The 47,480-nt window shown below is 72.0% G+C and carries 35 protein-coding genes; 24 read left to right on the top strand and 11 right to left on the bottom strand.

The window, feature by feature from the left end:
* Nucleotides 1–404 precede the first annotated feature (404 nt).
* The 15 genes from ACFY9V_RS35015 (at nt 405) to ACFY9V_RS34945 (ending at nt 21,179) form a co-directional block, all read left to right on the top strand.
* Complete coding sequence (locus tag ACFY9V_RS35015) at nt 405–4,496, top strand: discoidin domain-containing protein (protein WP_391164346.1); 4,092 nt, start codon at nt 405–407, stop codon at nt 4,494–4,496.
* 93 nt (nt 4,497–4,589) lie between these two features.
* The gene (locus ACFY9V_RS35010) at nt 4,590–5,399 is read left to right on the top strand and encodes a phosphatase (RefSeq protein ID WP_355343671.1); all 810 of its coding nucleotides are present in this window, start codon (nt 4,590–4,592) and stop codon (nt 5,397–5,399) included.
* Nucleotides 5,400–5,614: 215 nt separating this feature from the next.
* A complete protein-coding gene (gene msrA / locus ACFY9V_RS35005) occupies nt 5,615–6,127 on the top strand; it encodes a peptide-methionine (S)-S-oxide reductase MsrA (RefSeq protein WP_391164345.1) in 513 nt (170 codons plus the stop codon).
* Nucleotides 6,128–6,272: 145 nt separating this feature from the next.
* Nucleotides 6,273–7,601: a GDSL-type esterase/lipase family protein gene (locus ACFY9V_RS35000; RefSeq protein ID WP_391164344.1), complete on the top strand. Its 1,329-nt coding sequence runs from the start codon at nt 6,273–6,275 to the stop codon at nt 7,599–7,601.
* Nucleotides 7,602–7,903: 302 nt separating this feature from the next.
* Nucleotides 7,904–10,297: a polysaccharide lyase family 8 super-sandwich domain-containing protein gene (locus ACFY9V_RS34995; protein WP_391164343.1), complete on the top strand. Its 2,394-nt coding sequence runs from the start codon at nt 7,904–7,906 to the stop codon at nt 10,295–10,297.
* A gap of 71 nt (nt 10,298–10,368) precedes the next feature.
* Nucleotides 10,369–11,910, top strand: a complete 1,542-nt coding sequence (locus ACFY9V_RS34990) for a glycoside hydrolase family 88 protein (RefSeq protein WP_391164342.1) — start codon at nt 10,369–10,371, stop codon at nt 11,908–11,910.
* Nucleotides 11,911–12,042: 132 nt separating this feature from the next.
* Nucleotides 12,043–13,278, top strand: coding sequence for an alpha/beta fold hydrolase (locus ACFY9V_RS34985; RefSeq protein WP_391051894.1), 1,236 nt, complete (start codon nt 12,043–12,045; stop codon nt 13,276–13,278).
* Between the two features lie 124 nt (nt 13,279–13,402).
* Nucleotides 13,403–14,251, top strand: coding sequence for an oxidoreductase (locus ACFY9V_RS34980; protein ID WP_355343653.1), 849 nt, complete (start codon nt 13,403–13,405; stop codon nt 14,249–14,251).
* Complete coding sequence (locus tag ACFY9V_RS34975) at nt 14,251–14,865, top strand: TetR family transcriptional regulator (RefSeq protein WP_391164341.1); 615 nt, start codon at nt 14,251–14,253, stop codon at nt 14,863–14,865. The genes ACFY9V_RS34980 and ACFY9V_RS34975 overlap by 1 nt, the downstream gene beginning before the upstream one ends.
* 227 nt (nt 14,866–15,092) lie before the next feature.
* Complete coding sequence (locus tag ACFY9V_RS34970) at nt 15,093–15,515, top strand: aldo/keto reductase (RefSeq protein ID WP_355343687.1); 423 nt, start codon at nt 15,093–15,095, stop codon at nt 15,513–15,515.
* A gap of 47 nt (nt 15,516–15,562) precedes the next feature.
* Nucleotides 15,563–15,832 carry a Gfo/Idh/MocA family oxidoreductase gene (locus tag ACFY9V_RS34965; RefSeq protein WP_355343647.1) on the top strand — a complete coding sequence of 90 codons (270 nt, stop codon included), beginning with the start codon at nt 15,563–15,565 and terminating at the stop codon, nt 15,830–15,832.
* A 196-nt stretch (nt 15,833–16,028) separates the two neighbouring features.
* Nucleotides 16,029–16,355, top strand: coding sequence for a LacI family DNA-binding transcriptional regulator (locus tag ACFY9V_RS34960; RefSeq protein ID WP_355343644.1), 327 nt, complete (start codon nt 16,029–16,031; stop codon nt 16,353–16,355).
* On the top strand, nt 16,330–17,067 hold the full coding sequence (locus ACFY9V_RS34955; protein ID WP_391164340.1) for a substrate-binding domain-containing protein: 738 nt from the start codon (nt 16,330–16,332) through the stop codon (nt 17,065–17,067). The genes ACFY9V_RS34960 and ACFY9V_RS34955 overlap by 26 nt, the downstream gene beginning before the upstream one ends.
* Nucleotides 17,068–17,204: 137 nt before the next feature.
* A complete protein-coding gene (locus ACFY9V_RS34950) occupies nt 17,205–20,312 on the top strand; it encodes a glycoside hydrolase family 38 C-terminal domain-containing protein (protein ID WP_391164339.1) in 3,108 nt (1,035 codons plus the stop codon).
* A 105-nt stretch (nt 20,313–20,417) separates the two neighbouring features.
* Nucleotides 20,418–21,179, top strand: a complete 762-nt coding sequence (locus tag ACFY9V_RS34945; protein WP_391164338.1) for a TipAS antibiotic-recognition domain-containing protein — start codon at nt 20,418–20,420, stop codon at nt 21,177–21,179.
* Nucleotides 21,180–21,228: 49 nt separating this feature from the next.
* Here ACFY9V_RS34945 and ACFY9V_RS34940 read toward each other — a convergent pair whose 3' ends face one another.
* Both ACFY9V_RS34940 and ACFY9V_RS34935 read right to left on the bottom strand, forming a co-directional pair.
* A complete protein-coding gene (locus tag ACFY9V_RS34940; RefSeq protein WP_355343635.1) occupies nt 21,229–22,485 on the bottom strand; it encodes a DUF6596 domain-containing protein in 1,257 nt (418 codons plus the stop codon).
* Entirely contained in the window at nt 22,482–22,853 is a 372-nt protein-coding gene (locus ACFY9V_RS34935) for a YciI family protein (protein WP_391164335.1), read from the bottom strand. Before ACFY9V_RS34935 ends, ACFY9V_RS34940 begins: the two co-directional genes overlap by 4 nt.
* A 314-nt stretch (nt 22,854–23,167) precedes the next feature.
* Between ACFY9V_RS34935 and ACFY9V_RS34930 the strand changes: the two genes are divergently transcribed.
* The 4 genes from ACFY9V_RS34930 to ACFY9V_RS34915 all read left to right on the top strand — a co-directional run bounded on the left by ACFY9V_RS34930 (nt 23,168) and on the right by ACFY9V_RS34915 (nt 27,346).
* A complete protein-coding gene (locus ACFY9V_RS34930; protein ID WP_391164334.1) occupies nt 23,168–23,479 on the top strand; it encodes a hypothetical protein in 312 nt (103 codons plus the stop codon).
* A gap of 237 nt (nt 23,480–23,716) precedes the next feature.
* Nucleotides 23,717–24,880, top strand: a complete 1,164-nt coding sequence (locus ACFY9V_RS34925) for a glycoside hydrolase family 88 protein (protein ID WP_391164333.1) — start codon at nt 23,717–23,719, stop codon at nt 24,878–24,880.
* A 221-nt stretch (nt 24,881–25,101) separates the two neighbouring features.
* On the top strand, nt 25,102–26,340 hold the full coding sequence (locus ACFY9V_RS34920) for an alginate lyase family protein (protein ID WP_391051866.1): 1,239 nt from the start codon (nt 25,102–25,104) through the stop codon (nt 26,338–26,340).
* A 208-nt stretch (nt 26,341–26,548) separates the two neighbouring features.
* On the top strand, nt 26,549–27,346 hold the full coding sequence (locus tag ACFY9V_RS34915; RefSeq protein ID WP_391164332.1) for an alpha/beta fold hydrolase: 798 nt from the start codon (nt 26,549–26,551) through the stop codon (nt 27,344–27,346).
* Here ACFY9V_RS34915 and ACFY9V_RS34910 read toward each other — a convergent pair.
* A complete protein-coding gene (locus ACFY9V_RS34910) occupies nt 27,319–27,942 on the bottom strand; it encodes a thaumatin family protein (RefSeq protein WP_355343620.1) in 624 nt (207 codons plus the stop codon). The genes ACFY9V_RS34915 and ACFY9V_RS34910 overlap by 28 nt on opposite strands.
* A 10-nt stretch (nt 27,943–27,952) precedes the next feature.
* On the opposite strand from ACFY9V_RS34910, the gene ACFY9V_RS34905 reads away from it, so the two are divergent.
* Complete coding sequence (locus ACFY9V_RS34905; protein ID WP_391164331.1) at nt 27,953–28,225, top strand: hypothetical protein; 273 nt, start codon at nt 27,953–27,955, stop codon at nt 28,223–28,225.
* Nucleotides 28,226–28,792: 567 nt separating this feature from the next.
* On the opposite strand, the gene ACFY9V_RS34900 is transcribed toward ACFY9V_RS34905, so the two are convergent.
* Together ACFY9V_RS34900 and ACFY9V_RS34895 are read right to left on the bottom strand one after the other, a co-directional pair.
* A complete protein-coding gene (locus ACFY9V_RS34900) occupies nt 28,793–29,773 on the bottom strand; it encodes a helix-turn-helix domain-containing protein (RefSeq protein ID WP_391051911.1) in 981 nt (326 codons plus the stop codon).
* A 172-nt stretch (nt 29,774–29,945) separates the two neighbouring features.
* On the bottom strand, nt 29,946–30,542 hold the full coding sequence (locus ACFY9V_RS34895) for an HD domain-containing protein (RefSeq protein ID WP_391164330.1): 597 nt from the start codon (nt 30,540–30,542) through the stop codon (nt 29,946–29,948).
* A gap of 125 nt (nt 30,543–30,667) precedes the next feature.
* Here ACFY9V_RS34895 and ACFY9V_RS34890 point away from each other — a divergent pair, with 125 nt between their 5' ends.
* Nucleotides 30,668–33,043: an FUSC family protein gene (locus tag ACFY9V_RS34890; protein WP_391164329.1), complete on the top strand. Its 2,376-nt coding sequence runs from the start codon at nt 30,668–30,670 to the stop codon at nt 33,041–33,043.
* Here the strand turns inward: ACFY9V_RS34890 and ACFY9V_RS34885 are convergent.
* Nucleotides 33,024–34,247, bottom strand: coding sequence for a cytochrome P450 (locus ACFY9V_RS34885; RefSeq protein ID WP_391164328.1), 1,224 nt, complete (start codon nt 34,245–34,247; stop codon nt 33,024–33,026). The genes ACFY9V_RS34890 and ACFY9V_RS34885 overlap by 20 nt on opposite strands.
* A 124-nt stretch (nt 34,248–34,371) precedes the next feature.
* Between ACFY9V_RS34885 and ACFY9V_RS34880 the strand changes: the two genes are divergently transcribed.
* Complete coding sequence (locus ACFY9V_RS34880) at nt 34,372–34,911, top strand: hypothetical protein (RefSeq protein ID WP_391164327.1); 540 nt, start codon at nt 34,372–34,374, stop codon at nt 34,909–34,911.
* 31 nt (nt 34,912–34,942) lie between these two features.
* On the opposite strand, the gene ACFY9V_RS34875 is transcribed toward ACFY9V_RS34880, so the two are convergent.
* Together ACFY9V_RS34875 and ACFY9V_RS34870 are read right to left on the bottom strand one after the other, a co-directional pair.
* Complete coding sequence (locus ACFY9V_RS34875; protein ID WP_391164326.1) at nt 34,943–35,245, bottom strand: DUF1330 domain-containing protein; 303 nt, start codon at nt 35,243–35,245, stop codon at nt 34,943–34,945.
* A gap of 171 nt (nt 35,246–35,416) precedes the next feature.
* Entirely contained in the window at nt 35,417–38,677 is a 3,261-nt protein-coding gene (locus ACFY9V_RS34870) for a family 78 glycoside hydrolase catalytic domain (RefSeq protein ID WP_391164325.1), read from the bottom strand.
* Between the two features lie 451 nt (nt 38,678–39,128).
* On the opposite strand from ACFY9V_RS34870, the gene ACFY9V_RS34865 reads away from it, so the two are divergent.
* Nucleotides 39,129–43,418, top strand: coding sequence for a glycoside hydrolase family 3 C-terminal domain-containing protein (locus ACFY9V_RS34865; protein WP_391164324.1), 4,290 nt, complete (start codon nt 39,129–39,131; stop codon nt 43,416–43,418).
* A gap of 336 nt (nt 43,419–43,754) precedes the next feature.
* Nucleotides 43,755–44,981, top strand: coding sequence for an FG-GAP-like repeat-containing protein (locus tag ACFY9V_RS34860; RefSeq protein WP_355343593.1), 1,227 nt, complete (start codon nt 43,755–43,757; stop codon nt 44,979–44,981).
* Between the two features lie 123 nt (nt 44,982–45,104).
* Here the strand turns inward: ACFY9V_RS34860 and ACFY9V_RS34855 are convergent, their stop codons facing one another.
* From ACFY9V_RS34855 to ACFY9V_RS34845, 3 genes are all read right to left on the bottom strand, one after another.
* Entirely contained in the window at nt 45,105–46,058 is a 954-nt protein-coding gene (locus tag ACFY9V_RS34855) for a GNAT family N-acetyltransferase (protein WP_391164323.1), read from the bottom strand.
* A gap of 126 nt (nt 46,059–46,184) precedes the next feature.
* Complete coding sequence (locus ACFY9V_RS34850; RefSeq protein WP_391164321.1) at nt 46,185–46,802, bottom strand: hypothetical protein; 618 nt, start codon at nt 46,800–46,802, stop codon at nt 46,185–46,187.
* Nucleotides 46,803–47,032: 230 nt separating this feature from the next.
* Nucleotides 47,033–47,473 (bottom strand): protein-tyrosine phosphatase family protein, encoded by a 441-nt coding sequence (locus ACFY9V_RS34845; protein ID WP_355343584.1) that lies wholly within the window; start codon nt 47,471–47,473, stop codon nt 47,033–47,035.
* Nucleotides 47,474–47,480: the final 7 nt, after the last annotated feature.

Below are 47,480 nucleotides of genomic sequence, written 5' to 3'. Positions count from 1 at the left end.
ACAGCCCACGGCCCTTCCCCCCCCCCCCCCCCGCCGGCCCCCCCCCCCCCCCCCCCCCCGGGCCCCCGGCCGCCCCCCCCCCCCCCCCCCCCCCCCCCCGCCGGGGGAGGGGCGGCGGCTCCCGCGAATCCGCACGAAAGCGTGCCGTTCGCGGGCGGCCGGTACGCACGGGCGGCGCCGCCCGTGCGGGGGCGGAAAGGCCAGCTCACGTCGCGTGTCGGCATCGCTCGACAGCGGTCCCTCGCTCGCCGCTCACCCCCTTTTCCATCCGTGTCGGAAATTCGGACATCGCGGCAGGTCTTGACAGAAGCCAGTAGGGATTACAGCCTATGGCAACGTTGTCATCCGAGTTGAGAGCCGGGTCGATCGTTCCGTCGGCTCACGTGGGATTGGACTTTTTGGACATGTCGGATCAGCCGCACCTTTCCCGGCGAAGGATCGTCGCCACCGGCTCCACCCTCCTGGCGGGCTTCGGCCTGGGCACCGCCTTTCCCACGGCTGCCTCCGCTACCACCCCGGCCCCCGCCGCCGGGCCCGCGGCGCCGTCGGGGACCGCCGCCGCGCGGGCCGAACTCGCCGCCTACCGCCCGATCACCGTGTCGTCCACGGACTACGCCCCCACGCCCGGCGAATTCGCGGTCGACGGGATCGGCACCGTCGGCGTACGCGGCACCGGCTGGCGGGCCGCGGCGGGCGACCCGCAGTGGATCTGTGTCGACCTCCAGGCGGACTGCGAGGTCGACTCCGTGAAACTGACCTTCGAGGCCACGGTCAACGACCCGGTCTTCACCCCCTCCGACAGCGGCAATCCGCGCGACAGCACCACAGGGCAGGAGATCCTGTCGAGCTGCGCGGTGGACTTCGTCATCGAGACCTCGCGCGACCAGCACGCCTGGACCACCGTGTACCGGACCACCTCGGGCACCGGCGGCGTCGTGGACATCGCGCTGGACCGCAAGGTCACCGCGCGCTGGGTGCGGCTGACCGTGCGCAAGCGCTCCAACGCCAACCCGCTGGGCCTCAACGGCTTCGCGGTGTACGGCACTTCGCGCGCCCACCGCCCCGCCGCCACCGGCTGGACCGACTGGGGCACCCATCACCACCACGCCCCCGCGCTGAAGACCGCCGCCGACGGCACCGTGCCGCTGGAGTCCGGCTGGACGCTCACCATGGACGACTGGGCGGGCGGCGAGGGCGCCGACCTGTCCCGCCCGTCGGTGGACACCAGCCGCTGGCTGCCCGCGACCGTGCCCGGCACGGTCCTGGCCTCACTGGTCGAACAGGGCCATCTGCCCGACCCCGTGTCCGGCCTGAACAACCTGCACATCCCCGAGGCGCTGTCCCGCCACTCGTGGTGGTACCGGCGCGGCTTCGAGCTGCCCCGTAACCTGACGACCGGCTCGGGCCGCCACATCTGGCTGGAGTTCGACGGCGTCAACCACACCGCGGACATCTGGTTGAACGGCAAGCGGGTCGGCGGCCTGACCTACCCCTTCGCCCGCTCCGCCCACGACGTGACGGCGCTGCTCACCGCCCGCGGCGAACAGGCCCTCGCCGTGAAGATCACCCCGATGCCGTTCCCCGGCAGCCCCGGCGACAAGGGGGCGGCCGGACTGGCCTTCGTGGACGCGGGCGCCACCATGATGAACCGCAACTCGCCCACCTACCTGGCCTCTTCCGGCTGGGACTGGATGCCCGCCGTACGCGACCGCGTCTCCGGGATCTGGAACCACGTACGGCTGCGCTCCACCGGCCACGCCGTCATCGGCGACCCCCGCGTCGACACCGTCCTGCCCGACCTGCCCGACACCCGCAGCGCGGAGGTGACGATCGTCGTCCCCGTGCGCAACGCCGACACCACCGAGCGGCGCGTCACCGTCACCGCCGCCTTCGACGACGTCAAGGTGACCCAGACGGTCACCGTGCCCGCGGGCGGCGGCAAGGACGTCACCTTCACCCCGTCCGTGTACGGCAAACTGCGGCTGCGCAACCCCAAGCTGTGGTGGCCCAACGGCTACGGCGAGGCCGCCCTGCACGACCTGACACTGACCGCGACCGTCGACGGCCGCACCAGCGACCGGCGCACCACCCGGTTCGGCATCCGGCAGTTCGGCTACGAATTCGCCGTGCCGCTGCCCTTCACCGCCGGCGGCGACGCGTACACCCAGTCCGTCGACCTCGGGGCGCGGACCGCGCGGTACATACGGGTGCGCTGCCTGACCCGCGCCACCGCCTGGGGCTCGTCGCTGTGGAGCCTGTCGGTGGTCAACAGCGCCGCGCCCGGCACCGACCTCGCGTTGCGCAAGACGGCCACCGCCTCGTCGGTCGACGAGGACGACCACCAGCCGGGCAACGTCACCGACGGCGACCAGGGCACCCGCTGGTCCTCGTCCTTCGAGGACGACCAGTGGGTCCAGGTCGACCTCGGCGCCCAAGTCGCCTTCGACCGCGTCGACCTGACGTGGGAACAGGCGTACGCGCGCACGTACGTGGTCCAGGTCTCGGCCGACGGCTCGGCTTGGACCGACGCGAAGTCCGTCGACAATTCCGCGGTCCCGCTGCCCTTCAACGGCGGCGACGCCAGCCTCCAGACCGAGGACTTCAGCGCGGTGACCGCCCGCTATGTCCGGATCAACGGCGGTGCCCGCGCGACCAGTTGGGGCAACTCGCTGTGGACGCTCTCCGTGGTCGACAGCGCCAGGCCCGGCACCGACCTCGCGCTCCACAAGACCGCGAGCGCCTCCTCCGAGGACTCCGGCAGCCCGGCGTCCCACGCCACCGACGGCGACCCCAACTCCCGCTGGTCGTCGGAGTATCTGGACAACCAGTGGATCCAGGTCGACCTCGGCTCGGCCCAGAGCTTCGACCGCGTCGTCATCGTGTGGGAAGCGGCCTACCCGAAGACGTACACGATCCAGGTGTCCGCCGACGCGAAGACCTGGACGGACGTGAAGTCCGTCGACAACACGCCCGAACCGCTGAAGATCAGCGTCAACGGCGTCCGGGTCTTCTGCCGCGGCGGCAACTGGGGCTGGGACGAACTGCTGCGCCGGATGCCCGCCGCGCGGATGGACGCCGCCGTGCGGATGCACCGCGACATGAACTTCACGATGATCCGCAACTGGGTGGCCAGCAGCAACCGCGAGGAGTTCTTCGCCAGTTGCGACGAGCACGGCCTGCTGGTGTGGAACGACTTCCCCAACGCGTGGGGCATGGACCCGCCGGACCACCAGGCGTACAACGACCTGGCGCGCGACACCGTACGGCGCTACCGCGTCCACCCCAGCGTCGTCGTGTGGTGCGGGGCCAACGAGGGCAATCCGCCCGCCGCGATCGACACCGGCATGCGCGACGCCGTCACCTCCGAGGCGCCCGGCGTGATGTACCAGAACAACTCCGCGGGCGGCATCATCACCGGCGGCGGCCCCTACGGATGGGTGGAGCCCGCCCGTTACTACGCGCCGTCCACGTACGGCAGCGGCAGCTTCGGCTTCCACACCGAGATCGGCATGCCGGTGGTGTCCACGGCCGCCAGCATGCGCAATCTCGTCGGCGACGAGCCGGAGTGGCCGGTCGGCGCGGCCTGGTACTACCACGACTGGAGCACACGCGGGAATCAGGCGCCGCAGAACTACCAAGCCGCCATCGAGGCCCGCCTCGACACCGCCACCGGCCTCGACGACTTCGCGCGCAAGGCGCAGTTCGTCAACTACGAGAACACCCGCGCCATGTTCGAGGCGTGGAACGCCAACCTGTGGAAGGACGCCAGCGGCCTGATGCTGTGGATGTCCCACCCGGCGTGGCACAGCACGGTGTGGCAGACCTACGACTACGACTTCGACGTCAACGGCACCTATTACGGGGCCCGCAAGGCGTGCGAGGCGCTGCACGTCCAGGCCGACCCCGACAAGTGGCAGGTCATCGCCGTCAACCACACCCCGCACACGGTCACCGGCGCCCGGGTGACGGCCAACTACTACGACCTCGACGGCCGCCGGCTCGTCCCGGAACAGCGCAAGTTGGTCAACATCGCGCCGTCGTCGTCGGTCACCGCCTTCACCGCCGACCGGATGGACACCCTGCCGTCCTTCCACCTGCTCCGGCTCCGCCTGGAGGACCCGCTCGGCCGCGTGCTGTCCGAGAACACCTACTGGCGCTACCGCGACACCAAGGACATGCGGGCCCTGAACAAGGCCAAGCAGACCCGCCTGTCCACCGACCTCGGCCGCCTCACCCACTCCGGCGCCCGCCGCAACCTCACCGCCACCGTCCGCAACCGCGGCTCCGCCGTCGCCGCCATGGTCCGGCTGTCGCTCCTCGACGACCACACCGGCGAGCGCGTCCTGCCCACCCTCTACAGCGACAACTACCTCTGGCTGCTGCCCGGCGAGTCCCGCACCCTCACCCTGACCTTCCCCGCCGCCGCCCTGCCCTCCTCCCGCCCCGCCCTGCGCGCCGAGTCCTACACCACCCCCACCACCCTCACCCGCCCCTGACCCCGGGACGCGAGGCGGGCGGCGGCGGGGGAATCCGCAGGTCAGTCCTACCCCCGCCGTCGGCGGACGGCGGGGGACACGGAGAATGGGGGCATGGATTCGGTGGACATATGTTTTTCGCGTGACGAGCTGATCGACCATCTGCGACGGACCCGCATCGCCGGGGACGTCGCCACCCCGCGGCAGGGGAATCTGCGGCACTACAGCGAGCTGGTGAAGGGGAACCGGCGCTTCTGGCTGGGGCTGGAGCTGGGGGAGCGGTGGACCGAGGAGACGGTGCTGGCGGTGATGGCCGAGCGCGTCGGCGTGGTGGCCGACCCCGGACACCTCCAGGGTCAGGACACCATCGACGCGCGGCTCACCGTGGAAGGACTCGACCGGATGGCGGCCGTCCTGCGGGAGGCGGCCCGGCAGCGGTGGCGGGTGCTGGTCGCCACCGGGCACCCGGGCGGGCTGCTCGATGTGCACCAGGCCATCGCGCGGGCGCTGCGCGCGGCCGGGGCCACCGTCGTCGCCATTCCCAAGGGCCTGTCCACCACCGAGGGCGACGACGACTCCTACGGCGACGTCCGTCAGTTCGGCAGCGTCGCCGTGCTGGAGGACGGTGCCACCCTGTGGCACACCCACGCGCCGCAGCCGATGTCGGCCATTCTCGACGCGCTGACCGCCGCGGGCGAGCCGCTGCCCGACCTGGTGGTGGCCGACCACGGCTGGGCGGGCCGCGCGGGCCAGCGCGGGATCAGGACCGTCGCCTTCGCCGACTGCAACGATCCGGCGCTCTTCCTCGGCGAGGCGGAGGGCACCATCGCGGTGACCGTCCCGCTCGACGACCACGTGGTGGACCCGCAGGCGTACGAGCCGATGACCGCCTATCTGCTGTCGGAGGCCGGGCTCACCGCCTGAGACCCGCGCGAGCCCGTACGACGCGCCGGTACGACCGCGCCCCGTCCCGTACGATCCCGCGGAACGCAGCCGCGTCGCCCCGGCGGGACCCACCGGCTGCCCACGGCCAGTAGGCTTCCCGTGGGTGCCCGAAGCACCGCAGAGACCGCCGCGGACGCCCCGGAACACGGGGCGTCCGCCGTGTGTTACCGCCATGGAACACGAGGAGGACTGAGATGACCGCTCAGACACAGAAGGCCGTCCTCGCCGGCGGATGCTTCTGGGGCATGCAGGACCTGATCCGACGCCTGCCCGGCGTGACGGACACCCGGGTCGGATACGCGGGCGGCGACGTGCCGAACCCCACGTACCGCAACCACGGCACCCACGCCGAGTCGATCGAGATCACCTACGACCCGGAGCGGACCGACTACCGGGCGCTGCTGGAGTTCTTCTTCCAGATCCACGACCCGAGCACGAAGAACCGCCAGGGCAACGACATGGGCCTCAGCTACCGGTCGGCCATCTTCTACGAGGACGACGAGCAAAAGCGCGTCGCGGAGGACACGATCGCCGACGTCGACGCCTCCGGCCTGTGGCCAGGCAAGGTCGTCACCGAGGTCGCGCCCGCCGGTACCTTCTGGGAGGCCGAGCCCGAGCACCAGGACTACCTGGAGCGCTACCCCGACGGCTACACCTGCCACTACGTACGCCCCGGCTGGCGCCTGCCCGCCCGTACCAAGGACTGATGCCCGGCACGCCCAGCAAACCCAGCACGCCCGGCGCCGCTGGTTACGGCATCCGGCCTTTCCCCGCCGGCCGTCCGACGTCCCATTGATAGCGTCGGACCGTGGCGCATACAGTGCGCGCGGCGACTCGTATCCGGGAGGCCAGATGTCGGGTTCATCGTCGGGCGGCACGCCGGGGCGCGCCATGGGGCGAAGGGCTCTGCTGCTCGCGGGCGCCGCCTCCGCGGCGGCGGCCGGCGCCGGATCCCTGGCCTCCGCGGAGCCCGCACACGCGCGCCCCGGTGGCCCGGGGGCCGAGTGGGTCGGCAGTTGGGCCGGGTCGCCGAACGCCGCGCCGACGGCCGCCGTCGTCCACCTGGAGAACCAGACGGTCCGCCATGTGCTGCGTCTGAGCCTCGGCGGCTCCGCGCTCCGGTTACGGCTGACGAACGAATTCGGTGAGAGCGCCGCGTCCATCGGCGAGGTACGGGTCGCCCGCCGCGCGGGAACGCAGGGCACGGCGATCGTCCCGGCCACCGACCGCCGGGTGACGTTCGGCGGCAGCGGGTCCGTCCTGATCCCGGCCGGGGCCCCGGCCGTCAGCGATCCCGTCGACCTGGCCCTGCCCGGCGGCGCTGACCTGGTCGTGAGCCTCTACCTGCCGGAGCGTACGGCCGCGACCAGCCTGCACGCGTACGCCCTCCAGAAGAACGCCGTGGCCGCGGGCAACGTCACCGGCGCGACGACGGTCACGCCGACCGCCGAGCCGCAGGCGGTGTATCTCGTCTCCGGTGTCAGCGTCCGGGCCGGACGGCAGGCGTCCGCGATCGTCGCGCTCGGGGACTCGATCACCGACGGCGGCAAGAGCACCGTCGGCGCCGATCTGCGGTGGCCTGACCAGCTCGCCGCGCGGCTGCGGTCGTCCCGCCCGGCCGCCGACCGCGCGGTGGTGAACGCGGGCATCTCCGGCAACCGCCTGCTGCACGACCCCAATCCGCCCGCGGGCGACCCGGCCGAGGCGTACGCGCTCAACTTCGGACCGAGCGCCCTGCGCCGCTTCGACCGCGACGTGCTCGCCCAGCCCGCGGCGGCGTACGTCATCACCCTGATCGGCGTGAACGACCTCGGCCACCCGGGCACCGTGGCGCCGCTGTCCGAGACGGTGACGGCCGAGCAACTGATCGCCGGGCACGGGCAGTTGGCGGCGCGCGCGCACGCCGCGGGCCTGATCGCCATCGGCGGCACGATCATGCCCTTCAAGGACGACACCTTCGGCTTCTGGAGCCAGGCCAACGGCGAGAAGCGGAACGCCGTCAACGACTGGATCCGCACCAGCGGTGTGTACGACGCCGTGATCGACTTCGCCCGCGTCACCGCCGACCCGGCCGACCCGGACAAGCTGGCCGCCGCGTACAGCAGCGGCGACGGCCTGCACCCGAACGACGCGGGCCACACCGCGATGGCCGCCGCCGTTCCGCTCGACCTGTTCCGCTGAGCCGTCTCCGTACGGCTCGGCGGCCACGGCGCGCGGCGGCAGGACGTGCCCGGCCTCGGCCCTGAGCGACCCGTGCCCGGCACTCCGGCACGGCCGCCCCGGCACGCCACCGAGCCCTCCTTGGCGGGTCGCTGACCGGCCGTCGGACGCGCGACGGTCGGCGTGAAGCCCTGTACTAATACGTATTATCCCTTGACTTCCGGGAATCCGGAAGCCACGATCCCTCACGGCGCCGAGCGTCTCCCGATCGGCCGCGCCGCTCCCGTGGCCGATGTCCTCCCCCCCAACCGTGAGGGTGCTCCATGTCCGTTGACCACTCGTCCCGCGGCCTCACCCGTCGCTCCGCCCTGCTGGCCGGCGCCGCGCTGGCCCCCGCGTGGTTCCTCGGCACCGCCGGCGCCGCGCCCAGCCGCGCCGCCGCGGCGACGGCCTCGGACTTCGCGACGGTCCGCACCCAGTGGGGCACCACGCTGATCGGCAGCTACGACGCCTCCGACCAGGTGATCTCCGCCTACGCGCAGGCGATGGCCGACACAGCGAACGGCCTGTGGTCGACGCTGAACACCGCCAACTCCCGCACCTACCTGTGGGCGGACCTGAACAGCTCCACCGTCTCGGCCGTCCAGCGCGACGTGATCGGACGGCTGCGCCAACTCGCCCTCGCCTACGCCTCGCCGGGCTCGTCGCTGGCGGGCAACGCGACGCTCCTGGCGGACCTCACATCCGCGCTCGACTGGTTCCTCGCCCACAAGTACGGCGTCACCGCGCGGTACGACAACTGGTGGGACTTCGAGATCGGCATACCGCTGGCCCTCAACGACACCTGCGTCGCCCTGTACGACCACCTCTCGGCGAGCCAGATCTCCACCGCGATGGCCGCGATCACCCGCTACGCGCCCGACCCGACCAAGGTCAACGGCGGGACGGCCACCGGCGCCAACCTCAACTGGAACTGCGCCATCGCGACCGTGCGCGGCGCGCTGAGCCAGGACGCGACCGTCATCGACAGCGCCATGGCGGCGATCGCACACCTCTTCCCGTACAGCACCAGCGGCGACGGCTTCTACCCCGACGGCGGCTTCATCCAGCACGCGGTCTACGCCTACAACGGCTCCTACGGGGTGTCGCTGCTCCAGTACCTGACCTACCTGCTGGTCACCGTGCAGGGCACCCCGTGGGCGGCGACAACGGACCAGGTGCAGCGCGTCTTCACCTGGACGCAGGCGAACTACCGGCCGTGGATCTACCGCGGGGCGTTCATGGACATGGTGCGCGGACGCGCGCTCTCCCGCTTCTACGAGACCGACCACCGTATCGGCCGCCTCACCACCGCCACCCTGCTCCAACTCGCCCGCGTCTTCCCGGCCGACCAGGCGCTCACCGTCCGGTCGCAGGCCAAGGGCTGGATCGGCGCGGACACCTACCAGGACTTCTTCGCCTTCGACGCGGCCCCGCTCGAACAGGTGCGGATCTCGTCCATCGCGCTCGGCCGCGCCGTCGTCGCCGACAGCGCCATCCCGGCGGCGGCGGAGTCCACCATCTCCGTCGTGTCGACCTCGATGGCGCGGATCGTGCACCGGCGGCCCACGTTCGCCTTCGGCATCGCGATGGACAGCACGCGGATCAAGCCGTACGAGTCCGCGAACAACGAGAACCTCCAGGGCTGGTACACCGGCGAGGGCGCCACGTACCTGTATCTGCCCACGCAGCCCGGTCACTGGGTGAACGGGTACTGGCCGGCCGCGGACAAGTACCGGCTGCCCGGGGTCACGCTCGACACCAAGACCCTCGCGCTCGGCGCGAACCGCGGCTCGACCAACACCTGGGCGGGCGGCGCGCTGCTGGACGGGAACGTGGCGGCCGGTATGGGGCTGTCGTTCGCCGTCCAGACCCTCAAGGGCCACAAGTCGTGGTTCTGCGTCGACGACGTCGTCATCTGCCTGGGCGCCGGGATCACCAGCGACGACGGCCATACGATCGAGTCGGTCATCGAGAACCGCAACACCGGCCCCAACGGGCAGGCGAACATCCACGTCGATGGCAACGTTGTCCTGTCCACGCCGAGCAACACGCCGACGGTGGTCCAGCCGCGGTCGATCTTCGTGGACAACCTCGGCGGCTATGTCTTCCCGGTCGGCGGCCACGTCACCCTCCTGCGCCAGGACCGCACCGGCAAGTGGACCGACATGGACCACCGCGGCGTCTACGACGACACCGCCGCGTACACCCGCAGGTTCGTCACCATGTGGGTCGACCACGGCGTGAGCCCGACCGCGGGCAGCTACCGCTACATCCAACTGCCCGCCGCCACCTCGGCCCAGACCTCGGCGTTCGCCGCGTCGAACGACGTGACCGTCGCCTCGAACACCGCCGCGGTGCAGGCCGTCAGCCGCTCCGGCTCCGGCGTGACCATGGCCAACGTCTGGCAGGCCGGAGCGCCCAAGGCCGCCGGAATCCAGGTCGACAGGACCGCATCGGTCGTCACGCACCGGACGAACGGAACGCTCAGCGTGGCCGTGAGCGACCCGACCCAGCAGCTCACCGGGTCGGTCGTCGTCACCGTCGACGGCGCCGTCTCGGCCGCCACCTCCGTCGACCCCGGGGTGACGGTCCTCGCCACGACGCCCGACCTCCGCCTCTCGGTAGCGGTCGCGGGAGCGGCCGGAAGGACCTTCGTCGCACGCTTCACCGTCTGACAGCCGTCGGCCCGGCACCCCGTCGGCCCGGCACCCCGTCGGCCCGCGAGATAAGGAAGTCGCACATGCGCATGAGGGCTTTAGCAGTGGTGATCGGCATGCTCGTCGCGAGCTACGGCGTGACGTCGGGCTCGGCGCACGCGGCGTCATCGCTCTACGAGGCGGAGAACGCCACCGTCTTCCACGGGACGGTGGACCGCGATCACCTGGGATACACCGGGACCGGCTTCGTCAACACCGCCAACGAGGCGGGCGCGTACGTCGAGTTCAGCGTGAGCGCACCGGCCGCGGGCGGCTTCGCGCTGGCCCTGCGCCACGCGAACGGGACGGGGGAGGGACGCGCGGGCACCGTCAGCGTCCACGGCACGGTGATCTCCGCACCGGCCTTCGCCGCGACCGCGGACTGGAACACCTGGGCCGTCACCCGGATACCGGTGACGCTGCGGGCGGGAACCAACGCGATCCGCGTGACCGGCGCCACGGCGGGCGGCCTGCCCAACCTCGACTCGCTGACCGTCTCCGACCCGCGGAGCACGGACTGGGCCGACGCACTGGTCGACTCCACCATGCGGCGCTACACCCCCGCGACCGTCGGCGGCTGGAGCTACCCGGTCGCGCTCTACCTGATGGGGCAGTACCAGGTCGCCCGGCACACGGCGGACCCCGCGCGCCGGGCGGCCCTGATCGCGTACATCAAGGCGTGGGCCGACCGCTTCGTGGACGCCTCGGGGCACATCGGCATCACCTTCAACAGCCTGGACAGCATGATGCCGGGGCAGGTGATGATCGCCCTGTACCGCGAGACCGGTGAGGCCAAGTACGGCCTGGCCGCCAAGCAGATCCACGACCGGCTGCTGCCCGGCGCCGGGTACCCGACCACGAGCGACGGCGGCTTCTGGCACGCCAACAGCGCCGACCGGGCCAACCAACTCTGGTCCGACGGCACCTTCATGGCCGACCCCTTCATGGCGCAGTACGGCAGGTACATCGGCGACAGCGCGCAGTCCTACGACATCGCGGCCAAGCAACTCGTGGTCTACGCCGGCCATCTGCAACAGGCGAACGGGCTGCTGAAGCACGCCTACGACGCGTCCAAGGCGGCGACCTGGTCCGACCCGACCAGCGGCCTGTCCTCCGAATACTGGTGCCGCGCCGTCGGCTGGTACGGCGTCGCCGCCACCGAGATCCTCGACCTGATCCCGGCCGACCACCCGCTGCGCGCCCAGTTGACCGCGACCGTACGCGATCTGGTGCGCGGCATCGCCGCCTACCAGGACCCGGCCAGCGGGCGGTGGTTCCAGGTCGTGGACAAGGGGAGCAGCGCGGGGAACTGGACCGAGACGTCGTGCTCGGCGATGTTCACCCTGACCGCCGACGCGGCGATCAAGCGCGGATATGTCCCCGCCGCCACGTACCAGGCCACGGTGGACGCCGGAGAGCGCGGCGCATTGGACCGGATCTCCCTGCACAGCGACGGTCTGACGTATCTGACCTCGATCTCGGTCGGCACCAATGTCGGGGACTACGCGTATTACACCGCCCGGTCCCGGGCCACGAACGACTTCCACGGGCTGGGCGCCTTCCTCTACTTCTTCGAGCAGGTCAACGGCTGAGCCCGGCTCCTGCGAGCAGATCCGCGGCGGGGGAGTGGCGGTGGAGCGCCGTCCCCGGTTCTGGAACGCTACGACCGTCGGCCCGACAGGCCGACGGCACAGCTTTCCTCGACCCGGTGAAGGAACGACGCCATGACCACCGCGCACCCCATCGCGCTGGAGCCCACCGCGATCCATGTGGCCGACCGCGTCCTCGACGACCTGCGCACCCGTCTCGAACTGACCCGTCCGCCGCTGGACGAGGGGAACGAGGACTGGTCGTACGGCGTCCCGGCCAGCTATCTGCGGGAGTTGGTCGCCTACTGGAAGGACGGCTATGACTGGCGGGCGGCCGAGCGCGCCATCAACGCCTACGAGCACTACCAGGTGGAGGTCGCCGGTGTCCCCGTGCACTTCCTTCGCAAGCCGGGGCGCGGCCCCCGCCCGATCCCGCTGATCCTCACCCACGGCTGGCCGTGGACGTTCTGGCACTGGTCGAAGGTGATCGACCCGCTCGCCGACCCGGCCGCCTTCGGCGGCGACCCCGCCGACGCCTTCGACGTGATCGTGCCGTCCCTGCCCGGCTTCGGTTTCCCCGGCCCGCTCACCGGCTTCCCCGACGTCAACTTCTGGAAGGTCTCCGACCTCTGGCACACCCTGATGACCCGGACCCTGGGATACGAGAAGTACGCCGCCGGGGGCTGCGACATCGGCGGGATCGTCACCAGCCAGCTCGGCCACAAGTACGCCGACGAGTTGTACGGCATCCACATCGGCTCGGGGCTGCCCCTCGACTTCTTCACCGGCCCCCGCGCCTGGGACTTCGCCCGGAACCGGCCCCTCACCGACGACCAGCCCGCCGACATCCGCGCCCGCATCATCGAACAGGACCGCCGCTCGGCGACCCACCTGGTGGCGCACATGCTCGACGGCGCCACCCTGGCCCACGGGCTGAGCGACTCACCCGCGGGACTGCTCGCCTGGCTGCTCGAACGCTGGAACGCCTGGAGCGACAACGGCGGCGACCTCGAGTCCGTCTTCACCAAGGACGACCTGCTCACCCACGCCACGATCTACTGGGTCAACAACTCCATCGCCACGTCGATGCGGTACTACGCCAACGCCAACCGCTACCCCTGGACCCCCGCCCACGACCGCACCCCGGCCGTCGAGGCCCCGGTCGGCCTCACCTTCGTGACGTACGAGAACCCGCCCGGCGTTCACTCCGCCGCCGACCGCGTCCAGGCGTTCAAGACGGGGCCGCAGTCCCGCTGGTTCCACCACGTCAACGTGAACGCCCACGACCACGGCGGCCACTTCATCCCCTGGGAGAACCCCGACGCCTGGGTCACCGACCTCCGCGGCACCTTCCGCACGCGCAGGCCCTGAGCGCCGGAAGGTCTCTCCCTCCCCGGACGGCGGAATCGACACGGCGGTGATAAAAATCGACACGGTGTAGACTTTTTGACGTGGGAGGACGTCGACTCCCCGCGAGACCGTCGAGGAGGAGCACATGGAGACGCGGAACTGGCTCATCACGGGCGTCAGCACGGGTCTCGGGCGCGCTTTCGCCCGGGCCGCGCTGACAGCCGGGCACACCGTCGTCGGCACCGTCCGCTCGGAGAAGGACCTGCGGGCCTTCGAGGAGCTGGAATCCGGGCGCGCGCACGGCCGCGTCCTGGACGTGACCGACGGCGACGCCGTCACGGCCGTGGTCGCCGAGGTCGAGCGGAGCGTCGGCCCGCTGGACGTCGTCGTCGCGAACGCCGGCTACGGCCTGGAGGGCACCTTCGAGGAGACGCCGCTGGCCGAGGTGCGGCGGCAGTTCGAGGTCAACGTGTTCGGAGCCGTGGCCACCTTGCGGGCCGCGCTGCCCCCCATGCGGCGCCGTCGCCGCGGACACCTGATGGCCGTCACCTCCATGGGCGGCCTCATGGCCGTGCCTGGCATGTCCGCCTACTGCGGCAGCAAATTCGCCCTGGAGGGCATCCTCGAAGCGCTGGGCAAGGAGGTCGCACAGTTCGGGATCCATGTGACGGCGATCGAGCCGGGCTCCTTCCGCACCGACTGGGCCGGACGGTCCATGACGCGCGCCGAGCAGTCCGTCGACGACTACGACGAGCTGTTCACCCCCATCCGCGAAGCGCGGCGGAAGGCCAGCGGGAATCAACTGGGCAACCCGGCCAAGGCCGGAGAGGCGGTCGTGCACATCGCGTCGGTCGACCGGCCGCCCGCCCACCTCGTCCTGGGCTCGGACGCGCTGCGCCTGGTAGCCGCCGCGCGCACGGCCGTCGACGAGGACATCCGCGCATGGGAGACGCTGTCGCGTACGACCGACTTCGCCGAGGGCGCTCAGCTCTGATGCCAGGCCACGAATCCGCCCGAGGCCGCCGGACCGCCGAACGCAAGGGCGATGTCCGGGAGCGCGCCATCCTCGACACCTGCGAGGCACTGCTGGCGACCAAGGGCCACGAGGCCATGACGGTCGCCGACATCGCCCAGGGCGCGGGCATCACCCGCGCCGCGCTGTACTTCTATTTCGGCTCCAAGCAGGAGGTGGTCACCGCGCTCGTGGCCAGAACGGTCGAGCACCTGTGGGAGCGGTCCAGGACCACCGCCCAGGCCGACGAACCGCGCCAGGCCGTCGCGGCGGCCATGCGGCGCACGGTCGAGCTGTGGAACGCGCACGGCCTGGTCATGCGCACCGCGATCGACCTGTCCCTGACCGTTCCCGAGATCGGCGAGCTGTGGAACCACACGGCCGACCTCTTCATCACGGCCATCACCGCCGTCCTGGAACGCGCCGGAATCGCACCGGGCACCGCGCCCCACCAGTCCTCCGCCCTGGCCCGCGCCCTGTGCTGGATGATCGAGCGGACCTTCTACCACGCCTCGCGGGAGTCCCCGGAAAAGCTGCGCGAGGCGTCCGCGACCTGCGAACACATCTGGCTGACCACCGCCGGCCTGACCGTGTGAGCCGTCCGCGGCGACCTCCCGACGATCGAACGGCATGTGCGCACCGGACACTTCGACGTCCTGCTCACCCCCAACCGCTGGACCCTGGTCAACCGTTCCGCCGGTCCGCTCATCGACCTGGCGGTGTCGATGAACGCCGGGGTCGTCAACGCCGCCGTGTCCGGCGGCCAGATCCTGCCGACCGGCGTCGGCGGCTCGCGGTGGTGCCCCTACCGTGAGAGGCCGAACTGCTCGCCGCCATCGGCGCGATCGAAGAGGCGTGCCGTGACCGCGGTGTGCCGCTCGCAGCGGCGGCGGTGCGTTTCTCCACGCGCGACCCGCGGATCGCCAGCACCGTCATCGGCACCTCGCGGCCCGAACGGATCGAGCAGACCCTCGCGCTCGACGCGACCGAGGTGCCCGACGCGCTCTGGGACGACGTGGACGCCATCGCCGCGCGCGTCGATCCCGCACACCTGCCCGCCTGGGGCCGACGCGCCGTCATCTCGAAGCCCTCGAAGCCCTCGAAGTCCTCGGAGTCCGATGAGGAGCCCCATGTCCGACCCCCTGCGCGTCCTGCTGTTCGGCTACGGCCTGGCGGGCCGCGTGTTCCACGGCCCGCTGCTCGCCACGAATCCGCACTACACGGTCCGGGCGATCGTCACCTCTGATCCGGCCCGCGCCGCCGCCGCGGCCCGACCACCCGGGCGCCCGCGTGGTGGCCGACGCCGACACGGCGTTCGCGGCGGCCGACGGCTACGACCTCGCGGTCGTGGCCACGCCCCACCTGACGCACGTCGAACTGGCCGGGCGCGCTCTGAAGGCGGGTCTGCACGTGGTCGTGGACAAGCCGCTCGCGCTCACCGCCTGTGACGCGCAGGAACTGGCCGACGCCGCCGACGCCGCGAACCGCGCCCTGTCGCTCTTCCAGAACCGGCGCCGGGACGGCGACTTCCTCACCCCCGCTTCGGCGCCACCGCGCTCGTGATGGGCGGTTCGATGACCGGCTCCTGGGACCTGATCGGTCCGGCACTGGCGGGGGCTGGCCGCCGGCCTCCCGCCGCCGCTGCCCCCGGCCCGGCCGGCCGGAGCAGGGCTGATCGGCGCGGCACGATACGCGGCCGAGGTTCCGGAAGACAACGATGCCTCTATTCTCTAGTCAACGAGCCGAGAGGGAGACCACCGTGGCCGGCGCGCCGCTCACCACCGCACCACCGACCACGAAACAGGTCGCCACCCTCGCCGAGGGCAGCGCGATGACCGTGTCCCGCGTCCTGCGCGGCGACACCGGGGTGTCGGCGTACAGACGCGCACGCGTCGAGGCCGCGGTACGGCAGCTCGGCTACCGGCCCAACGCTCTGGCCCGCAACTTCCGGCACGGACAGGGCACCGGCACCATCGGCCTGATCGTCACGAACCTCGCCAACCCCTTGCGCCCGGCTCGCGCTCGGCATCGAGGCGACGGTCGCCGAGGAGGGACTGCGGGTGGTGATCACCAACACGGCCGGTGACGCGGGCCGCGAGCGCGACGCCGTCCGGGACTTCTCCGCGCGCCGGGTCGACGGCGTGATCCTCGTCCCGGCGGGGGCCGACCAGGCCCATCTGGCCGAGGAGTTGCCCACCTCCCCGCCCGTGGTCACCGTCGCCCGGCCCCCGACCAAATTCGAGGCGGACTGCGTCCTGGTCGACGACTTCGGCGGCGCGTACGCGGCGACCAGCCGACTGCTGGCGGCAGGACACCGCAGGATCGGCTTCCTCGGCAACCCGCCCTCGGTGTACACCGGTTCCGAGCGCTACCGCGGCTACAGCGCGGCCCTCCACGAGGCGGGCATCGACCCCGACGACGCCCTGGTCAAGCGCGGCCGGGAGGATCTCGCCTCCGCCGAGGCGGCTGCCGCCGAACTGCTCGCGCTGCCCGAGCCGCCCACCGCGCTGTTCTGCACCGACAACCACAACACCCAGGGCGCCTACTGGGCGTTGCGGCACCACGGCGCCGGCGCGACGCTCGCGGGGTTCGACGGCTTCGACCTCGCCGACGTGCTCAGCGTGCCCGTGCTGGTGGTGGACCACGACCCCGACGAGATCGGGCGCCGCGCCGCCCAGTTGCTCGGCGAGCGCCTGGCCCGCCAGGGCGCCGGAGCGCTGCCGCCGCGCCGGTTCGTGGTGCGCACCACGATCATCGCCCACGGGGAGGACCGCGGCCCGGACCGGGACGTGTCCTAGCCGCACGCCGCGGACAACGCGCCCCGGAAGCAGGCGCGTTGTCCGTCCGGAGCCTCGCGGTCCCCGAGCCCCGCCTCCACCGCGCCACGCCCGTCAGCCATTCGACCCGGCCGCCCACCACACCCCGGAGCCCGTACATGCACGACGACCGCAGCCTCATCGAGTCCCGCCTGGAACGCGTCCTCAACGAGCGCGTCCGCCCCGCGGTGTACGGGGAGCGGGTGCCGCTGACCGTCGGCATCTGGGACGCGCCCGACGAGCCGGTCCCGGTGGCCGAAGGTATCGCCGCGGCCCGCAGGCCGATCGCGCCCGGCGAGCCGTGGGGTCCGCCGTGGGGGACGAGCTGGCTCACCGTCAGCGGTACCGTGCCCGAGGAGTGGGCGGGCCGCACCGTCGAGGCGCTGCTGGACCTCGGCTTCGAGCGGGACACCCCCGGCTTCCAGTGCGAGGGCCTGGTCTACCGGCCGGACGGCACCCCGGTGAAGGGCCTCAACCCGCGCAATCAGTGGGTGCGCGTCGGCGACCCCGTCACCGGCGGCGAGCGGATCCTGCTGCACGTCGAGGCCGCCTCCAACCCGATCGTGCTGGACAACCCGCCCTTCCGCCCGACCGCTTTGGGCGACAAGGCGACGGCGGGCCGCGCGCCGCAGTACGTCCTGGGCCGGATGGACCTGGCCGTGCTGGACCGCACGGTCTGGGAGCTCGTGCAGGACCTCGAAGTGCTGGGCGAGCTGATGCCGGAGCTGCCCGCCGACTCGGCCCGCCGCTGGGACATCCTGCGCGCGGTGGAACGGGCGCTCGACGCGATCGACCTCCAGGACGTCGGCGGCACCGCCGAGGCGGCCCGAGCCCTGCTGGCCGACGTGCTGGCCGCGCCCGCGCACGCATCGGCCCACCGGATCAGCGCGGTGGGCCACGCGCACATCGACTCCGCGTGGCTGTGGCCGCTGCGCGAGACCGTCCGCAAGGTGGCCCGGACCACCGCGAACATGACGGCCCTGATAGAGGACGAGCCCGACTTCGTCTACACCATGTCCCAGGCGCAGCAGTACGCCTGGATCAAGGAGCACCGCCCCGAGGTCTACGCCCGGGTCCGACAGGCCGTCGCCGACGGGCGGTTCGTGCCCACCGGCGGAATGTGGGTCGAGTCGGACACGAACATGCCCGGCTCCGAGGCGATGGCCCGTCAGTTCGTGCACGGCAAGAGGTTCTTCCTGGACGAGTTCGGCATCGAGAGCGACGAGGTGTGGCTGCCGGACACCTTCGGCTTCGCGGCCGGGCTGCCGCAGATCATCCGGGCGTCCGGGTCGAGTTCGCTGCTGACCCAGAAGATCTCCTGGAGCCGAACCAACTCCTTCCCGCACCACACCTTCGCCTGGGAGGGCATCGACGGCAGCCGGGTCTTCACGCACTTCCCGCCGATGGACACCTACAACGCGGGCCTGGAAGGCCGCGAAGTCGCCCACGCCGCAGGCAACTTCAGGGAGAAGGGCATGGCCGGGCGGTCGCTGGCGCCGACCGGGCTGGGCGACGGCGGCGGTGGCACGACCCGCGAGATGATCGCCAAGGCCGCCCGGCTGCGCGACCTGGAGGGTTCGGCCCGGGTGGAGTGGGAGTCCCCGGCGGAGTTCTTCGCCAAGGCCCGCGCCGAGTATCCCGAACCGCCTGTCTGGGTCGGGGAGTTGTACCTCGAACTGCACCGCGGCACGCTGACCAGCCAGGCCGGCACCAAGCAGGGCAACCGCCGCAGCGAGCACTTGCTGCGCGAGGCGGAGCTGTGGTCCGCGACCGCCGCCGTACGGGCCGGACTGCCCTACCCGTACGAGGAGTTGGACCGGATCTGGAAGACGGTGCTGCTGCACCAGTTCCACGACATCCTGCCCGGCTCGTCCATCGCGTGGGTGCACCGCGAGGCAGAGGCGACGTACGCCGCCCTCGCGGTGGAGCTGCGGTCGATCATCGACGCCGCCCAACTCGCCCTGGCCGGTGCGCCGTCGCGGGAGGGGGGCGAGGAGGGGGAGGGGGGCCAGGAGGGAGAGGGGGCCCTGGTCTTCAACGCGGCCCCGCACACCCGCGGCGGTGTCCCGGCAGGGGGCGCCGCGCCCGTCGCCGACCCCGGCGTCGACGGGACGGTCACTACTTCGGCCCGCCCCGGCGGCGGCCACGTACTGGACAACGGCCTGCTGCGGGTCGAGGTCGACGACCGCGGCCTGGTGGTGTCGGTCCACGACCTCGCCGCGGACCGCGAGACCCTCGCCGCGGGACGCCCGGCCAACCTGCTCCAACTCCACCCCGACTTCCCCACCATGTGGGACGCCTGGGACGTGGACGCGTACTACCGCAACACCGTCACCGACCTGACCGCCGCCGACCGCGTCGAGGTGACCGCCGCGACGGCCCACGCCGTCACCGTCCGGGTCGAGCGCTCGTTCGGCCACTCGCGCGCCGTGCAGGACCTCACCCTCACCGCCGGGCACAAGCGCCTGGACGTCTCCACCGAGGTCGACTGGCGCGAGACGGAGAAGTTCCTGAAGGTGGCCTTCCCGCTGGACGTCCACGCCGACCGCTACGCGGCCGAGACCCAGTTCGGCCACGTCTACCGGCCCACCCACAGCAACACCAGTTGGGACGCCGCCCGTTTCGAGGCGTGCAACCACCGATTCCTGCACCTCGCGGAGCCCGGCTGGGGCGTGGCCCTGGTCACCGACTCTACCTACGGCCACGACGTCACCCGCTCCGCAAGCGGCAGCGCCCCCGGCGCCGCCGTCACCGTGCGCCTGTCCCTGCTGCGCGCGCCCCGCTTCCCCGACCCGCGGACGGACCAGGGCGTGCACCGCTTCCGCTACGCCCTGCTTCCCGGCGCGTCCATCGGCGACGCCGTCCGCGAGGGGTACGCCATCCACCTGCCCGAGCGCCGCGTGCCGGGCGCCGCCGCGGTCGAACCGCTGGCGACGGTCGGCCACGAGGGCGTCGTCGTCAGCGCCGTGAAGCTCGCCGACGACGCGAGCGGCGACATCGTCGTACGTCTCTACGAAGCCATCGGCGCCCGGACCCGCACCACCCTCACCCCCGGCTTCGCCCTCCACACCGCCACCCCCTGCGACCTGCTGGAACGCCCCCTGACCGACCAGCCGCCCGCCGAGATCCGCGACGGCGCCGTGGACCTGCGCCTGCGACCGTTCGAGATTGTCACGCTGCGCCTGACCCCCTCGACGGACACCGCGCCGCCCTTGGCCGAGCACTGAGCCCGTCGTCGGTACCGTCCGCTGTCGACTTGCGCTTTACGCCGCGTCAACTTCTACGGTCGTCCATGTGGCCGGAACGACCGGCCGGCGAGGGGAGGCAGGGCGATGGCCTGGTCGATCGCGGACGTGGCCCGGCTGTCCGGAGTGACGTCCCGGACGCTGCGGTACTACGACGAGATCGGTCTGCTGCCCCCTGCGGGGACCGGCCGCAACGGGCACCGCTCCTACGAGCGGCGGGATCTGCTGCGGCTGCAACAGATCTTGCTGATGCGGGAGTTGGGCCTGGGCCTGCGGGACATCGCGGCGGTCCTCGACAGACAGGCGGACCGGGTGGCCGTGCTCCGGGAGCACCACCGGCGTCTGCTGGCGGAGCGGAACCGGCTCGACACCCTGGTCCGCACGGTCGGCCGCACCATCGCGGAGTTGGAGGAAGGAAAGGACGGGGACGACATGGCGGAGATCAACAGGCCGGAGAATCTGTTCGAGGGCTTCGACGCCTCGCGCTACGAGGACGAGGCGCGCGAGCGGTGGCCGCGCGAGTACGAGCGGTCCCGGCGGATCGCCGGCCCGCTCACGGCCGAGGACCAGGAGCGGACGCAGCGCGAGATCACGGCGCGGATGGTCCGCATGGCCGATTTCATGGCGGCCGGCACGCCAGTGACCGACCCGGCGGTGCAGGCCGAGACGGATGCCCACTACCAATGGCTGTGCGGATTCTGGACCCCCAGCGCGACCGCGTACAAGGGACTGGGGCAGATGTTCACCGACGACCCGCGCTTCCGTTCGGCGTACGACAAGATCGCGGCCGGGCTGGCGGAGTACCAGCGCGACGCGATGGCGGTCTACGCCGACGCCCGGCTGAGCTGACCCACCGCTGACGCCCGTCGGGTACGCAGTCGTCGCCGCTGTCACCCGCTCAGCGCGCGCCGGGCTTCAGACGGCTCGCGCGGGACTCCAGGAAGCGGCGCTCGGTGAGGCTGGCCGTGCCGCGCGCGGCCAGAAGATAGTGCTCGCGGGCGGCCGGGAGGTCGCCGGAGCGCTCCAGGAGATGGGCGCGGACGACATGGAGCCGGTGGTGGCCCTCGACGCGGGCGTCGTCGTCCAAGGTGGCCAGCAGGTCGAGCCCGGCCCGCGGCCCCTGGATCTCGGCGAGGGCGACGGCGCGGTTGAGGGTGACCATCGGGTTGGGCGCGATCCGCTCCAGGATCTTGTACAGGGTGTGCACCTGGTGCCAGTCGGTGTCCTCGGTGCGCTCCGCGGCGGCGTGCGTCGCGGCGATGGCAGCCTGGAGCTGATACGGCCCGAGCGCCGAGCGGGCCATGGCCGTACTGATCAAAGCGGTGCCCTCGGCGATCAGGTCGGCGTCCCAGAGCGTACGGTCCTGCTCGTCCAGCGGGATCAGGTCGCCGCCGGGCCCGGTCCTGGCGGCGCGGCGCGCGTCGGTGAGGAGCATGAGGGCGAGCAGGCCGGCGACCTCGCCGTCGTCGGGCAGCAGCCGACCGACCACACGGGTCAGCCGGATCGCCTCGCGGGCGAGGTCGGCGCGGTGCAGCGCGGCCCCGGAAGTCGCGGTGTAGCCCTCGTTGAAGATCAGGTACAGCACGTGCAGGACGACCCGCAGCCGTTCCTCGCGCTCGCGTGCCTCGGGCAGGGTGAAGCGGCTGCCCGCCGCCTTGATCCGCTGCTTGGCCCGGCTGATCCGTACGGCCATGGTGGCCTCGGGCACCAGGAACGCGTGGGCGATCTCCGCCGTGGTCAGACCGCCGACCGCGCGCAGGGTCAGGGCGGTCTGCGAGCCGGGCGTCAGCGCCGGGTGGCAGCACAGAAACAGCAGTATCAGGGTGTCGTCACCCTCCGGCGCGCCGTCCTCGCCGGGACCCGGGCTGACGCCCGCCTCCCGCTCGGGGGACTGGGCCGCCGCGGCCGTCTCCCGCGCCTTGCGGGCGTGGTCGCTGCGGATCTGGTCGATCAGCCGGCGGGAGGCAGCGGTGATCAGCCAGCCGCGCGGATGGTCCGGCACACCGTCGGCCGGCCACTTCACGGCCGCGGCGAGCACCGCCTCCTGCACGGCGTCCTCGCACTCCTCGAACTGGCCGTGCCTGCGGACCAGCACACCGAGGACCTGCGGCGTCAGCTCGCGCAGCAGGTCCTCGGTCACGGTGTCGGTGCTCACATCTCCAATTGTCCACCGGAGAACATCACCTGGCGCACCTCGATGCCCAGCCCCTCCACCTTCGCGTCGGGGATCATCGCGGCGAGCTCCAGAGCGCGCTCGCGGTTCTCGCAGTCGACCAGGTAGAAGCCGCCGAGGTACTCCTTGGTCTCCAGGTACGGCCCGTCGGTGACGACCCGCTGCCCGTCGCGGACCCGCACGACGGCGCTCTGCGAGATGTCGGCCAGGCCCTGGGTGAGGATCATCTCGCCCGACTCGGTGACCGTGTTGATGAAGGCGTCGTGGCCGCCCATGACCTCGTTGCGCTCCTCCTCGGTCAGCGCGTTCCACACCGCCGGGTTCATGTGCATGATCAGCAGAAACTTCATCGCTACTCCTCTGTCCCGCGTGGACGCCGTCCGCGGATGCCCTACTCGGACGTCCCGCGCGTATGTCGTACGTGTGTGCCGTACGCCGAACCCCTTCCGGGTCCGTGCACCACACGGTCGGAGCCGCGGACGGCTTCTTGACATCGGCGGCGCATCGAATTCCGGCCCGTTCCGATCCGTGCCGATGCGTTTCGATCCGTGCCGATCCGCTCCAATACGGCCCGCTCCGAAAAATTCTTCCAGCCGGACCTCAAGAAGCCCGTCGCCGCTCCGACCGGTGCGGGAAAGAGACCCGACACGGCGGAGGAGCGGACATGCCGGACAACGGGGATACGGGCGCGCCGGGCGGACCGGCGGACCGGCCCGAGTGGCTGGGCCTGACCCTGCTCGCCCTGCCGACGCCACTGGTGGCGATGGACATGACCTCGCTGTTCCTCGCGCTGCCCCGAGTGACCGCCGACCTCGGCGCGAGCGGTGTTCAGCACCGGATGTCGGGCGCGCCGCCCGACGCGGCCCCGCCGCCGGCCGTACGCTCGCCGGTGCCACCGCCGCCAGTGACCGGCTCCCGCCCGGTCCGGACGCCGAGCTGGTGCGCACGGCCAGGTCGCCCTTCACCGCCGGGGTGAACCTCACCGGAGTCAGCGCGACCGGGGTTGACGTACGGCGGGCGCGGTCATCTAAGCTCCATCGAGTTCACAAGGACACTCATCGTTCATGTCCTTGAATCCGCCGGTGAGTGGGCGTCCCGTACGCGCCACCCGCGCGTCACCCGCATCGAGAGCCGAGAGCCGAGCCGTACCGACGCCACCACCGGCCGTCCATGCCCGCAGCGCACCGAGCACGCACGGCACTTGGAGACTCCGATGGACCGACGCCACTTCCTGATCGGCGGTGCGGCACTCGCCGCGACCGCCACCGCGACCGCGATCCCCGCCACCGCGTACGCCACCGCCCGTGCCGCGGCCTCTGCCGCCGCCCCGCCCTCCCCGGTGCTGCCCTCCAGGGCGGCCGTCGTCACCGCACTGCGCCGCGTCGCCGACCACTGGATCGGCGCCCACACCGACCCCGGCAACAACCAGTGGGCCAACGCCACCTTCTTCAGCGGCCTGACCGCCCTGTACCGGTTGACGTCCGACACCCGCTATCTGGCCTATGCGCGCTCCTGGGCCGAGCGGAACAACTACGGCCTCAACGGCGGCACGACCACCCGCAACGCGGACAACCAGTGCGCGGGCCAGGTGTATCTGGACCTGTACGAGATCGAACCCGACCCGGCGAAGCTGACCGCGATCGAGACCTGCCTGCACCGCATGGTCTACACCGACCAGGCCGGCAAGGACGACGACTGGTGGTGGGACGACGCGCTGCACATGGCGATGTCGCCCTTCGCCCGCCTGGGCGTGCTGCGCGGTGACGCGAACTACCACCGCAAGCTGCACGACCTGTACCGGCACACCAAGTCGGCCGAGGGCGGCCCCGGTCTCCACGACCCGGCCACCGGGCTGTGGTACCGCGACAAGAACTTCCTGCCCGGCGGCATCCTCTCGCCCTCGGGCAAGCCCGTGCTGTGGTCGCGCGGCAACGGCTGGGTCGCCGCCGCGCACACCAAGACCCTCAAGGCGCTGCCCGCCGATCAGGCCGACACCGCCGAATACCGCGCCACGCTCAAGGAGTTGGTACGGGCGGTCGCCGCGGTGCAGCGCACCGACGGCTTCTGGAACGTCAACCTCGCCGACCCCGCGCACTTCCCCGGCCCCGAAACGAGTGGAACCGTTTTCTTCGCCTACGGCACCGCGTACGCGGTACGCGCGAGACTCGTCGACCGGGCCACGTATCTGCCGGTCGCCGCGCGCGCCTGGAACGGCCTGCTGGCCACGGCGGTTCACCCCGACGGCGCCCTCGGCTGGATCCAGAAGGTCGGCGACCGGCCGGACTCCAGCCAGCCCGTGACGTACGACAGCACGGCCGACTTCGGCGTCGGCGGATTCCTGCTCGCCGGGACCGAACTCGCGGCGCTCGCCACCTGATCGCGAGCCGGGTTCGGCCAACTCCCGCACCGCGCAGGGGCTTGACGGGGGTATTAGTCCGTACCTATGGTCTGCGGTCAGTCAAGTGTTCAGAAATGCAAGCTCGGTTCACACTCAGGAACGCCATGGTGCACACCGGGGAACACGCGCTCACCAACGCGCTCACCCGGGAACGCGCCCGCTCACGAACAGCCCCCCACTCAAGATCGGATGGTCACCGCATGGCAGGCACCCCCACGCCCTCGCCCGCGCGCCACCGCCGCCGCGTACGGCGCCCCGTTCTGCTGGTCACCGCCGCCTGTGCGGCCGCGGCCCTTGTAACCGGTTTCTCCGCCTGGCCCGGAGGCGCCCAGCGCGCCAGCGCCGCACCGGCCGCCTTCGTCCACCCCGGAGTGACCGTCTCCGCCGCCCAACTCGACTTCGCCCGCGCCAAGGTGCAGGCCAACGCCGAGCCGTGGAAGAGCGCGTACAACCAGATGATGGCCAGCTCGTACGCCTCGCTGACCCGCACGCCCAAGCCGCGCGCGAACGTCGAGTGCGGCTCCTACTCCAACCCCAACAACGGCTGCACGGACGAGCGCGAGGACGCGATCGCGGCCTACACCGACGCCCTGGCCTGGTACTTCACCCGTGACGCGCGCTACGCGCAGGAGTCCATCAAGCTGATGGACGCGTGGTCGGCGACGATCACCCAGCACACCAACAGCAACGCCCCGTTGCAGACCGGCTGGGCGGGCTCGTCGTGGCCCAAGGCCGCCGACATCATCAAGTCGACCTACACCGGCGGCTGGCCGAACGCCGGGCGCTTCGGCACCATGCTCCGCAACGTCTACCTGCCCGAGATCATCAACGGCTCGAACAGCAACGGCAACTGGGAGCTGTCGATGATGGAGGCCGCCGTCGGCATCTCCGTCTTCCTCGACGACAAGACCGACTACGACAAGGCGATGGCCAAGTTCCGCACCCGCGCCGCGGCCTATGTCTACATCGCCGCGGACGGGGCGCTGCCCAAGACGGTTCCGAGCCAGAACCTCGACACCAAGGCCAAGATCGTCAGCTACTGGCAGGGGCAGTCCACCTTCGTCGACGGGCTGACCCAGGAGACCTGCCGCGACTTCACGCACACCGGCTACGGCATCTCCGCGATCTCGCACATCGCCGAGACCAGCCGCATCCAGGGCGACGACCTGTACGGCACGGACATCGGCGAGCGGCTGCGGCAGGCGCTCGGCTTCCAGTCCAAGTACGAACTGGGCACGGCGCCGCCGAGCTGGCTGTGCAACGGCAGTGTCAACCGCGGCCTCGGCCCGATCACCGAGACCGGCTACAACGCGCTGCACACCCGGCGCGGGGTCGCGATGACCAACACGCAGACCCTCACGCAGAACAACCGCCCCGCCGGTTCCAACAACCTCTTCGTGGCCTGGGAGACCCTCACGAACGCCGAGAACCCCAACTGACCCACGCGGACGGCGAATCACGCGAGGGCCGCGCACCCTACCTGGCTGCGCGGCCCTCGTCGCGCGCTCTACGCGGAGCCCCGCAGCCACGGCGTCCGGCAAGCGCCTGACGGACACCGGATGTTCGGTCCCGTCAGCGGCGGCCGACAGTGTCGCCGAGAGCGAAAACCGGAGGGAATCAGGCGGCGCGGTGCGTACCGTCTGCCGGATGACTCTCTCTTACGACACGGCGGGCGACGGCCCCGCACTGGTATTCCTGCACGCCGGGGTCTGCGACCGGCGGATGTGGGACCCGCAATGGCAGCCGCTGGCCGACGCCGGTTACCGCGTCATCCGCTGCGACCTGCGCGGCTTCGGCCGGACCCCCGCGCCGGACGCGCCGTACAACAACGCCGACGACGTGATCGGACTCCTCGACACGCTCGGCATCGGTCAGGCGGCGCTCGTCGGCGCCTCCTACGGCGGCAAGACCTCGCTGGAGATCGCCGCGCGCCACCCCGAGCGGGTCGGCGCGATGGTGCTGCTGTGCCCGGGAATGGCCGGATGCGAAGCCTCCGCCGAACTCGACGCGCTGGACGAACGCGAGGAGGCGCTGCTGGAGGCGGGCGACCTCGCGGGCGCCGTCGAGCTGATGGTCGAGACCTGGATCGGCCCCGAGGGCGACGAGGCCGCCCGGCGGGCCGTACGCGTCCAGCAGCGGAACGCCTACGAAGTACAGCTCGCCGCCGAGGAGTTCGACCAGCTCCGCCCGCCGTACGACCTCGCGGCGGTACGGGCGCCGTCCCTCGTCGTCTCCGGCGCCCACGACCTGGCGGACTTCCGGCAGATCGCCGCCCGGCTGCCCGGACTGCTCGCCGACGCCGGCCACCTCGAACTGCCCTGGGCCGGACACCTGCCCAGCATGGAACGGCCCGCCGCCGTCACCCACCTGCTGAAGGACTTCCTGGGGGAGCGGTGGAGCGAGACCCCGCGCGCGCCTCAGGTGACGCCGAAGGTCACCCGGTAGTCGCACCGCCCCTTGCACGACATCGTTGCCGCGTCGTCGAAGGCGTACGAATAGGCGTACGGCGCGGCCTTCTTGAACACCTGCGTGTAGTCCACCGGCCACTTCGACGGCACGCAGTTCTCCCGCCCGGCCCACGCGCCTTGGCAGCAGTAGGTGTCCCCGCCGAAGGCCGCGCACGGCGGCTTGCAGCCGACGACCCGGCCGCCCGACATGGCCCGCATGGCGCTGGGGCAGTCCACCGGCTTGGTGCACGCGCCCTTGTAGCAGCCCGTCGCACTCACCGGATCGGCGGTCACGGTGTGCGAGATGTTGATGTACATCGGCAGATTCGCGCCGTCGACCATGCTCACGTCGTAGAAGTCGAGCCCGGCGTACGCGTCGAAGGTGAACTCACCCAGCGTGGTGGGCGGGTTGGCGCCCGAGCACTGCGACGTGCAGTCCCCGGTCAGGCACGCGCCCTGACCGCCGGACGTGCAGCCGGTACGGCCCCAGATCCGGCCGCCCCATTTGTTGCCCACGGTGAGGGACGTGCTCTGCCCCGGCCGCAGCTCCCGGCCGTTCGGATACGCGGCGGTGCCGGTGACGATCGCCCACACCGTCTCCTGCGTGCGGTTGACGACGGTGATCGTCCGCCCGCCGCCCGAACCGGCCCCGGCCGCCGCTGACTTCGGCGCGGACGGCTTCGGCGACGAGGGCTTGGGACTCGGCCGCTGCGACGGGCGCGCGGTCGCCGACGGCGAGGCGGACGCGCGGGTCGCGGTCGCGGACGCCGTCGGCGACCCGGACACGGTCGGGGCCGCCGGAGCCGAAGCCGCGGCCTGGCGGGTCACCGCCTCCGTACTCGCGGACCCGTCACCGCCCGGCGAGGACGGCCAGTAGTAGACCACCCCGCTCGCGACCACGGCGGCCACGACCAGCCCCCACCAGCCCCGTACGGATCTCGTCCGCCGCCTGCGTCCCATCGTGCCGCCTCCAGCCGTGCCACGTGCATCGGTACACGTCGGAGACCCCGTGGGACGCGGCCGGATAACACAAACCGTCCGGCGACGGCATGGCGAAGGGCGGGAACACCCCCGTGGCTCCCGCCCCTGTCATTCGGACCGCAACCGCCGTCGCGCCCCGGCTGTCCGGCCGAGGCGCGGAGGAAGGGCCGGCGCATGCCGTCCGGGATTCCGCTAGGTCTCGTCGTCGTGCAGCGGGAGCCAGTTGGCGCGGCGGCGGGCCGCCTTCGGCTTGTTGAGGTGCATGATCGGTCCCTGTCTGTCGGCGAACCGTCCGTGGACCGCCCTCATGGGCGACGGACGGGCCGCCCCGTGGCCGGGGTCCGCGGGTGGCGGGTCCGACCTGGGGCATGCACGTGCAAGCCTGCCGGTCACGGCGCCGGCCTGTCGTTAGCAGCCGGTCGCCTGACGACTTGGCAATGCGTCCACAACGGCCGGAGCCACCCTAGGAACCCGCACCCGGACGTACGGACCGCTGGCGGTGGTCGGTGGGCGCCGCCCCGTGGACGGCGCGGTAGGCGCGGCTGAAGTCCGCCGCCCGCGGAAAGCCCCAGCGGGCCGCGATGAGATGGATCGGCGTCTCCAGCAGCGCCGGATCGGCCAGGTCGCGACGCGCGCCCTCCAGCCGCAGGCGGCGTATGTACGAGGCGACCGTCTCGTCCTCCGCCTGGAAGAGCCGGTGCAGGTAACTGCGCGAAATATGGTGCACCGCGGCGATATGACGAGGCGTCAGTTCCGGGTCGTGGAGATTCTGCCGGATGAAGGACTTCACCCGCAAGGTGAGCGCCCGGGTCCGCGTCTCCGGTGTCAGCGCCGCCTCGGCGTCCAGGGCGTTCGCGAGGAGCGCCGCCACCAGGTCGACCAGCACGGCGCCCAGCCGAGGACCGTCGGAGGGCGCGTACGGCACGGTGTCCGCGGCGAGCTGGGTGAGGAACTGCGCGAGCAGCGCGCCCACGCCCTCGCGTCCGGTGATGTGCCGCCCGATCACCTTGTCCAGCCGGTGCTGCGGAAGCGGCAGCAGCACCTTGGGGATCTCGACGCCCACCGAGGAGATCGACCCGTGCCCGGTCCAGATCTCGTACGGCCGCGAGGAGTCGTTGGTGTGGATGTCGAACGCACCGTAGGAGTTCTCCTCCCGGCCCCACGACACCCCGGCCTCACCGCTCAGCAGGAGCGAGAGGTGGTAGACCTCGGGGTCCGACTGCCGGATCAGCTTCGGCGTGCGCAGGAAGACCAGCTGCTCGAAGGTCGCGGGCCAGATCGACACCGCGCCCAGCCCGATCAGCCGCTGATGCGCCTTGAAGTCGGCCGCGCACTCGCTCTCCAGCCGCATCGGGGCGTGCGTACGGTTCATGCACTCGCGCCAGGCGTCGAATCGGTCCTCGACCGCCAGGTCCTCGCTGCGGAAGACCGTCTCCGCCAGCATCGCCACACCCACTTCCGCACCGCGACATCGCGCCGCCGACGTCGTGCCCGCCCCGGCCGTCCCGGAAAGCGGAACGTACGGCGCCGCGTCGGCGACCCCGGTGAGTTTGCCATGCGCCCCGGCGAGCCCCGCACGGCACCCGGCCGGGCCGCCGCCCCGGCACACCCTCCGGTCAGGTCCTTCGCGCGTCACCGCGCAGGACGCGGTGCCCGTACTCGGCGATCAGCGGGTCGAGGTCCGGCTCACCGAATTCGGCGATCAGCGCGCGGAACGCGACCACCTTGTCCGGGCCGAACCGCGCCACCTTCCCGGCGTACGCGGCGGCGTCAAGGAACTTCGGCGGGCTCGACTTCGAGTGGAACTTGTCCGCGTACATCACCAGCCGCTCCTCGACGGACCCGGCGACGTACTCACCGGGCGGGATGGGCAGCCGCTGCCGCTCGATGTCGGCGCGCGTCAGCCCGACGCCGGTGTGGTGGGAGGCAAAACGGCACAGCTCCTCCGGCAGGCCCTCCGCGCGCAGCAGCTCGTGGCCGAGCACACCGTGCCGGACGTACGCGTCGTCGCCCAGCCGGTAGACACCGATGTCGTGCAGGAGCGCACCGGTCTCGACGAGCCCGGTGTCCACCGGCTCGGGCGAACGCGCGGCCAGGTCGAGGGCGATCCGCGCCACGATCTCGCAGTGGGTGCGGACGAGGGACAGGGACTCACGGGTCGGAGCGTACTTCTCGTGCAGCGCGCGCACGCTCTCGGCGGTGGGAAGATTCACTTCCGCAGCGTATGACCCGACACCCCGCGCCGGGGGCCCGCGGGCGGCCGTACGGAGTGCGATGCTCTGCTGATGACCACAGAACCGGGCGCGGCGCGGCGGGCACGACGACAGGGGGCACCGCCGTGCTGAACGTCCTGAACTGGCTCCGCACCCGCGACGCGGACCTGTCCGCGCTGCGCCGCGCCGGACGCGCCGCGATCGTCATGCCCGCCCTGTTCGCCCTGTGCGACAAGGTCGTCGGCAACCCGGCCATGGCCACCTTCGCCTCGTTCGGCGCGCTGTCCGGGCTGCTCTTCGTCGACTTCAGCGGCGCGATGGGCCAACGGCTCGCCGCGCAGACCGGTCTGGTGGCGGCGGGCGCGGTCCTGGTCACCGTCGGGACGCTCGCGTCGCGGACGGCGTGGCTGGCCGTCCTGGTCACCCTCGTGGTCGGCTTCCTCGTGCTGTTCGCCGGGGTCGTGAGCTCGGTGCTGGCCAGCGCCTCGACCGCGCTGCTGGTCGCCTTCGTGCTGCCGGTGACGCTGCCCGCCCCGGTGAGCGCGCTGCCCGACCGGCTCGCGGGCTGGCTGCTGGCCGGCGCGGCGTCGGTGATCGCCGTCGGCCTGCTGTGGCCCGCGCCCCGGCGCGAACCGCTGCGGCTGGCCACCGCCACGGCGTGCGCGCTGCTGGCCCGGCGGCTGCGCTCCGAGGTCGACTGCGTCTGCGGCGGCTTCGGACCGGTCGGCGCGGCCGAGTACCGGGCGCTGTCCGACGAGGCGGGCGCCGCCGTCGCCGCGCTGCGCACCTCGTTCTTCGGGACGCCGTACCGCCCCACGGGACTGTCCACGTCGGCGCGCACGCTGGTCCGGCTGGTCGACCAGGTGGTGTGGCTCGACGCGATTTTGGAGCGCATGCCGCTCGACGAGGAGCCCGGGCCGACGGACGCGGTCGTCTGCGACGTGAAGGTGGCCGCCGCGACCCTGCTCGAACACGGCGCGGCCAGCCTGGAGTCGGTCGCCGACAGCTCCGCGGAGCTGGAGCGCGACCTGCGGCGGCTGGAGGCCGCCCGCGAGGCGATGGAGACGGCCGTCACCGGCGATCTGCCGCTGCACCGGCCCCGGACGGCGAAGTCAGGCTCCGCCGACGCGCCGGGCCCGTCCGGCGCGCCCGACACCCCTGCCGCCGACGACGCCGTGGCCGGAATCCTCGGCGCCCTCGAACCGAGCTTCCGCGCCCAGGAGATGAGCTTCGCGATCTCCGCCATGGCCACCAACATCGGCCTCACCGTCGCCGCCCTGCGCCGCGGTTGGTGGGACCACGTCCTGGGCCGCGGGCCCTCGGGCGTGCCGTCCTTCCTGTCGTCCGCGCAGGAACGCGCCGGGGCCCACGTCGAGCGCCACTCCGTCTGGCTGCACAACAGCGTCCGCGGCGCCATCGCGCTCGCCCTGGCCGTCCTGCTCGCCGAGTCGACCGGAGTCCAGCACTCGTTCTGGGTCGTCCTCGGCACCCTCGCGGTGCTGCGCTCCAACGCCCTGAGCACCGGCCAGAACGCGCTGCGCGGCCTGCTCGGCACGGGCGTCGGCTTCGTCATCGGCGGCGGCATCGTCTACGGCGTCGGCACCCACACCACCGCCCTGTGGCTGCTGCTGCCCTTCGCCGTGGCCTTCGCGGGACTCGCGCCCGCCGCCATCTCCTTCGCCGCCGGACAGGCCGGGTTCACCACCGTCCTGCTCATCCTCTACAACATCATCGAGCCCGCGGGCTGGCAGATCGGGCTCGTCCGCGTCGAGGACGTCGCCCTCGGCTGCGGGGTCTCCCTGGTGGCCGGGGCGCTGTTCTGGCCACGCGGGGCAGGACGCGCCCTCGGCCAGGCACTGGCCGGCGCCTACGAGGAAGGCGCCCACTATCTGCGCGGCGCCATCCAGTACGGCGTCGCCCGCTGCGACGCCGCCGCCCCCGCGCCCGCCACCCCGCAGGACGAGCGGCGCCGGGCCGCCGCCGCCTCGCGCCGCCTCGACGACGCCTTCCGCGGCTTCCTCGCCGAGCGCGGCACCAAGCACATCCCGCTGGCCGACGTGACGACCCTCATCACCGGCGTCGCCGCGCTGCGGCTCACCTCCGACGCGATCCTCGACCTGTGGGAGCGCGAGACCGTCACCTCGCAGGAGGACAGGACGGCGGCCCGCGGCGAGATCCTCTACGCGGGCACCTTGCTGGTCGACTGGTACGAGGCCGCCGCGCGGGCCCTCGCGGGCTCCGGCGCCGTCCCCGACCGTGCCGCCCGCGACGAGGCCGCGGACGGGCGGCTGCTCGACGCCGTACGCCGCGACCTCACCGCCGACGACGGGCGCGGCACCTCCACCGCCGTCAAGATGATCTGGACCTTCGACCACATCGACGCGGCCCGCCGCCTCCAGGCGGGCATCCTGCGCCCGGCGCGGGCCGCCGCGACCCTGCGACAGGGCCGCGGCCCGTTCGGCCCGCGTCCGGCGCTGCGGGTCAGGTCGTCGCGGGCGTGAGGCTCAGGTCGAGGCGCTGCGGACCGCGGACGAACACCCCGCTGTCCGGGGCCGGCGTCCCGTCGGCGAAGCCCATCTCGGTGAAGGCGTCCAGGAGTTGGTTGGCGCCGACCTCCACCTCGGCCTTCGCCAGCAGCGCGCCCACGCAGAAGTGCCGCCCGAGCGCGAACGCCAGGTGGTCGGCGGCGGCGCTGAAGGCGTTCGCGGTGGTCAGGTCCGTGCGGTGGATGTCGAAGGTGTCGGGCCTGTCGTAATGCCGCTCGTCACGGTTGGCCGCGCCGATCAGACAGGTGACCGTCGCGCCCGCCGGGATGGTGACGCCGTGGAGCGTGACGTCCTGGGCCGGCTGCCGCATGATCATCTGGAGCGGGGGAGTGAACCGCAGGGACTCCGCGAAGGCCGCCGCCACCAAGTCGCGGTCGGCCCGCACGGCCTCCAACTGCTCGGGGTTGGCCAGCAGATTGCGGAACATCCCGGAGATCGCCTTGTCGGTGGTCTCGCCGCCCGCGGACAGCAGCAGGCTCACGAACGAGGTGATGTCCTGGTCGGTCATCACCGTGCCGTCGATCTCCGCCGTGCACAGCGACGACAGCAGGTCCTCGCCCGGCTCGGCCCGCCGCCGGTGGACGATCGGCACCAGATACGCGGCCAGCTCCCGGCTCGCGCGCATCCCGGCCTCGGCTACCTCGGGGTCCTGCGCGAGATTGGCGAAGAAGCCGACCACGGCGGCGTACCACGCGTGGAAGCGGTCGTGGTCGTCGCGGTCGAGCCCGAGCATGTCGACGATCACATTGACCGGGAAGCGGGTCGCGAACTGATCGACCAGGTCCGCCTGTTCGGCGTCACGGAAGGCGTCGATCAGATCGCGCGCGTTGCGCTCGATCACCGGCAGGAACCGCTCCCGTAACTCCCGGCCGCGGAAGGCCGGTGCCACCAGCGCCCGGTGGACGGAGTGCTCCCGCCCGCTCATCTGCACGATGGTCCGCCCGCCGTGCACCGGTTCGAGCTGCCAGGCGTAGTTGTCGGTGGTGAACACCGGGTCGCGAAAGGCCCGTTCGACGTCCTCGTACCGCGACAGCAGCCAACTGCCGGTGCCCTCGTGGAAGACGACGGGGTAGTGCTCCCGCAGGACGCGGTAGGCCGGATACGGGTCGGCGGCGAACTGCGGCGAGAGGATGTCGGGCGGTTGCGGTATGACGGTCACGATACGTCCTCTGCTTCCCTGCTCACGGGCGCGTACGGCATGCGGGCGGTCACGACGCTAGGGCACGGCGGGCAGCCGCACCTAGGCGCTTTCGCGCCCTGTGCGGACCCCTACACTCCTGGCCATGCTGCCTCTGGACGACCCCCGCTGGACCACGCTCGACCACCGCGACCGGTCGAACGGCAAGAGCGGTTCCGACGCCCCCTGCGTGCCCGACGAACTGCGCCACCTGCTCGACCACCCCGCCGACCGCGAACGCTTCGACGACCTGTGGCCGTACCTCTGCTCCGAGGGCACCGCCTGGCCCGCCGCGTACGCCGCCGTGCCGCACATCGTCGCCATCGCGCGCGGCCTTCCGGCGGCCGAGAGGGACGACTACCTGTACGTGATCGGGCTCGTCGCCATGTGCTCGGGCGAGTACGGGCAGGTCTGGGACGGCCTGCCCGACGACCTCGCGCAGGCGTACCGGCAGGCGCTCCCCGAGGCGCTGGCCCTGCTCGGGGAGACGCTGGTGGCGGGCGACCACGACCAGGTCACCACGGGTTATCTGCTCGCGGCCACGGCCGCGCTCAAGGGACACGGCGAATACGCCGAAATCCTCAACGACCTCGATGTGTACGCCGAATGCCAGTCCTGCGGCGAGCCGATGCTCGAACTGCCCTGATCCGCGCCGACCGTATACAGCGCCGAACCGGTCAGACCGATTCGCCGAAGCCGGGAAGAATGGCGAGGCGCCGCACGGTCGCCTTCTTGGCGATCTCGATGCCGGGCGCGTAGGTGTCCGAATTGTACCAGGCCCGCGCCTGCTCCACGCTGCTGAACGACAGCAGCGTCAGGCCCTTGGCACCGTCCCACGTGCCCTCGACCGCCTCGGGCCTGGCGTTGATCATCAGGTACTCGCCGCCGAATTCGGCCACCGCCTTCTGGGCGATCTCCCGGTAGTCCGCCATGGCGGCCATGTCGGTCACTTGGATTTCCAGCAGGACGTACGCGGTCATCTGCGGTCTCCCCGAATTCGGCTGCGAAATACGTCACATGACGTGGAACGCTGTGGATCACATGTGATCCGGCGCTCAGCATGCCGAATTCGGGACGGCCGCGCAATGGTCCCAAAGTCCCCGTGCCGTGCGGGAATTGGCGTGACTGTCACGCTCCGGCCCGCGATTGGCTCACCGACCCGCCGCGGTGAACCGCCAGTGGCCGGAACCGATCGCGTAGACCGCCTCCTCGCCGTCGCTGTGCAGCAGCCGAGCGCCGTGCGTGGCCTCGACCCGCGGATGCCGTGCGTCGGGCAGCGGCAGATGGACGGTCGCGGTCGAGCCGACCGGCACCGTGACGTCGAGCGTGGTCCGGCCGTTCGTGACGGTCCAGGAACTGGCGACCGTGCCGCGCGGGGTGGCGATCGAGGCCGCGGCGTGCCGCATCCCCGCAGGGATACGCGGCGCGACCGTCACCGTACGGTAGGCCGGCCCGGTCGGCTCGATGCCCGCCAACCGCGTGTAGAGCGAGGCGTTGACACCGGCGAACATCGCGTGGTCGTGGGTCTCCATGTTGGAGTAGTACGTCCACTGCTCCCACGAACTCGTCGCGCCCTGGCCGATCTCGTACCCGAAGCCGGGGTAGGTGCGCTGGTCCAGCACCGTCATCGCCACATCGATCCGGTCGATCGCGGCGAGCGCGTCCATCAGGTAGCGGGTGCCGAAGATGCCGGTGTCGAGGTGTCCGCCGTCCTTCTCGGTGATGGTGGCGACCAGTTGCCGTCCGACGGCCGCCGCATGCGCCGTGGGCACCATGCCGAAGGCCAGCGGCAGCACGCTCGTGGTCTGCCGCCCGTCCCCGTAGGTGTCGCCCGCCGCGTTGAGGAACGCGGCGTTGAACGCGTCCTTGATGTCCCGCGCCAGCGTCCCGTAGCGGGCGGCGTCCGCGCTGTGGCCCAGCGCCGTCGCCGACTTGGCGACATCCACCGCCTGGAGGTAGGACAGCGCGGTGTTCACCACCGACACCTCGCTGGTGCAGGCGCCCGCGTTCGGCCCGCCGCGACCGCCGTTGGCGTTGGCGCCGCGGTCCGGCGGACACCAGTCGCCGAAGCCCCGGTCGCTCGGCCAGATGTGCCCCGGCACATCGGCGGCGTTCTTGTCGACGAACGCCTTCATCGCCGGATACGTGGCCGCCAGCGTCGCCCGGTCGCCGTACTGCTCGTACAGCGTCCACGCCAGCGTGATCTGGTCGCCGCCCATGTCGGGCTGCTGCGCGTTGCCCGCGTCGTTCGGCAGGGCCGTGCCGGGCGGCATGTCCTGGAGGTACTTGGCGTAGTAGCGGTCCATGCCGAACTCACGGGTGGACGCGTCGTGATACGCCTGCACGTCCATGCCGGGAGGAGTCCGCTCGTCGCGGACCGGATTGTCGGTCGGGACGCTCATCGAGTTGTTGAGGACGCTCCACCGGTTGTTCCGCCAGATCTGGTTCAGCAGCGCGTCGGAGGAGGAGAAGGTGCCCGTCGAGGCCACGTCGGCGTGCACCACGCGCGCGTCCAGGCTGCTCAGGGCCGGTTCGCCGGGGAAGCCGGTGACCTCGACATAGCGGAAGCCGTGGTAGGTGAAGCGCGGCTCGTACGTCTCCGCCGTACGGGCGCCCGCCAGAGTGTAGGAATCGGTGGACGCCGCCGACCTGTTGGTGGCCGTGTCCAGCGTCCCGTCCGCGCCGACCTCCTCCGCCGTCCGCATCCTCACGGTCGTCCCGGCGGGACCCGTCACCCGCAGCCGCTCCCACCCCGCGATGTTCTGCCCGAAGTCGTAGACGTAGACGCCGGGCTGAGGCTGCGTCAGCTTCACCGCACGGAGCGTGTCCGTCACCCTGACCGGCGGCATGGTGTCCGCGACGAGCTTGTCCGAGGGCGCCGCCACCGTCCGCACCGGCTGCCAGCCGGAGTCGTCGAACCCGGCGCGGTCCCAACCCGGCTTGTCCAGGCGGGCGTTGTAGCTCTCACCCGCGTAGAGGTCATTGGCGGTGACGGCGCCGATCGACCACTTCCAGGAGTCGTCGCTGACGACGCTCTGCCGGGTGCCGTCGGAGTAGCGGACATCGAGCAGCACGACGGCCTGCTTGGGCCCGGTCCAGCGGAAGCCGTACGGGCTGAACCGTGGCCCGTATCCGTTGCCCAGCCAGAGGCCCACCGCGTTGGCGCCCTGCTTGAGGGAGCCGGTGATGTCGTACGTGGCGTACAGATCGCGCTGGTCGTACGGCGTGCTCGCCGGTGCGAGCACCCGGTCGCCGACCTTCGCGCCGTTCAGGTGCATCTCGTAGAAGCCGAGCCCGTAGACGTACGCCCGCGCCCTGGTGACCTTCTTCCGGCCGTCGAGGGTGAAGCCCTTGCGGAGCAGGGGCGCCGCGGGGTTCGGGTCGAGCAGTGTCGGGTCGCCCTTGGGTTCGAGCTGCCCGTCGGTGACCGCCGAGTCGGGGAAGGACGGGTCGGGCGAGGCGGAGAAGTCGTCGGAGAACAGCCTGGCCCCGTCCAGGCCGCGCACCACGAGGTTGTCGTACAGGGCGTCCTCGGCGACATGGCCGGTGGTCGAGGTGCGGAAGCCCAGGGTGCCGGCGGTGAAGGTGGTGTCGGTCCGGGTGTCCACCCGCGTGCCGTCGACCGAGGTGGTGATCGTGGCGCCGTCCGCCCGGACGGTCAGGTGGTGGGGCGCTCCGGCGTTCGCCGTGGTGACCACCGGGCTGAGGTCGACCTCACCGAGGGTGGCGAAGGAGCCGTCCTTCTGGACGTGCGGGCGCAGCAGCACCTTGCCGGGCGTCGAGGCCGCGTTGATCTGCCACATGTAGTAGTCGCGGCTGTCCTTGACGCGGAACAGGACGCTCGCCGCGCCCGCCTTGATGGTGAAGTCCGTGTCCAGGGTGAAGTCCGACCAGGAGTCGGCGCCGCCGGTGTCCGGGGTGATCCACCGCGCGCCCTTCCAGTCCGCCGAGTTCAGCAGGCCCATCTCCCAGCGCCCGACCGGACTCCAGGCCGACGCCCGGCCGTAGGCGTCCCAGACCTGCACCTTCCAGTAGTAGGTGCGCGAGGACTCCAGCGCGGGACCGCCGTAGGGCACGCCGGTCGAGTCGTCCGTCGCCACCCGGCCGCTGTCCCAGACGTCCGCCTTCGGGGAGTTCAGCCGGGCCGGGTCGCTCGCCACCAGCACCCGATAGGCGCTCTGCCGCTGGCCGTTGGCCGCGGCGCGCAGTTTCCAGCCGAGCGCGGGACGCGGATCGTCGATGCCCAGCGGATCCGTCGTGGCGTCAGCGGTCAGCTCACCCACGGAGATTCCGCCGGACGCGGCCTGCGCGGCCGGGGGGCGAGCGAAGGGCGCGCCGCCCAGGGACAGCGACGTCACCAGCACCGCGACGGCGATCCCGTACGACAGTTTTTCCCGCGCAAAACCGGACATCGGACTCCTTGCGGTGAGTGAAACGATTCACTCCATTGGGGCGTGAGAAACGTATGAGAACGCCCGGCGGGGCGTCAATACTTCTGACGCGGCCCGGTTGCGTGCAGCCGCCATCCGGGGGTGTGTACCCGATCCATCGGATCAGACATCGTTGTCGACATTGAAAGACGTTTCAATTTCCTTGTCGTGGGCTTTCGGGTAATTCCGGGCGCATGCCTATTGACCGGCCGCTGAGATGGACTTAGGTTCTCCACGGCTCCTGTTGAATCGTTATATGGTCTGCCCCGCTTCGGATACGGCGCGTCCCCCGTGGCCCGCGCCCGGCGACCGGCCCCGCACCGCCCCTGTGAGGCGGGCCCGTTCGGCGCGACGACGGAATGAATCGATTGACCGGGCAGGCGGCGCCGCACCACGGCCGCGCACCGCGCGACGTACTCCAGAGGGGACACCGATGACCGCACACCCCGCAGCGCAGCCCGACGGCGGACGGCCCGCACGGGCCCGACCGGCCAGGCTCGTACGGGCGTTGACCGCCGCCCTGCTGCTCACCTCGGCCACCGGACTGCTGCCCGCCGTCACCGGACAGGCCGCGGCCGACAGTGGCACGGCCGCCTGCCCCTGGCTGCACTCCAAGGCCGCCCCGGAACAGCGGGCCGCGCAGGTGCTCGCGCGGATGACCACCGACGAGAAGCTGTCGATGACCCACGGCAGCCAACTCCCCGGCTACGCGGGCGTGGTGGCCCCCCTGTCCCGGCTCTGCGTACCCGCGCTGAACCTCAACGACGGGGGAGCGGGCGTGGTGATGGGCGGCACGACAGCCATGCCCGCTCCGGTCGCCGCCGCCGCCACCTGGGACCCGGCCGTGGAGACCGCGTACGGACAGGTCGTCGGCGCCGAGGCGAAGACCAAGGGCGTCAGCGTCAACCTCGGACCCGATGTGAACCTGGAGCGCGACCCGCGCGGCGGACGCGTCTTCGAGATGGCCGGTGAAGACCCCTACCTGTCCGGCGCGATGGCCACCAAGTACGTCCAAGGCGTCCAGTCCCAGGGCGTGATGGCCGACCTCAAGCACCTCGCGGCCAACGACACCGAGCAGAACCGCAACAACGGCAACGCCATCGTCGACGAACGCACCCTCAACGAGATCTACTACCCGGCGTTCAAGCAGGCCGTCCAGCAGGGCGACGCCGCCTCCATCATGGCCGCCACCAGCCTGGTCAACGGCGTCCACTCCAACGAGGACGCGTATCTGCTGAACCGGACCGCCAAGCAGGACTGGGGCTTCGACGGATTCGTCGTCACCGACTGGGACGGCGCCCGCAGCACCGTCCGGGCCGCCAACGCCGGTCTCGACCTCACCATGCCCGCCCCCGGCAACTTCGGCCAGCCGCTCGCCGACGCCGTCCGCTCCGGGCAGGTCGGCATGGCCGTGCTCAACGACAAGGTCGCCCGGCTGCTCACCGAGGAATTCGCCTACGGCCTCTTCGACACCGCACCGGGCTCGCCCTCCGCGACCGCGACCACCCCCGCGCACGTCGCCACCGCGCGCGACATCGCGGCGCAGGGCACCGTCCTGATGAAGAACGCGGGCCGGCTGCTCCCGCTCGACCCCGCCAGGACGCCCACGGTCGCCGTGATCGGCGCCGCCGCCAAGGACGCGCCGATCACCGGAGGCGGCGGCAGCTCGCACGTACCCGTGGACGCCTCGTCCGTCGTCACCGTCGCCGACGGCATCGCCCAACGGCTCGGGACGAAGGGCCGCGTCGACTACCTCGGCTCCTGGGCCGCCCTGGCGTCCTCCTCCGCCGGCCCCTCCGACCAGCCGCACAACATGGTCGACGGCAACGCGGGCACCCGCTGGTCCAGCGGCACCCCGATGGCCGACGGCCAGTGGGTCAGCGTCGACATGGGCGCCTCGCACAGCATCGACCGGGTCACCCTGGACGCGGGCAACAGCACCGACTACGCCCGCGGTTACCGCGTCCTGCTCTCCGCTGACGGCGCCACATGGGGCGACCCGGTCGCCGAGGGCGCCGGCACCGGACAGGTCGTCACCGCGACCTTCGCCGCCCGGCAGGCCCGCTACATCAGGATCGAACAGACCGGCACCGCCGACAGTTGGTGGTCGATCGCCGAACTGACCGCCTTCGGCGCGGACGGCACCGGCGCCCAGGTCGCCATCGGCAGAACCGGAGTCGACGTCCCCGGCGTGACCGACAAGCTGGCGACCGTACCGGCCGCGACCTTCACCACCGCCGACGGCCAACCCGGCCTGACCACGCAGTACTTCAACAACCTCGACCTGTCCGGCACCCCCGCGCTCACCCGCGTCGAGCCGACCGTCGACGACCACTACACGGCCGCGCCCGGCCCCGGTGTCAACCCGGCCGGATTCTCCGTGCGGTGGAAGGGCTACCTGACGGCACCCGTCACCGGCACGTACACCTTCTCGATGGCCAACACCGGCGGCATCCGGATGACCCTCGACGGGCAGCCGGTCTTCCAGGACTGGGCGCAGTACGGCCCTGGCGTGTCCGCCATCCGCCTCAGGGGCGGCGTGCGGACCCCGATCACGGTCGAGAACTACCAGCCGGTCAACGGCCCCACAGGACCGGTCGCCGGGACGCCGACCAGCCCGCCGGGCAACGGCTCGGTCACTCTGGGCTGGCAGGTGCCCGACACCGCGGCCATCGCCGCCGCGGCGGCCGCCGCACGACAGGACAGCGTCGCCGTGGTCGTCGTCAACGACGACGAGAGCGAGGACGGCGACCGGCAGAATCTCACCCTGCCCGGCGCGCAGGACGACCTCGTCGCCGCCGTCGCCGCGGCCAACCCGCACACGATCGTCGTCCTCAACACCGGCGCGCCCGTGCTCATGCCGTGGCTCGACAAGGTCGACGGCGTCCTCGAGTCCTGGTACGGCGGCCAGCAGAACGGCGCCGCACTGGCCTCCGTCCTGTTCGGCGACGTCAATCCCTCGGGCAAGCTGCCCCAGACCTGGCCCGCGAGCATGGCGCAACTGCCGACCGCCGACCCGTCCCGCTACCCGGGCACCGTCGATGTGGCCACCAACACCACCGACTACCACTACAGCGAGGGACTCGAGGTCGGCTACCGCTGGTACGACGCCCACCACCTCACCCCGCTCTTCCCGTTCGGCTACGGCCTGACCTACTCGTCCTTCTCCTTCAGCGGGCTCACCGTCTCACCGGGCGTCACCGGCACGACCGGGCCGGTGAAGGTCTCCGCGACGGTGAAGAACACCGGCACCCGTACCGCCTCCGAGGTCGCCCAGCTCTACATCGGCGACCCGGCGGGCGCGGGCGAACCCCCCAAGCAGCTCAAGGGATTCCAGCGCGTCACCCTCCGGGCCGGACAGTCGCGGCGCGTCACCTTCACCCTCGCGCCCGACGACCTGCGCACCTGGGACTCCAAGGCCCACGCCTGGACGACGATTCCGGGCACGTACCGGATCTACGTCGGTAACTCCTCCCGCGATCTGCCGCTGACCGGCGCCCACACCCTCACCACGACCACCGGCGCCCGTACCGTCACCGCGCAGGCTCCCGCCGCGCTCGACCCCGTCCACGGCAACGTGGTCACCACCACCCTCACCGCGGGCGGCACGCGCACGCTCCAGCACGTCCGGCTCGGCCTCGGCGTACCCGCCGGATGGACCGTACGGGCCCTGACGCCCGCCACTTTCAACCGTGTCGACCCCCGCACCCGCCCGCGCACCTCATGGCTGGTGACCCCGCCCGCCGACGCGCAGAACCGCCTGTGGCGGCTCACCGCGACGGCCACGGCGAGCGGCGGATTCAGCGTCTCCGGCGGTCAACAGGTCACCACCGCGCCGCTGGTGGCCGCGCGACTGACCTCCGCCACCAAGCTGGCACGCACCGGCACCGCGTTCCCCGCGACCCTCACCCTGCGCAACGCGACCGACCAGACCGTCACCGTCACCGCCGACATCAAGGCGCCGACCGGCGTCACCGTCACACCGTCCCGGGCCGCGGTGACCCTGCGCCCCCGCGCCACCGCCACCACCAAGCTGACCGTCACCGTCGGCGCGAACGCCACCTCCGCGGCGCTCGACCTCACCGGTACCGCCACCGTGGCCCGCCACGACCACCCGCTCGACGGCGGATCGCTCGCACTGCCCCTGCTGTACGGATCACTCGCCGCGGCCTTCGACAACACCGGGGTCGGCGACGAGACCGCCCCCGGCGCGGCCGACTTCGACGGCGCGGGATTCAGCTACTCCGCCCAGGCCCTCGCCGACGTCGGCGTCAAGCCGGGCCAGCCCGTCGCACACGGCCCGGCCACCTTCACCTGGCCGGACCCGGCACCGGGCGGCGCGGACAACGTGGTCGCGGCCGGACAGCACATCGCGGTGGACACGAGCGGATCTGCCCTGTGGTTCCTCGGCGCCGCGAACAACGGCAGCGGATCGGGCACCGGCACTCTCACGTACACCGACGGCAGCACCGCCCCGTTCACCCTCGCCCTCACCAACTGGACCCCGAGCACCCCGCTCCCCGAGGACGAACCCGTCGCCACCGCACCCCGCTGGAACCGTCCGCCGAACAGCGGCTATCCGGCCGACACCGCCGTCAGCCTGTACGCCACCAAGATCCCGCTGGCCGCGGGCAGGACGCTGGCGTACGTCACCCTGCCGACCACGGTCACCGGCGATCAGGCGGGCACCCGGCTGCACGTCTTCGGCCTGACCGTCACCTAGGGCGTGTCCGTGAAGTCTCGTCTGGCTGGCGGCGCCTGGCACGCACGCTCGCTGCGTTGTCGGGCTCATCCGAATAGGCCCACTATGAGGACGACCCTCCGCCTTGCGATCGCACGCACCAGACACCGCCAGCCCCGCCCTCCGGGCGGACGACGCGACTTCACGGACACGCCCTAGGCCCGACAGGACCCGCCGGACCATGAGCGCCGTTCCCCGTCCACCCCTCCCGGGCGGGGAACGGTACCGCCGAGTGCCGTACACGCCGGGCCGGGCACGACTAAGGTGTGCCCGGCCCGCACCCGCCCGGCGGGCCGGATGTTCCTTGGGGGGACCGTCATGCGTATCTCACTGCGCGCCTCACTGCGCGCCACCTTATTGACCACCGCCGTCGCGCTCGGACTTGTGGCCGGGGGAGTCGCCCCCGCGCAAGCCGCGACCGGCTACGACCGGTGCCCGCAGGGCGCCCTGTGCCTGTTCGACCAGCCCGGCGGCCAGGGGACCATGACGTCCTACACCGCCGCGCAGCCGACCCTCGGCGCGTGGGACGACAAGGCGTCCTCGGTCTACAACCGCACCGGCTACCACGCCCTGTGCATGTACAGCCTGGCCGACTACCAGTACCTCGACGCCGTCCACGACGTCGAGGCCGACACCACCGGCACCGGCGACGACCGCTGGGAGCTTTCGCGGTTCACCAGTCCCGGCGCCACCCTCGACCACAACCTCAGCTCCTTCCGCTGGGCGCACACCCTGCGGGAGTGCCAGGGAGGCCCCGAGTACCTGCCGTGGTTCGCGCCGTACGGAGTCTTCAAACGCCCCGCCCAGCCGTTCGGCGATCTCAACGGCGACGGCCGCCAGGACCTGCTGCTGCGGACGTACTCCGGAAAGCTGTGGCGGCTGCCCGGCGACGGCACCGCGGGTCTTGAGGGGTCCGGCTGGAACTCCATGTCGGCGTTGACCCGGCACGGCGACCTCAACGGCGACGGCACGGAGGACCTGCTGGCCCGCGACACCACCGGCCGGCTGTGGATGTATCCGGGCACCGGCCGCGGCACCTTCGGCGCCCGGCTCCTGGTGGGCCCCGGCTGGAACACGATGACCGCCGTGACCGCCGCCGGAGACCTCGACGGCGACGGCAAGGGCGATCTGCTGGCCCGCGACACCACCGGCCAGTTGTGGATGTACCCCGGCCGGGGCGACGGCACCTTCGGCACCCGCCTGCTCGTCGGCCCCGGCTGGAACGTGATGGGCGCCTTCGCCGCCCCCGGTGACCTGACCGGCGACGGCCGCCCCGACCTCGTCGTGACCGAACTGTCCACGGGCAAGCTGTGGCTCTATCCGGGCGACGGACACGGCCGCCTCGGCGCCCGCGTCCTGGCGGGCACCGGCGGCTGGACGCCCTTCACCACGCTCCTCGGCATCGGCGACCTGACCGGTGACCTGCTGCCCGATCTCGTGGCCGCCACCACCGGGCAGATGCGCGTGTACTCGGCGGGGACGTCGGAGGGCGTCTTCGACACCGGGGCGCGCGTGAGCCTGTCCGAGGACGACGCGCTGTTCTGATCCCGCCGGTAGTCACCGGACGGGTGCGTCCGGCGGACGGCCCGCCAGGGAGTCGAGGAGGCCGCGCGTGGCGGTCGGTGCGCCGATCGCCGCGCTGGTCCGGTGACTCCCGGCGCGGACCGCTCAGGCGGAGGCGCGGACCCTGATCAGCGGCGCGTCCCGCGAGAACTCCCGGAATCCGACGCCGTAGTACAGGGCGCGCGCCGCCGGATAGCCCGGCGCGCCCAGGCAGGCGACGGTCGCGTGCGTGGCCCCGGCGGCCCGCGCGCGACGCATGCCGTGCAGGAGCATCGCCCTGGCCAGCCCCAGACGCCGGTAGTCCGGATGGGTGCCGACCGGCTCGAACTCGACGGTCGCGTTCGCCTCGTCGAACCACATGATGGTCGAGGACGCCATCGTCGCGTCCGGCGCCTCCACCAGAAGGTGCAGATCCGCGCGGTAGCCCGTCGCCCGCCGGACACCCTCATAGCTCTCGGCCGTGTACGTCGAGGGCGCCCACGCGTCCACATGGGCCCGGACCGCGGCCTGCGGTCCCGCCTCCTCGGCGGTGCGGAACCGGAATCCGTCCGGCAGCAGCGGCTCCTCGACGTCGGTCAGCTCCCGCTCGTTGAGCTGCGTCCAGGACCCCTTCTCGCCGAGCGAGGCCGGATCGGGCTCGTAGCCGTGCGCCGCCCACCGCGCCAGGCCGAACGTGTCGGCGCCGCTCGGCACCACCGTCCGCTCGACGTCCGGCGTCGTGGCGTGGAACCAGTCGATCACCTCGTCGACCAGTCCCGCGTGGTCGGGGTGGACCTGATACGCCAGATAGGCGCCGGTCGCATCCCGCACAGAACCGTCGCTGCGCCGCAGCCGGTGCGGAAGCTGGGCCCAGCCCCACGCGACCGGCTCCCCGCCGGAGAACCACAGCCGCCGCGGCCAGTTCGCGCCGCCGGCGGCGTGCCCCTTGCCCCAGTTCCACGCCAGCTCGCCGTACGACGCGTCGGTGTTCACCAGGTCAGGGCGCACGGCGGTGACGCGCTGCGCCATGTCCTGCATGAGCTGTACGTCCGCGGCGGTCAGCAGCTCGAAGTCGGTCATGGTCCGCCACAGTGTCAGGACTCGGCGGAGCCGTCGAACGGTTTTCCGGGCCCACCGGTCGCGGCGGCCGAGAACACGGGCGGGCGTGTCGTCACCGATCTCGGGTGCGGCAGAGCCGGATCGGGCTCAGCCCTCACCGGGGCGCGGGGCGTCCGACTCGGCGGGGAAGCAGTCCAGCCGGGCGGCGGCCAGTTCCTGGAGTGTGCCGCCCGCCGTCAGCCAGCCGAGCAGGCACGACGGCAGTAACCAGGGCCGCAGCGACGTCGTCACCGGTACGAAGGTGATCTGCCGGTCCGTGGTGTCGAGCACCGCCCAACCGCCGTTCCTGACCAAGGGAACGGCCGCTATCCGGCAGGTGTCGTGCGCCGCGGTGACGGCCAGCAGCCAGCGGCTCGCGTCGCCTGCCGAGCGCGACCTGCTCCCGTAGAGCACATCGGCGAGCTGCCGCCACTTCGGCGCCTCGTGGGTGTCCGCGTCGACCACGAAGTGCTCGTCCAGGACGCGGTGTTCACCCGGCAGGGCCGCGCCGGGCGCGGCCGAGAAGACGACCTGCCGCCCCGGCGTCCGTACGGCCAGCGAGAGCGCGGGCGCCGGTCGGTCGGCCACCGAGGCCGTGGGCATGTCCCTTTGCGTGACGGCGAGTTCGACGCCGAGGTCCATGCCGAGTTCGACACTGACCAGACATCGGCCGCTCGGCGGTTGAGGTCCGTCCGCCCATGCCGCCGACCCGCTGTCCATCGCCATCCGGGCCGTCCTCCCCCGCTCACCCGCTGGACCCGTCGGAACCGCTGGGTCCGCCGAGCCCCGAGCCCTGAGCGCCTCCGGTACGGCTCTCACGAAGAGGCCGGGGACCGGGCCGTTCTGTGACTCGACAGGACATCAAACCGGCATTTCGCCCGCGTTACGATCAGCGAACAAGCGATGACGGATTCCCGTACCGGTCTGGCGCGTTGGGGATCGCCGCAGGCGCGCGCTCAGCGCTCCGCGCGGTCGAAGCGGCGGATGAAGCGGCGCTGCCACGGCGTCTCCACGGCGCGGTGGTGATAGTGCCGGCGGATGAAGGCGACGGCCTCGTCCGCCGGGACCCCGTCCAGAACGGCCATGCAGGCGAGGGCCGTTCCGGTGCGCCCGATGCCGCCGCCGCACGCGACCTCCACCCGCTCGTCCGCCGCCCGGGCCAGCGCTTCCTCGAAGGCCGCCCGCGCCTGCCGTCGATCGGCGGGCAGCCGGAAATCCGGCCAGCGCACCCACCGCGCCTCCCAGCGCGTCAACGGCGGCTCGCCGCCCAGCAGATAGACGCCGAAGGACGGCGTCGGGCCCGCCGGAAGCGGTCGGCGCAGACCGCGCCCGCGCACCAGCGCACCGGACGGAAACCGTACGATCCCGTCGCCCGACGGGTCCCAGCTCTCGGTCATCCCGGCA

The organism is Streptomyces sp. NPDC008317, assembly GCF_042955955.1.
In the GTDB taxonomy this organism is placed as follows: Bacteria; Actinomycetota; Actinomycetes; order Streptomycetales; family Streptomycetaceae; genus Actinacidiphila.
Note: the sequence above shows the minus strand (reverse complement) of the source record. Positions and strands in the feature narration are given on the sequence as shown.

Excerpts from the sequence above, each read along its gene's own strand:
- ACFY9V_RS35015 (WP_391164346.1), top strand. The coding sequence starts at position 405 with ATGTCGGATCAGCCGCACCTTTCCCGGCGAAGGATCGTCGCCACCGGC.
- ACFY9V_RS35010 (WP_355343671.1), top strand. The coding sequence starts at position 4,590 with ATGGATTCGGTGGACATATGTTTTTCGCGTGACGAGCTGATCGACCAT.
- msrA (WP_391164345.1), top strand. The coding sequence starts at position 5,615 with ATGACCGCTCAGACACAGAAGGCCGTCCTCGCCGGCGGATGCTTCTGG.
- ACFY9V_RS35000 (WP_391164344.1), top strand. The coding sequence starts at position 6,273 with ATGTCGGGTTCATCGTCGGGCGGCACGCCGGGGCGCGCCATGGGGCGA.
- ACFY9V_RS34995 (WP_391164343.1), top strand. The coding sequence starts at position 7,904 with ATGTCCGTTGACCACTCGTCCCGCGGCCTCACCCGTCGCTCCGCCCTG.
- ACFY9V_RS34990 (WP_391164342.1), top strand. The coding sequence starts at position 10,369 with ATGAGGGCTTTAGCAGTGGTGATCGGCATGCTCGTCGCGAGCTACGGC.
- ACFY9V_RS34985 (WP_391051894.1), top strand. The coding sequence starts at position 12,043 with ATGACCACCGCGCACCCCATCGCGCTGGAGCCCACCGCGATCCATGTG.
- ACFY9V_RS34980 (WP_355343653.1), top strand. The coding sequence starts at position 13,403 with ATGGAGACGCGGAACTGGCTCATCACGGGCGTCAGCACGGGTCTCGGG.
- ACFY9V_RS34975 (WP_391164341.1), top strand. The coding sequence starts at position 14,251 with ATGCCAGGCCACGAATCCGCCCGAGGCCGCCGGACCGCCGAACGCAAG.
- ACFY9V_RS34950 (WP_391164339.1), top strand. The coding sequence starts at position 17,205 with ATGCACGACGACCGCAGCCTCATCGAGTCCCGCCTGGAACGCGTCCTC.
- ACFY9V_RS34945 (WP_391164338.1), top strand. The coding sequence starts at position 20,418 with ATGGCCTGGTCGATCGCGGACGTGGCCCGGCTGTCCGGAGTGACGTCC.
- ACFY9V_RS34935 (WP_391164335.1), bottom strand. The coding sequence starts at position 22,853 with ATGAAGTTTCTGCTGATCATGCACATGAACCCGGCGGTGTGGAACGCG.
- ACFY9V_RS34930 (WP_391164334.1), top strand. The coding sequence starts at position 23,168 with ATGCCGGACAACGGGGATACGGGCGCGCCGGGCGGACCGGCGGACCGG.
- ACFY9V_RS34925 (WP_391164333.1), top strand. The coding sequence starts at position 23,717 with ATGGACCGACGCCACTTCCTGATCGGCGGTGCGGCACTCGCCGCGACC.
- ACFY9V_RS34920 (WP_391051866.1), top strand. The coding sequence starts at position 25,102 with ATGGCAGGCACCCCCACGCCCTCGCCCGCGCGCCACCGCCGCCGCGTA.
- ACFY9V_RS34915 (WP_391164332.1), top strand. The coding sequence starts at position 26,549 with ATGACTCTCTCTTACGACACGGCGGGCGACGGCCCCGCACTGGTATTC.
- ACFY9V_RS34900 (WP_391051911.1), bottom strand. The coding sequence starts at position 29,773 with ATGCTGGCGGAGACGGTCTTCCGCAGCGAGGACCTGGCGGTCGAGGAC.
- ACFY9V_RS34880 (WP_391164327.1), top strand. The coding sequence starts at position 34,372 with ATGCTGCCTCTGGACGACCCCCGCTGGACCACGCTCGACCACCGCGAC.
- ACFY9V_RS34875 (WP_391164326.1), bottom strand. The coding sequence starts at position 35,245 with ATGACCGCGTACGTCCTGCTGGAAATCCAAGTGACCGACATGGCCGCC.
- ACFY9V_RS34870 (WP_391164325.1), bottom strand. The coding sequence starts at position 38,677 with ATGTCCGGTTTTGCGCGGGAAAAACTGTCGTACGGGATCGCCGTCGCG.
- ACFY9V_RS34865 (WP_391164324.1), top strand. The coding sequence starts at position 39,129 with ATGACCGCACACCCCGCAGCGCAGCCCGACGGCGGACGGCCCGCACGG.
- ACFY9V_RS34860 (WP_355343593.1), top strand. The coding sequence starts at position 43,755 with ATGCGTATCTCACTGCGCGCCTCACTGCGCGCCACCTTATTGACCACC.
- ACFY9V_RS34855 (WP_391164323.1), bottom strand. The coding sequence starts at position 46,058 with ATGACCGACTTCGAGCTGCTGACCGCCGCGGACGTACAGCTCATGCAG.
- ACFY9V_RS34850 (WP_391164321.1), bottom strand. The coding sequence starts at position 46,802 with ATGGCGATGGACAGCGGGTCGGCGGCATGGGCGGACGGACCTCAACCG.
- ACFY9V_RS34845 (WP_355343584.1), bottom strand. The coding sequence starts at position 47,473 with ATGACCGAGAGCTGGGACCCGTCGGGCGACGGGATCGTACGGTTTCCG.